Origin of the sequence: Flavobacterium sp. HBTb2-11-1, assembly GCF_009826975.1 — a bacterium.
Classification (GTDB): domain Bacteria; phylum Bacteroidota; class Bacteroidia; order Flavobacteriales; family Flavobacteriaceae; genus Flavobacterium.
Genome location: NZ_WUMO01000001.1, coordinates 519,043 through 576,713, shown reverse-complemented (window position 1 = coordinate 576,713; position 57,671 = coordinate 519,043). Strand labels below are relative to the sequence as shown.

Genomic DNA, 57,671 nt, shown 5'->3' with positions numbered 1-57,671 from the left:
CTCCATATTCGTCAACCACAATGGCTAAATGGCTTTTTAGGCTTTGAAAATCTTTTAAAAGATTATCCAGCTTTTTATTCTCAGGAACAAAGAAAGCTTCACGAATTAAAGAAGTCCAATCAAATTCTTCTTTATCAATATGAGGCAGTAAATCTTTTACGAAAAGAACGCCTTCAATTTGATCAATATTATCTCGATAAACTGGAATTCTTGAAAATCCTGTTTCAATTATTTTAGGATAAATTTCTGCGAATGTTTCTGATATTTCCAATGCAAAAATATCAATTCTTGGACTCATTACCTGCTTTGTATCGGTATTTCCAAAAGAAACAATTCCTTCAAGGATTTTCTGTTCTTCTGTTGAAGTCCCTTCCGAATCGGTAAGTTCCAATGCCTGAGAAAGTTGATTGACAGAAAAATTACTTTTTTGCTTTCCTAATTTGTTTTGAAAATATATCGTAACAGCACGCATGGGCAAACTGATCGGAGAAAGCACTTTATCTAAAAATGCCAGCGGATAAGCGACACGTTTGGCAAATCGAATGCTATTTCTGCTTGCATAAACCTTAGGAAGCACTTCGCCAAATAATAAAATCAGGAAAGTAACCAGAATTACTTCAAGCGTAAATTTAAAAGCTGGCGAACCTACATTGGCAAAAATATTTTGTCCTATATACGCAAATAGGATCACTACCCCGATATTGAAGAAGTTATTTGCAACCAATAAAGTTGCTAGAAGTTTTTTAGGCTTATCTAATAAATTTGAAATAATTTTTCCTTTTGCAGGATTATCGTTTAAAGAATTGTCGATATCTTGCTGTGACAAAGAAAAAAGAGCAACTTCAGCACCAGAAACGATTGCTGAAAGAAATAACAAAACAAATATTCCGACGAAACCAATAATTAAATTGGCGTCAAGATTGGTAGAAAAAAGTAAACTGGGCTCTGGGTCCAAATTGCATAAAATTAGTTAAACATCACTTTAGAAAGGCAAATCATTAATTGGAAGCCCTTCGTTAGCAGCATCAAAGTTAGTATTTTTTGCCGACTCTACATCCTGGTTTTGTTTTGTATAAGCAGTTTCTTTTTTGGTTGTCAGAAAAGTAAACTCTGTAACCTGAATTTCGGTCGTATATTTTGTCGTTCCATCTTCTGTCTGCCACTGACGAGATTTTATTCTTCCTTCAACATAAATTTTATCTCCTTTAGAAAGATATTTTTCGCAAATCTCTGCGGCTTTATTACGCACAACCAAATTATGCCATTCTGTAGAGGTAATCTTCTCATTGGTCGTTTTATTGATATACACTTCATTTGTAGCCAGCTGAAAACGTCCGATGCAGTTTCCTCCATCAAAATAATGCATCTTTACATCATCGCCTAAATGGCCAATAAGCATCACTTTATTTAATGTTCCGTTCATAGTTTTTGGTGGTATTTCTACCAAAGATACATTTTTTTAGCAATTTATTTCTTGCTTTTCTATAAAATTATATATCGCAATAGGAAAAGGAAAGGTTTTTAATTTTTGGGAATCTATTCCGTTTTCGATTTTTTCTTGCACTTTGATTTTCCAGAATTGTATATGCAGATGCTGATGCGAAAGCTTATGTACAATGGTCGATTTACTGTAATCTTCTATACTTATAATAGTATATTCTGGAAAAATTTCATCTTTTGCTTTTTTGGAAACTTCGTTAAAACCAACAATTGATTCCGTTTCCAACAACGGAAACTCATATAAATTATGCCAGATTCCTTTTTGGGTTCTTTTCTGAATTAATGTATTTCCTAAAACATCTTCCAAAATCAGATAATTAAAATATCGATTGGTCACTTTAAGCTTTTTAGATTTGACGGGAAGCATATTTACCTTTCCTTTTTGCAATGCAGCACAACTTTCATTGAAAATGCAAACAGAACATTCAGGGCTTTTAGGCACGCATTGCAGCGCTCCAAACTCCATTATTGCCTGATTAAAAAGCGCTGGATTATCCTTTGGCATTAATTCTTGTGCCAAAGCCGCGAACTCTTTTTTAGTTGCCGGAACCGCAATATCAGATTCGATATCAAAATAACGAGCCAATACTCTAAATACGTTTCCATCAACGACAGGAACAGGTTCATTATAAGAAAAAGAAGCTATTGCTGCTGCGGTATATTCGCCTACTCCTTTAAGCTTAAGCAGTTCTTTATAAGAATCAGGGAAAATTCCATTTAAATCATTACTTATATATTGAGCCGTTTTATGAAGATTTCGAGCACGCGAATAATATCCTAAGCCTTGCCAGAGTTTCAAAACCTTCTCTTCTGGAGCATCTGCCAAATGTTTTACAGTAGGAAATTCCTTTATAAATGAAAAAAAGTAAGGCATTCCTTGCACAACTCTCGTCTGCTGAAGCATAATTTCTGAGAGCCAAATTTGGTACGGATCCACGGTTTTTCGCCATGGCAAATCGCGTTTATTCTGTAAATACCATTTTATCAATATGTTATGAAAATTCATTGCAAAATACTTAGATTGCAAAAGTAAATGTTTATGTAATTAAAATTTAACGAATTAGCTTGATTAATTATTTTTTTAATTCCTATATTTGCAAACTCAAAAAAATAGTACACCATTTATAAAATAAAATAGGAAAGAAAATGACGAAAGCAGATATCGTAGCGAAGATTTCAGAGAAACTAGGTCTTGAAAAAGGAGACGTTCAAGCAACAGTAGAAACTTTTATGGAAGAAGTTAAGACTTCTTTAGAAACTGGAGACAATGTATACTTAAGAGGTTTCGGTAGTTTTATCGTTAAAACTAGAGCTGAAAAAACTGGAAGAAACATTTCTAAAAACACTACTATTAAAATTCCAGCACACAACATTCCTGCGTTTAAACCTGCAAAAGTTTTTGTAGAAGGAGTTAAAACTAACAACGAAGCAAAATAATATTAATTAACATAAATCTGACACAATATGCCAAGTGGTAAAAAAAGAAAGAGACATAAGGTAGCTACTCACAAACGTAAGAAAAGAGCGAGAGCTAACCGCCACAAAAAGAAAAAGTAGTTTTAAACTACTTTTTTCTTTTTAAACGTTCATTGAAATTGAAAAAAGATGAAAGAGAAAAGAAAATAGAATATAGACCCGAAAAAGTCTATTCTCTTTACTCTATTCTCTATCAATCTTCTTTTCACCGGGTTAATACCTGTTAAAAATATTGTTTAATCCATCTGTAGATAAGATTTTAGATTTTAGATTTCAGATTTTAGATTTTTCATTAAATCTATACTCTATTCTCTATATTCTATTTTCTGAAAAAACAGATAAAAATTTACAGTGTGAATAAAGAATTAATCATTAGATCTAGTTCTGATGCAGTAGATTTTGCCTTATTAAAAGATGGAAAACTAATTGAATTACACAAAGAAGAAGAAAAAAGCAACTTTCAGGTTGGTGATATTTTTATTGCCAAAATTAGAAAACCAGTTGCGGGACTTAATGCTGCTTTTGTGAATGTAGGTTTCGAAAAAGATGCCTTTTTACATTATCACGATTTGGGTCCAAATCTAGCTTCTCAGCTGAAATTCATAAAACTTGTAAGCGCAGGTAAATTAAAAGATTTCTCCCTAAAAACCTTTCAGTTTGAGAAAGAGATTGACAAAGATGGCATCATTACTGATATTTTAAGTGCCAATCAATCTGTCTTAGTTCAAGTAGTTAAAGAACCTATATCAACCAAAGGCCCAAGAATAAGTGCTGAGCTTTCTCTTGCCGGAAGATTTATCGTTCTAGTTCCTTTTTCTGATCGTGTTTCTATTTCTCAAAAAATAGAAGACAAAAAAGAAAAGGATCGTCTAAAAAAACTTGTTCTATCGATCAAACCTAAAGGATTTGGTGTTATTGTTCGTACAGTAGCCGAAGGCAAAAACGTAGCCGAATTAGAAAAAGATTTGCAGAACCTGCTTGGCAGATGGTCTGCAATGTGTAAAAAATTACCAACTGCTCATCATCCATCAAAAGTATTAGGAGAGCTTAACAGAGCTTCTTCGATATTAAGAGATGTATTTAACGATACCTTCAGTGGTATTCAAATAGATGATGAAGAGTTGTACCACCAAACGAAGGAATATTTGCAAGAAATTGCACCTTCAAAACAGTCGATTGTTAAGTTTTATCAATCAAATGATACTCCGATTTTTGAGAAATACAATATAGAGAGACAAATCAAAACTTCATTTGGCCGAACTGTTTCCATGAGTAAAGGTGCTTATCTTATTATTGAACACACCGAAGCTCTTCACGTTATTGACGTAAACAGCGGAAACCGTTCTAATAAAGCGACCAACCAAGAAGACACAGCCATGGAAGTAAATATGATTGCCGCTGCAGAAATTGCCAGACAGCTTCGTCTACGCGATATGGGCGGAATAATCGTAGTTGATTTTATCGATATGTCTAATCCAGAAAACAGGAAAGTTTTGTTCGACTTCTTGCGAGAAGAAATGAGCGACGATAAAGCAAAACATAAAATATTACCGCCGAGCAAATTTGGTTTGGTCCAAATTACAAGACAGCGAGTAAGACCAGAAGTGAATATCAAAACCAGAGAGGAAGATCCTAACAAACATAATGGTGAAATTGAAGCTCCAATTTTAATCATTGATAAGATCACCGCTGATTTAGAAAGACTTTTAAAAACCCACAACAAGGTTGTGCTTAATACACATCCGTTTGTGGCTGCATACCTCAGCAAAGGTTTTCCATCATTACGTTCAAAATGGTTTTTTGAACATAAGAAATGGGTGAAAATCATACCTCGTGACGCTTACACGTACTTAGAATACCATTTCTATGACAAAAAAGGAAATGTTATTACAGAATAAAAACATCAAACCGTCCCGACGCATCGGGACGGTTTTTTTATGCTTTTTCGGATCTCATTTTTATGTCCTATAATGGCATATAAAAAACTTCTATCAGCCATCTAATTATCTACCATACATTATGTTTGTCATATTTTAATTGATTTATATGACAGCTGTTGCACGTCTGTTTTCTTTTGCCAAAACAAAAAATATCCATTACCTGGTTATTCTTTTTTTGTTTTCATTCAAACTATCGGCACAAAATGACACTATTTATTTTAATTCGGAATGGAAAACTACTGTAAAAGATTCTGCTATTTATTACCGATTGAAACCTGTTAAAATAAAAACAAGAAAAGCCATTGGACGAAAAATACCATATGTAGATTCTCTTTATGTTATTAAAGATTATTATGTAAAAAATAATGCATTGCAATTTGAAGGTTACACAAAAGATATGGAGGGAAACGATAATGTCGGAAAAGCAAAATGGTTTAAGGAAGACGGCACTGTTCTTTACTCAAGAGATTTCAATAAACCTGCCCCAGGAACATTTAGAGTGCCCGGTCCACCAATCACTTACATAAATTATAGCATCACTGACAAAAGTCTTCTAACTGCAGGTTATGAATTTTGCGTAGACTGCAAAACCAACAATAAACTATTTTTAGGCATTGGATACAGTGTCACAAATAGTTACAATGGGCAATATTATGGTTTACCCGATCTGCATTTATCACAAAACATCTCCATATTATTTGCAAAAATTGGAACCACCCACAAAAATGGCTATATAATGGGCGGACTATCACTAATGAATTTCATAGATTTAGGGTTTGGATATTCCTTACCGTATAATTCAGATAAAGCTCCGGCTTTTGAAGGATTTACGATGAGTCTAAATTTAAGATTTACAAGAAATAGAAAAGCTTACAGCCAATTTATAGGCTACTAAATAATTTAAAAAATGAAAACCTGCATCACTATAATCTTCTTAATGTTACTTGCTCCATTGTCAGCTCAAAATGACACAATCTTTTTTGATAAAAACTGGAAAACAAGCAACAAGGAAATAGCTTTTTATTACCGAATTAAACCTTTAAAAGTAAAAACAAAAGATGCTATAGGTTATAAAATCAAAAACATCGATTCTCTTTTTGTTATTAAGGATTATTATCTAATCAATAATCAATTGCAATTTCAAGGCTATTCAAGTGATTATAAAGCGGAACAATTATTTGGCAGAGCGGAATGGTTTAACAAGGATGGAAAAATGATTGACTCCAACAATTCCAATTACAAGAAAAGCAATACTAATTCAAAATTTAAAATTCCAGAATGGCCAATTCTATATTTGAATTATTCAATTGCTGATAAAAGTCTTCTCACAGGAGGTTTAGAATTTTGCCTAACTCAAAGCAAAAATAAACTCTTTTTGGGCGCAGGGTACGGAATTACAAACAGCTATAATGGCAAATATTATGGACTTCCCGATATTCATTTATCATACAATACAGACTATCTTCTATTTGTAAAAGCAGGCAGTTCCTCTAAAAATGCTTATGCAGTAGGTGGCTTAACTGTATTTAATATGATAGATTTAGGTTTAGGATATTCGTTTGCATACAACAAAGAAAAGATTCCAACTTATGAAGGATTTACTGCTTCAATCTCGTTTCGAATTTCTAAAAACAAAAACGTGTACACGAAACTCAACATCATACAATAAACTTTAATCCCTCACAATTTCGATTTTTCTTCTGATTTCATTTCCGCTGGCATCCACAACTGTAATATAATGTATTCCTGTTGTTGGAGTAATTGGCAACTCATGAAATGTTTTGGTTGTCGCTTTATAAACATCATCTACATACCAAAACAATTCTTTATCTCTTTCGGAATAAGCCACTTTTAAAATCACGGGCTGGACATTACTATTGAAATCTTTTGTCAAATAGATTTTACTATTCGCCTTTGGATAAATAAAATCCATTGTAGTAGTTTGCGTTCCTGCGCAACCTTCTTTGAATGGAGGTAAAGGCAAATATTCGATATGCTGGCTTTTGTAATACCATGCCATAACAGGAGGCAATACAAACCAGTTTTTAGTTACAATATTATCGATACTCTCGCAACTGCTGTTTACCTGAAATTGTTCTGTTTTGTCTAAATGAATTGTTCTATGATAAGGACAGACTTTAGTCGATTTTCCTTTTTTAGTAACCCATTGCTTAATTTTAGGGCAATTATCCTTTGCCAGATAGCCACTTAAACGGCAAACCTCAACTTCGGCCAAATCATTATAAGGCGTATCAAACCATCTTTGTCTTGGCAGCAAATTAAAAACATCGAATAAAATTGGAGCCGCACTTGTAACTCCTGTCAAAGTTGGCCTCCCCTCACCTGTCGCATTCCCAACCCAAATTCCGACCACATATCTGGAATTGGTTCCAATTGCCCAAGCATCTCGGTTTCCGAAACTTGTTCCCGTTTTCCATGCAATTTTAAGCGAACTGTCGTAAAACTTCCAAGCTTCGTCTCCTTCGGGTCTATTAACCTCTTCCATTGCGTTGTACGTCAACCAAATTGATCCCGCACCCAAAATATTCTTCTGATCAGTTTCTGAGCCAAAATCGGGCTTAAAATCATTTTTATGATTTAGCTCTGTGAATTCATTGGTTCTATATTTCGCCTGATGCTTTGTGTAATAATTTAATGTTGAAGATAAATTGGCGTATGTTCGGCATAAATCCCATAAGTTACTTTCGGCACCTCCTAAAATTAGTGACAAACCGTAATGATCGGGTGTTTTATTGATATTCTTTAACTTAAACTTTTGAAGCTCTTCGTAAAATTTATTGACAGTAAATTCCTGAAGCATTAAAACTGCGGGGATATTTAACGAACGGGACAAAGCACGATGTGCAGGCACAGCTCCATCAAACGTTAAATTAAAATTCTGAGGCGTATATCCCGAAATCTGCGTTGGAATATCCGCCACTAAAGTATTCGGCAACAATTCGCCATCATCAAGCATAGCACTGTACAAAAGTGGTTTCAAAATACTTCCTGTACTTCTTGGCGCATCAATAATATCAACATCTTTTTGATGATCTTTATCCGTTGGAGAATTTCCAACATAACTCATGACATTTCTATTCTGAACATCAATTACCAAGATTGCTAAATTATGTACTTCATTTTGTTTGTATTGATTGTAATAATATCGTGCAATTTGATTGACTCTGTTTTGCAATGCATAATCAATTGTGGTTTTAACTCTTGTCCCTTCTTCATTTTTAGCCACTCTCTGCAACAAATGAGGCGCAATTTGAGGCAGATCATACGGTTTTTGAGGTAATGGCTCTTCTATCGAAAGTTCATACGTCTGCTTATCGATTATGCCTTCCTGATGCAATTTTAATAAAAGTCGGTTTCTTTTATTCAATAATTTCATCTGATTTTTCCCTGGATAAATTAAACTTGGCGCATTCGGCAAAACTGCTAAAACAGCATTTTCTGCCCAAGATAATTGATTGGATTGAACGCCAAAATAACGCCATGAAGCCATTTCCAGTCCCACAACATTTCCTCCAAATGGTGCATGTGCCGCATACATTTCGAGAATTTCATTTTTAGAATACCCTAATTCTAATCTTGTCGCGAGAATGATTTCTATTATTTTTTCGAAATAGGTTCTGTTTTTTCCTTTTCGCGAAAGCCTGATTACTTGCTGTGTCAAGGTACTTCCTCCTCTGACTACTTTTCCTGCTTTTCTATTTTGTTTGAAAGCATTGATCATCGCACCAGGATTGAAACCGGGATGTTTGTAAAAGTATTCATCTTCAAAATACACAATGCACTTTTTGAACTTATCCAGAACGCTGTCTTGCGCGGGAAAACGCCATTGTCCGTCCCTAGCAATTTTAGCTCCTAACAATTCTCCTTCCTTGCTTTCTATTACGGTTGAATAGGGTTCCTTGAATAAAGTTCGAGGTATCGAAAAATAGTAAATCAGCAGAAGCAGAAATGCAATTGCTGATTTTAGTTTGTTTTGTTTAATCCAGTTTATAATGCGTTGTAAAAACGCTTTTAATTTATTTTTCAAAATTATCTTATTGTTTCATATCCTAACAGGTTTTTAAAACCTGTTAGGTATTCCTTATCCACTCTCCTAAAAGAAAGATAAAAATTTCTTTTCTATATCTATAAATACCTAACAGGTTTTTAAAACCTGTTAGGATAACCAAATACCATTTTCTATTGATCAAGCAAATCGACATCAATAAGTACTCCCTCATAAATCAATCTTTTTTCATCATGGTAAAATATAAAATTTTCTAAATCATTAAATAAACCAATAACAAATCTTCTATCGATACTACTTGGTTTATCAGATAAATATGAACGATAAGACGATTGTCTATAAGATTGGAAATCTTTAGAAAATTTATGTTTGACAGGATTCAAATGAACATATAAGATTAACTGTTTTAAATATTCTTCATTTTCGATTCTATTTCTCTGTAAATGCTCTTGAAATAAACTTCCAGTCCGATTATAAGCTTTGTTTATACTCTTAGAATAAGAGTTAAATAAATTTGAAAATGGAAGATGAATTTTTTCTTTAAACTTTTCTGGGATATCAATTTTATCTTTTATCCTTAGAACAATATGAAAATGATTTTTGAGTAAACAATAAGCATAAACATCTGCAATTGGCAAAATATATTTTTTAAGCTTTTCTAAGAAGTAATTGTAATTTCTTTCTTCAATAAAAATATTTTCACCATTATTTCCTCGATTATAAACATGATAATATTGCCCAGTCTCAAAAGCATCTCTCTCCAAAACATTTACTTTTTTTTTTATCCTAACAGGTTTTAAAAACTTGTTAGGTATATTTTTTTCTCTCTATATAACTAAATATAAATACCTAACAGGTTATAAAAACCTGTTAGGACACTTGGTTATAAATTTTACTTCACAACCTCAACCCAGAATCCTTTTGTTCTGGCTAGGAAAGTGTTATCATACATCGCTTCACATTGCAAGCCTGGCAAATAATAGTTCCCTAAATAAGATGCATTTAACAGAATTCTGAAGACTTTAGTTTCTCTGGCTTTCATTCCGAAATAGAAATTCGTTCTGTCATCGCGAATATCAATGTAATCTGCAATGTTATTTACAGCATCTCCGTAATCTGTAAAACGCGTATTTACAATTTCGAATCCTGAAGGTAGAATCTGTGACAACGCCACATTTTGGACACTTTCCCCTCTTTGGTTTTTAATCGTAACCTCCGCAACAAATTCGGTTCCTTGATTGATTTTCGAAACATTGATTACACTTCCTTTTCTGTTTTTAAAAACTATAGAAGCCGTAACGTCACTTTGAACCGCATTTTCTTGTCCGATTGGCAATATTCCTGTATTCAACACACGAACATAAACTGTATTCGCTTTATTATTTTTCAGCGTAATACTATTGGCTCCAGATGTAACAGACAAACTGCGATCTGCAACTGATTTACCAGTATTTATGGTTTCCCCTTTTCCGTTTTTACTGAATTGGATATTGATTCCTTTTGGACCGTTGCTTACCGCAAATTTCGACATTGCATACAAGCAGTAAGCTGTAGTTTGTGTACTCATCCATTGATTAGCAGACATTTCTTTAGCTAATTTCGTTGCCGTTACAAAAGCTTTCTGTTTTTGGCCTAAAAGAAGCATTGTTTCTAAAGCCATCGCTCTGTTTCTTTCGCTTGAGCCATAATAGTAATAACTGTAACCATCTGAGCTACCGTCAATACTTGTTTTTAGGAACAAACTTTGTCCAGCAGATTTCTGACCTGCTAAAACATAAGCCGCCGCTAAACGAAGCATACTTTCATTCGAAATGCCTTTAGTTTCACGCAATCTGTTCATTGATGATAAATCAGCATTTCCGGCTAGAGCTAAAGTGTATAAACGATATGCTTGAGCTAAATCATTTCCGTATTTTGGTTCAAAACGCCATTGTTTTGCTTCTTTCTGCTGATAACCTAACCATTTCGATTTGAAATTAATTGGCAATACATATCCTTTTTTCTCTGCTTCAATCAAGAAATGTCCAGCGTATGAAGTTCCCCAATCATCTGCAATTGCATTTCCTTGCCAGTAAGGCATTCCGCCATTTGACAATTGGAAATTACCCAATCTTGCAATTCCGGCAGCAATATTTTTCTGAATCAAATCTTTGCGTTTTGCATCTATATCAGCTACATCACCTAAATACAATTGTGGAAAAACTGATGAAGTGGTCTGCTCTACACAACCATGGGGATACTGAATCAAGAATTGCAATCTTCCATTCAAATTCATTGATGGCATAGACGAAACCTCCAGTCTTGCTTTGTTGCTTCCTGCAATTCCAAATGTTTTCCATGAAATAGTTTTAGTGCTATTTGGCGATAAAACAACATCGGTAAACGTACTCGTAACCGGATTAGGATTCGTCATATCAATTTCAACTTCATAAACCGATTTCTCGCTGCCAGAAGTTGCGATAACCTGAACTTTTGCAATTCCAGTCGCAGAACCAACAACCAAATTAAAATACGCCATTTTTTCATCTGGCTTTGCAAAACTTAGTTTTTGAACTGCACTTCCTGCTACTTTCAATCCGTTGCTTGTTTTTACCTGAATCGAAACATTTTTGATTTTATTTTCAGTTGCAAAAACTGTTACAGGCAATGTCACTTTTTCCGAAGGTGAAATCTTTCTTGGCAATGATGCCAATACCATCAACGGACTCTTAACCTGAGTTGCTTTTTCAACACTTCCATAAGCGCTTGTATTAGCATCTCCCGCCACAACCATTGTTCGAACTGAACCAATATATTTTGGAAGTTTTAATTGATGCGATTTCGTTTCTCCTTTTCCTAACTTAAATGGCCCGTAATACAATACAACAGGTTTAAAACGGTTTGCTTTTTTAGCTTTTCCTCCGCCTAAATCCTGATCTCCACCAATACTGAAAATCTGGTTTATTTTTCCGCCATAAGCGCCAATTACATCATCATAAACGTCCCAGGTTTTTACTCCTAACGCTTCACGAACATAAAAACTATCCCAAGCATTCGGTGTTTTAAAACGAGTTAAATCTAAAAGTCCTTCGTCAACAACGGCAATCGTGTACGTCATTTCTTTACCAGTTTTCTCTCCTACTTTAACCGTAAACGGCTGTTCTGGTCTTAATACATCTGGCATATTAAGAGTTGGTGCCAAAATGGTATTTTTGTCTACCACTTCAACTGGCACAATTCCGTACATACGAATAGGCGAATCGTTTTTGGTTGAAGCGTGAGGCTGTAATAGTGTAATGTTGAAATATACGTTTGGCGCCATTGCTCCCGTAATTGGAACCTCAACTTTGGTTTCTCCTTTTTTGGTTTCTGCCCAAATGGTCTGCACTACTCTCGATCCGTTTTCGATCGAAATTAGTGCTCGTCCGCCCTCACTTGAAGGGAAAGAAATTTGTGCTTTTTCTCCAACGGCATAATTCTTTTTATCGGTAGAAAACACCAACATATTTGCCGTTGAAGCATCTCTGTTTCTTGTTTTTCCAGACCAGATTGGCCAATCGATATTTACGGTCAAAGAAGTTGCGTGTCCGCTTTCTCCATCTTCAACACGAATTAAATAACGTCCCCATTCTTCGTCTGTCAAAGCAAATTGGAAACTTCCTTTTCCGCTTGAATCTGTATTGATTACAAATGTTTTGTATGAAGTCGTTGCATTCGAAGAATTATAATTTGATAAATTATCGCTTGAAGAATCCCACCACCATCTCCAATCTACTTTGTAAACTCTTACTTCAAGATTTCGAACTGATTTTGGTCTTCCGTTTTCATCAACCGTTACCACATCAAAACGATTGTTTGTTCTTGTTTCAAGCATGCTGTACTTGTTCAGTTCTGGGGTTTTAAGTCCAACGTATGTTTTGTACGGAGAATAAGTCGTCGACATCACATCTGTACTAAAATCTCCGCCTTCTTCATATACTTTTGTAATGAATGAAGCGCGAAGCATTCCCGGTGCCTGACCTTGCAATCTTGGCTGAATATTTACTGATGCTTTTCCATTTTCGTTTAATTTCCCAGAAAAAACATTAATTTCTTCTGTACTGAATTGTCGTGCTAAATCATCAAAAGTATATTTTTCATAACCTTTAAAAGTAGTTGCCTGCTGAGAGAATTTAGCCTGCATTTCTACATTCAAATTCTTGGCAATTGCGCCGTGAAGCCACGTTACCTCAAGATTATCGGTATTTGGATAGGATGCCGAAAGTGTTTTTCTGCTAAAGGTGTTTTTAATTTTTAAACGATTTGGTTTGATCGTTTCAATCTTAATGCTCTTATAGAATTTTGCTCCTCCAACGCTTACCATTGCTTCCCAATTTCCTGTTGGCGCATCTTGGTTTGTCGGAACGGTAAAAGCGTAATGATTCAGCTCATTAGTTTTTTGAACCGTCTGATAAACTGTTTTCCCGTTTGGATCGTTTAATCGGAACTTAATTGGATGCGATTTCGGCAGTTTATTCGCAGCATCATTCAAAATAAAGGACAGATACAAATTATCTCCCGGGCGCCAAACGCCTCTTTCTCCGTAAATAAATCCTTTTAAACCTTTCTGTAAAGTCTCTCCCGCAACATCAAAATTACTTACGGATAATGAAAGTCCATCATCCAGCTTCACATAAGTCGATTGATCGCCTAAAGTTACAATGGCGAAATACGCGAATTTGTCCAATTGGAAAGATGCAATACCTTCACTGCTTGTCGCTTCTGTAGCAATTTTTTGCTGTTGGAAATTATACAAATCTACTCTTGCATTAGAAACAGGTTCTGTCGTAACTATATTATTTACAGCAAATAAGTACGATTTATTCTCTCCTCTTTTAGCAATAACGCCTAAATCTGTAGCTAAAATATTGGTTGCTATTCTAGCATTGTAGAAATAAGAACCTGTGCAAGGATCTTGGCTTTCTCTCCAATCGTAATCGTCGTAATAATAGTAATCATCGTAAGAGTTTCCGCTGTAGTTTACGTCGTTTTCATCTACTTCCTCTTCTTCTGCCTGATCATCACTATCGTCTGATGTTTCGCATTTATAAAGCGAATATTTCTTTTTATAGACAAATTCAACTCTGTAGATTGCTCCTGGCTCTGGTTTAATGATTTTAGATAAATCTAACGCATACGTGTTCCATTTCGAAAGATTTACGAGCGTGCTTTCCCTTAAATTCAAGGTAGTTTTAGCAATTGGCTGCGCTACTTTCTTGAGATTTTGTCCGCCGTTTAATTCATTGTATTGAAGGAATTGCAGAATATTATTCTTGTAGATTTTATACACTTTTACATCTACAGCACTCAGATTTACCGCTTCAAAATTCAGTTTTAAATTGTTTGAACTTGGCAAAATTGTTCCGTTTTTTACAAAACGAATGTTGGGTTTTATCTGGTCAAAAGAGATTTTCTCTGTATAATTATTTTCCAGTTTTTTACCGTACTGGCTTTCTATTCCCTGAAAAACTTCCAACAATAATTCGCCCGTTACAACTTGCTCTGGTTCTTCGTCTGGAACATATTCAACAGCTTCTTCTGCAACTGTAGCGACCGAATCTACTGCTACTGCGGCTGAGTCAACGACAACTGCTGCCGAATCTATTGTTACTGCAGCTGGTTCTGCCACAGCGACAGCTACCGGCTCTTCTTTTTTAGGTGCATTTTGATTCGTAAAATATACTTTTAGTAAATTCCCTTGTGTAGAAAACTTAAGATTACTGGTATTTTGAATGGAAACCAATCCAGCAAAATCTTGTCCCTTTTCTAAAGGTTCAGAAAAATTAATTAAAACCTGCTGATTGTTTCCGTCTGGAATTTCAACTTTGATAATTTTAAATTCGTTAATGCTCGTAATAGGAAAATCGATTTGTCCTTTTTGGTCAATATCAAAATCACTTCCGTCATAAATTATCTCCAAGTTTGAAGCTTCTGACTGGCGCTGAATACTGTCAATTATAAAGCGGAATTCTTTAGATGGACCCGATACTTTCTCAAATTTAATTTTAAGATCATTTCCGTTATGTTTGGCTTCGACCAGTTTTTGAGCGGTTTCCAAATCAATATTGTCTGCTGTTTTTAAAACACAGTTTAAATATTGATATTCTTTGCTGTACGACTGAATATCTCCAGTATTTATGGTAAAATCCTGTTTTACTGTTTTAACCGTAAAATTAAATTTAGAAAGTTCTTTTTCTTTTTCTTTTGGAATGGCCGTCAGTTTATCCAAGTTTAAAGTAACCTGATATTCTGTTCCCATTTTAAGTTTCTTCTCCGGAATAAAAGCCAAAGTGTTTGTCGAAAGTGCAATCACTTTTCCGCTTACACTAGGCGAAATATCAAACAAATCACTGTCTAATTCCTGATTAGGTTTCCAATCGTTTTTATCGAAAGCCAAAACCACACGTATGTCAGAATCTGCCGAAACGATTCCGCCTGTAAAACTGGTAATGTAATCTTTAAATAACGAAAAATCGGAATTGAAATCGGCCGCTGATTTGCGCCCGCAGGATTGAAAAATAAAAAAAACAAAAAATACGAGAAATAATCCTTTTGCCTTCACTTTTATTGAGAGTTAAATGGTTAACAAATCGAAAATTTATTAGATTTTACTGCTAAAAGCTATAACAGAAAACTACAAATTAAATCAAGATAAAAGTAAATTATTTTTTGATTTATTTAAGAAGAAAATTCCGAAACAAAAATATTTAACTTTTGTTGAAGCATACAGACCATTGTAGAGATGCTTAAAAGGTTATTTACGTCTTTCCAGAAAAAAACGTTTCATTAAATCAGCAGCTTCATTTGCCATAACACCTGAAACTACTGTAGTTTTAGGATGCAGTTTGGTTCCCATATTTAGAAATCCGCGTTGTTCATCACGTGCCCCAAAGACAATTTTAGAAATCTGGCTCCAGTATAAAGCTCCAGCGCACATTTGGCAAGGCTCGAGAGTTACATAAAGCGTACAGTCTTTTAAATATTTTCCGCCAAGAAAATTGGCTGCTGCAGTGATAGATTGCATTTCGGCATGAGCCGTAACATCATTTAACAATTCGGTCAAATTATGACTCCTAGCAATAACTTTATCGGCTACAACTATAACAGCTCCAACAGGAATTTCGCCTTTTTCAAAAGCTGCTTCTGCTTCCTGTAAAGCTTTTTTCATGAAATATTCGTCTGTAAAAGGATTTTCCATAAGTGCAAAAATAGGATTTTAGAACTTATTTTTATTACTTTTAAATCGCGATAATAGAATATGGAAAGAAAACATAATATAACTCTTCAGACAAACTGCAAATTGATTTTGCCAATGTTGTCTGCGGTTATAATTGTACTTTTTTTCGGTTGCCAAAACAAAGAAGATAAAAAACAAGAAAACAAGAATATTGAAATTGTTTCAGATACTTCAGCGACAAAATCAGATTCTTTAGATGAGACTATAAATAAAAAAAAATTAGAACAAACACAGACGTCTTCTCTAAAAGTTGAACAAATTAAATCAGAAAAACCTATAACAACAGTATCTGGAGAATCTACCCAAAACAAATCTTCTGAACCTGATAAAGCAAAAAAAGAGGATTCAAACTCATCTCTAAAACCTCTTTCAAATACAAATGCTGAGTTCCCTGGCGGAATAGAACAATTTCATAACTTTTTTATGAAAGAATATAAAAAACCAGAAGATGTAAATTATTGGAAACTCAATTTTACCCTTGCCTTTGCAGTAGAAAAAAACGGTTCGGTATCTTTTCTTGAATGTTCGCCAGCAGTTGAAGAACCACTACAAAAAGAAATCATCAGAGTTTTAAGTTTATGCCCGAAATGGCAGCCGGGAGAATCAAATGGAAAAAAAGTCAGAATGCAATATTCTGTTCCTATTGTATTGAAATAAGTACGGAGCAAAGAAATTAAATTTAAAACCGTAAATTTGCTTTTTACCTTACAATGAAAAGCGATTTACTTTCAAACATATACAATCCAGCCGATTTACGTCTTTTAAAAGAAGAGCAGCTTAGCCAAGTTGCCCAAGAACTTCGTCAGTTTATTATTGATATTGTTTCTGTAAAAGAGGGCCATTTGGGCGCAAGTTTGGGCGTTGTAGAACTTACAATTGCTTTGCATTATGTTTTTAATACTCCAGATGATTTATTGGTTTGGGATGTTGGACATCAAGCTTACGGACATAAAATCCTGACTGAAAGAAGGGAAATTTTTCATACTAATAGACAGATTGGTGGAGTGTCGGGTTTTCCAAAAAGAAGTGAAAGTGTTTACGATACTTTTGGTGTTGGACATTCTTCCACTTCCATTTCAGCAGCGCTCGGAATGGCAATTGCTTCAAAATTAAAAGGAGATTTGGACAAAGAACATATTGCAGTAATCGGTGATGCTTCTATCGCCAGCGGAATGGCTTTTGAAGGTTTAAATCACGCCGGAGTTACAGATGCCAATATTTTGGTGATTCTAAACGATAACGCCATCGGAATTGATCCGAGCGTTGGCGCTTTGAAAAAATATCTTACTTCAGTAAAAAACGGGAAAAATCCGCGCCAAAATAACATTATTAAATCTTTGAATTTTGATTATTCTGGTCCAATTGATGGTCACGATCTTCCGAAATTAATCAAAGAATTAAATCGCCTTAAAAAGATAAAAGGTCCCAAATTTCTTCATATTGTTACTACGAAAGGAAAAGGATTGCAGCAGGCAGAAGAAAATCAGGTTAAATATCATGCGCCTGGAAAATTTGATGCTTCGACTGGAGAAATCCATGTAAAATCTGAAGAAAATCTTCCGCCTAAATTTCAAGATGTTTTTGGCTTGACTATTTTAGATTTAGCCAGAAAAAATGAAAAAATAATCGGAATCACACCTGCAATGCCATCTGGAAGTTCATTAAAATTTATGATGGACGAATTCCCAGAACGTGCTTTTGATGTAGGCATTGCCGAGCAACACGCTGTAACGCTTGCCGCAGGAATGGCCACTCAGGGTATGATTGTGTATTGCAATATTTATTCGACTTTTTTACAGCGCGCCTACGATCAGGTCATTCATGATGTTGCCTTGCAAAACCTGCCAGTTATTTTCTGCCTAGACCGTGCAGGACTGGTCGGTGAAGATGGCGCAACGCATCATGGCGTTTTTGATATTGCTTATCTGCGCTCGATTCCGAATATGGTAATCTATGCTCCGCTGAACGAAATTGAACTTCAAAACATTTTATATACGGTTCAATTAGGAATAGATCATCCAATAGCAATTCGATATCCAAGAGGTCGCGGAGTACTGCCAAATTGGGAAGTAGAAAATTTCGGACATTATGAAAAAATAAATTGGAACGAAGCAAAATGCTTGAAAGATGGTACGAAAGTTGCTGTGCTATCGGCCGGAACAATTGGAAATAATGTTATAGAGGCTTTAAAAGAATCTACCAATTCTAACGAAATCGCCCACTATAACTTTAGCTTCATTAAACCATTAGACATCAATACCTTAAACACAATATTTAAAACTTTCCAAAACATAATTACCATCGAAGAAGGAGTTAAAAATGGTGGTTTTGGAAGTTCAGTTTTAGAGTTCGCAGCATCAAATAATTTCAAAAATTCTATTGAAGTTTTGGGTGTCCCAGACGAATTTATCGAGCATGGAACCGTAAATCAACTGCAAGAATTGTGTAAAATTGACGTTAAAAGTTTAATAAATCTTTTTTCTAACGGTTCAAAATAATTATTTTGCGAAACCAAAAAAAAATTACCTAAATGAAATTATTGCGTTCTACCCTTTTGCTATTATTGCTTTTGTGTACTTCTAATAACTTTGCCCAGATTATACAAACTACTTTAAGCCCAAATCAAGCACCTAAACCGCCGTCCAACTGGAGCAAAAAAAATCAATTAGGGTTTGACATTTCCGAAATTGCTTTTGTCAACTGGAGTGCCGGGGGAACAAGTTCTATTTCAGGCTTATTTAAAGGTGAATTTAATAGAACTTACACAAAGAAAAATCATAAATGGGTAAACGAACTTATCGTAAAATATGGTTTAAATAAACAAGACGGAATTGAGTTAAGAAAAACAGACGATGCTTTTCAGTTCAACTCAACTTACGGTTTTAGAAAAGATACGGCTTCAAACTGGTATTACTCTTCTAAATTAAACTTCAACACACAATTTACAGACGGTTACAATTATCCAAACCGAGATGTCGCGATCTCTAAACCTTTTGCACCAGCTTATATCTTTCTGGGAGCCGGAGCAGAGAATTCAAACAAAGAAAAAAACAGAGTGTTTTATTTCTCTCCTATTACATTAAAAACTACTTTAGTACTTGATCAATATCTTGCCAATCAAGGTTCTTTCGGGGTTAAAAAAGCGGTTTATGCGCCAGACCCTCTAGATCCTACTCAACAGATATTAATTGAAGAAGGTCAAAAAGTAAAAGCCGAATTTGGTATACTTTTTACAGGTTATATGAAAAACGAAATCTATAAAAACGTTTTTTACGAAAACAGATTAAGTTTATATACCGACTATTTGAACAAATTCGGAAATGTCGATATTGATTATGACACACGTTTAGACCTTGTTGTTAACGCATATGTCAAAGCAAACATAGGTGTTCATTTAATTTATGACGACGATATTAAAACCAAAAAAGATGTGGTTGACCCAACTACAGGTGCAACGACTCAGGTAAATGATGGACCAAGAATGCAGCTAAGACAAGTTTTGGGAGTTGGCTTGGTTTACGCTTTCAAATAAATAAAAATAAGAATTATAAAAAATGCCTCTTTCAAATTTCATAAAAGAGGCATTTTTTTATTGCGTACGAATGTGTCTAACGCTTTTTCTGTCCCTGAATAGTTTCATATAATTCAAGTGCATTTCCATCTGTAAGGAGTGAAACATAATGACAGATATGCAATAAACGTTCGTATAGATTACTTTTCTCCAAATGATGTTTCTCTGGCAGCATTTTCAAAATCAGCTTATCATAGTTTGAAGCTGTCCCTTCATACTTATTATTGAATGCTGTAATAAATTTATCCAATAATGTTTGAATAATTTGATAACCCACAATTTCTTTCTCAATCACTTCACGGCTTTGATAGATTTTATCAACGCTAAGTTTGATAATATCATTCATCTGGGCTTTGTATTTGCTTTTGTCGGTTAAAGCATACGGGAAGTTTCCAGCCAAAATTGCTTCTTCATTTTCTACAAAAACATTTACCGCATCATTAATTAACGTTCCAATTGCCAAAGCTCTTAAATAGCTAATGCGATCTTCTTTTGTGGTTAAAGATTTGTATTTAGAAACTCCGATATTGTCTTTTACCAGATTAATCAAATATTCTAGGGCAAAATCTTCAGAAACCAAACCTAAATTGATTCCGTCCTCAAAATCGATAATTGTGTAACAGATATCATCTGCTGCTTCGACCAAATATGCCAATGGATGTCTTTCAAAACCAATATCTTCACCAGATTTATTGGCAATCATTCCCATGTCTTTGGCTACTTCTTCAAAGAACAATTTATCCGACTGAAAGAATCCATATTTTTTATCGGCAATGTTATTGGTCGGTTTTTTTGGAAGACTTTCTTTTGGATATTTCATAAAAGCGCCTAAGGTTGCATAGGAAATACGAAGTCCGCCTTCAATTCCTGGGCGGCTTGCAGTTAATACAGAAAATCCGTTGGCATTTCCTTCAAAATCAATCAAATCCTGCCATTGTTTATCGGTAAGCTGGCTTCTATATTTCTGACCGTTTCCAATAGAAAAATATTCGCCAATTGCCTTTTCACCAGAATGTCCAAAAGGCGGATTCCCAATATCATGCGCCAATGACGCTGCAGCAACTATAGCTCCAAAATCATTCATATGGTAACCATGAACTTCTTTCAGATAAGGATACTTTTCAATAATTTTTTTCCCTACCAAACGTCCAAGCGAACGTCCTACAACAGAAACTTCCAAACTATGCGTTAAACGCGTATGCACGAAATCGGTTTTAGAAAGCGGAATAACTTGTGTTTTATCTTGTAAACTTCTAAAAGCAGAAGAAAATATAATTCGGTCATAATCTACCTCAAATCCTAAACGAGTATCATCTTGTTCTACACGTAATCTTTTGCTTGTATCTCCCTGACGTTTTAATGATAAAAGTTGTTCCCAGTTCATTTGATTTTAGATTGTTGAATTTTAGATTTTAGATTGATGATTTTAGATTAATCATCTAAACGTCAAAAATACGTTTTATTTTAGGATAAAAACAGACAGCTGATTAAGTTTTATTCGCCACGAATTTCACGAATTACCACGAATTATTTTAAGCACAATGATTTGCGAGAATTAGTGAAATTTGTGGCAAAAATCTCAACACCACTCTAAAAAAATCACTTTAATCTATTAGATCTGTGGCAAAGAAAAATTAAAACTCTAAAGCAGTACTATGCTTAATTTCCCCCATTACAAAAATACTGTTCGTATTTCCTATGTTTTCTATGGTCGACAGTTTATTCATTACAAAATCTTGATAACTAGCCATATCTTGCACCAAAATCTTGAGCATAAAATCGTAATCGCCAGCAATGTTATAACATTCTATAATTTCTGGAAGCGCCACAATATCTTTCACAAAGTTGCTTCCGACATTTTTAGCGTGCTCTTTTAAACGGACATTACAAAAAACAGTCATTCCGCGATTCATTTTCTTCTTATCTAAAAGCGCAACATATTTGGTAATATAACCGTCTCTTTCTAGTCTTTTAATTCTTTCATAAACGGGAGTAACTGTCAAGAATAATTTACTTGCCAGATCTTTTGTATTGATATTGCAGTCTTCTTGAAGGTATTTAAGGATCAACAAATCGGTTTTATCTAAATTTTCCATAGTTTTTTTTACGGCTAGAAGTTCATTTTAACCATTTTAAAAGTAATTAAATCTTTAAAAATCTATTTTAAAAACACATTTTACTGAAATAAACCTCAAATATAAGTTATAAAAACCAAGAACGTAAATTTGTTCAGTAAAAAATACTGAATCAAAAATGAAAACAAACAACTTAGGTTACCCAAGAATTGGCAGCAACAGAGAACTGAAAAAAGCCAGCGAATTGTATTGGGCGGGAAAAATTTCGGCAGAAGAACTTATAGATGCCGGAAAAGAAATCCGTCTTAAAAACTGGAAATTACAAGCCGAAGCAGGAGTTGATTTAATTCCTTCTAATGATTTTTCTTTTTATGATCAAGTTTTAGATTTAACTCTAACGCTTGGAGCAATTCCAGCGCGTTATCACGAATTGGCAAAAAGCAATTCATCTCTAGATTTGTATTTTGCAATGGCAAGAGGTTCTCAAAAAGACGGACAAGATGTTGTGGCGATGGAAATGACAAAATGGTTCGACACGAACTATCATTACATTGTTCCTGAATTCACAAAGAATCAAAAGTTTGAATTGTTTTCTGAAAAAATAATCAATGAATTTAAAGAAGCAAAAGACGCTGGAATTACTACAAAACCTGTTTTAATTGGGCCTGTTTCTTATTTATTATTAGGAAAAGAAAAAGAAGAAGGTTTTAATAGAATTGATCTTATTGATGCTTTATTGCCTGTTTATTTTGAAATTTTAGAAAAACTGCAAGCCGAAAATGCTGAATATATTCAGCTTGACGAACCTTTCTTAGCTTTAAACCTAACAGACAAAGAAAGAAGCGTTTTCACGAAAGTGTACAACGAAATCAACAAAAGATTCCCAAAGCTTAAAATTGTTTTAGCAAACTATTTTGACTGTTTTGGAGAAAATCTAGAAACAGCTTTAGCGCTTCCTGTTGACACTTTCCATTTGGATTTAGTTCGCTGTCCGCTTCAATTAGATGACATTTTAGAATCAGGAAAATTAGCATCAAATGTAAATCTTTCTCTTGGAGTTGTTGACGGAAGAAACATCTGGAAAAACGATTTTAAAAAATCTTTAGAATTAATCAAAAAAGCCACTGATGCTTTAGGAGCTGATCGAGTTTTGATTGCGCCTTCTTGCTCATTAATTCACAGTCCGTGCGATTTGGATTTAGAGACAAACGATCAAACGCTAACTCCTGAAATCAAACAATGGCTGGCTTTTGCTAAACAGAAAATCAGCGAAATTGTACTTTTAAAACAATTTGCTTCTAATGAAGTAAACGCGGAAAACTCTGCTGATTACAAAGAAAATGTTTTGGCAAACGAGAATCGTAAAACTTCGAAATTAATTCATAATAACGAAGTAAAAGCGCGTGTAGCCGGAATTACAGCTTCAGACGATAAACGTAAAAGTGCTTTTGCATCAAGAAGAAAAAGCCAAATTGAAGCTTTAAAACTGCCATTATTTCCAACAACCACAATTGGATCTTTTCCTCAAACAGCAGAAGTGAGAAGCTGGAGAGCAAAATTCAAAAAAGGAGAATTAACGACGGAAGAATACAACGATTTAATCGAAAAAGAAACCGAAGCTACGATTCGTTTTCAAGAAGAAACAGGAATCGATGTATTAGTTCATGGCGAGTTTGAGCGCAACGATATGGTGGAATATTTCGGCGAACAATTGGCAGGATTTACTTTTACAAAAAACGGTTGGGTTCAGAGCTACGGAAGCCGTTGCGTGAAACCGCCTGTTATTTACGGAGACGTTTCTCGTCCAAATCCAATGACAGTAAAATGGTCGCAGTACGCACAATCTTTAACTCCAAAATGGGTAAAAGGAATGCTTACTGGACCTGTAACAATTCTGCAATGGTCGTTTGTACGAAACGATCAGCCTCGTTCTGAAACTTGTACTCAAATCGCTTTGGCTATTCGTGACGAAGTAGTTGATTTAGAAAAAGCTGGAATCAAAATCATTCAAATTGATGAACCGGCAATTCGCGAAGGTCTTCCGTTAAGAAAAGAAGAATGGGCAAAATATTTAGATTGGGCAGTTCGTGCATTCAGAATTTCTGCAAGCGGAGTAAACGATGACACTCAGATTCATACGCACATGTGTTATAGCGAATTCAATGATATCATTCAAAACATTGCCGACATGGACGCCGATGTTATTACTATTGAATGTTCGCGCTCGCAAATGGAACTTCTAGATGCTTTTGCAGACTTTAAATATCCAAACGAAATTGGCCCTGGAGTTTATGATATTCATTCTCCTCGTGTTCCGTCAAGTAAAGAAATGGTTCGTTTGTTAGAAAAAGCTTCAAACGTAATTCCAGTAGATCAGCTTTGGGTTAACCCAGATTGCGGTTTAAAAACCCGTCATTGGGACGAAACCAAAAAAGCGCTGATTGAAATGGTTGCCGCAGCTCAAGAAATGCGAACAGCTGTAGAAAATCCTGTGACTTAATTCTTTTTAAATAGTTTTTGTTTTTATGCCAGCAAATGAGGCCGAATATTAGTTATGATTCGGTTCGGCTTCATTCTGTTGGCATTTCTTTTTAGGCAATTAACAGCTTTTCAAACATTAAGTTGTTTCCTTTTTTTGACACGCTTTGTGTTAATTCATAAAACTTTTCTTCTGCCTTAAAAAAAACAGATGTAAAATTCTGTATTTTAGCTATTTACAATTAATAATTTTAATTTTATGTATTCAATAGCTCAATACACAGATTTTTTTATTAGTTATTTAAAAACCCAAATTATAGATAAAGAACCTAAAAATCTATACGATCCTATATCGTATATGATGGCTTTGGGAGGAAAACGATTACGACCAACGCTTACTCTTCTAACTACAGAAATTTTTGGAGCAGATTATAAATTGGCACTGCCTGCTGCTTTGGCAATTGAAGTTTTTCATAATTCCTCATTAATTCATGACGATATTATAGACGAAGATCCTATTAGAAGAGGAAAAGCTACCGTGCACAAAAGATGGAATACTAACATTGCTATTCTTGCTGGAGATGCAATGATTATTCTAACTTATGACTATCTGCAAAATTATGAACCAAATCTTTGCAAGGATTTAATTAAAGCAGTCAATAAAATGGGATTGGAAGTATGCGAAGGACAAATTTGGGATGTTGATTTTGAGACCCGTCAAAATGTTACCGTTTCAGAATATCTAAAAATGATTGAGTACAAAACGGGAGCCCTTATAGCGACATCAATGAAAATTGGTGCCCTAATTGCTCAAACATCACAAGAAAACTGCGATTTAATTTATGAATTTGGACTTAATATAGGCTTAGCATTTCAGCTGCAAGATGATTATTTGGATCTTTTTGGCGACACTCTTACTTTTGGAAGACGACTAGGAGGCGATATCATTTCGAATAAAAAAACCTATTTATATTTTAAAGCTCTTGAAATTACAAGTGAAAGCGAAAAAGAATTATTAAAAGATTTGTACGCTGTTCGCCTGGAAGACAACACCAATAAAATTAAAACCATAACTGATTTGTTTCTGAAATCTGGAGTGGCAAAAGCAACACAAGAATCAATCAAAAAGTACACTAATAAAGCTTCTAAAATTTTAGACAAAATCAATATAGAAGAGGATAATAAAAAACTATTAAGAGATTTTGCCGAGAGTTTAATAGGAAGACGAGTTTAATTTTTAATCCCAAATCACTTTTCGCAACAGAAAAATTTCTCATAAAAAAACGCCCCATTTGGAGCGCTTTCTGAAATTGAATATAAAAACTAAAGATTAGAAGTTTTTAGAAATTCCAATGCTTGCTGTTTTACCAAAGTTGAAATTAAACTTGCTTACATCTGGACCGTTGTTATCATAATTTAATGTTTCGTATCCTAAACCACCAATGCTGAAGTTAAGACCAAAACCATTTTTCATATTAATGAAAAGAGCTGGAGTTACACCAATATACATTCCATCAGCTTTATATTTTGTGTAGTCTGATCCAATGTAATCTTTTTCAGTTTGATTTTGGAAACCAGCTCCTAAATCTGCGAATACTGAGAAAGTTTGGCTTAATGGCATTGTGTAACGCACAAATGCACCAAACTTAGAACTGTTTGTTTTGTATTCATTCAGACCTTGATCATCTTTTGAAGAAGCAACTGTAAACTCACCTCCAACTGTCCAGTTTTCGTGGAATTGGTAACCTACTTTTGGAGAAAAAGCAAATTCGTTTGATTTTCTTTCAGCGTTACCGAAATCTCTTGTTTCAGAAGAATAAGAGATGTTACCACCTACTAATACTGTTCCTTTTTGTGCGTTTGCAAAACTGCAGATAGCTAAAGCAGCTACCACTAACATTTTTTTCATTTGGGCTTTTATTTTAAAATTTATGTTTCCCTTAACAATAACGATGCCGTGAATACTGGGCAGTTCAATTTTTTTATGATTACTTTAAAAGATAAAATTTTAGCAATCGAGACTATTTCTGTTTACTTTTGTAGCAAATAAAAAGTCATGTCGATAGAAGTAAACAGCATATCAAAAAGTTACGGAGAGCAAAAAGCTTTAAATGAAATTTCTTTTAAAATTGAGAAAGGAGAGATCGTAGGATTTCTTGGTCCAAACGGAGCTGGAAAATCTACCTTAATGAAAATTTTGACCACTTATTTACTTGCCGATAGCGGTTCAGCCCTTGTAAATGGTCACGATGTCATGACAAACGCAAAAGAGGTGCAACGCTCAATTGGGTATTTACCAGAACATAATCCGTTGTATTTGGATTTGTATGTTCGTGAGTATTTGGCATTTAACGCCGATGTATATAACGTGCCAAAATCAAGAATAGAAGAAGTAATTCAACTGACAGGACTGACACCAGAAAGCCATAAAAAGATTGGACAGCTCTCAAAAGGATACCGCCAACGTGTTGGATTAGCAAATGCTTTGCTTCATGATCCAGAAGTTTTAATTTTGGACGAACCAACTACCGGGCTGGATCCTAATCAGTTAATGGAAATTCGTAATGTGATTAAAAATGCGGGGAAAAATAAAACAGTTTTTTTATCCACACACATTATGCAGGAAGTCGAAGCAATTTGCGATCGTGTCATAATTATTGACAAAGGACAAATTGTTGCAGACAATAAATTAGACCATTTGGTAACTGCCGACAAAGAGCAAGTTATTGAAGTAGAGTTTGATTACAAAGTTGAAGAACAACTTTTGGCTAAACTAGAAAATATTTCTTCGTATATAAATACTCATGACATGACATGGGAGCTGACTTTTATTACAGACAAAGATATGCGTCCTGCTATTTTTGATTTTGCCAACGAAAATGGTTTAAAAACATTACAATTGAATCAGAAAAATAAAAATCTGGAAGCTGTTTTTAGAGAAATTACTAAGTAAGTTTTCAGTCGCAGGTCACGGTTTTCAGTTAGAAAAGCGGTTTGTTTTTTATAAAACAAACCGCTTTTTTTATTGTTTTTTTCTACAAATCAGAAAAATATAGGTTTTTCAAAAAAAATAATTATTATTTTTATTTAGACTTGTTATAAATAATATTATATTTGGCAAATCAAATTTTAAATGCCACTATAAGTCATGCATAATTCTTCTATAGCAACAATTACATTTACATACCGCATATAAATTTCGTTCTTTAAATACCTTGTTTTTTGTTTTTTTTTGTGTTAGTCAAGAGCCTGTTCCTTCAAACAGGCTCTTCTACCTTTATAAGGATTATAATTCTGAAAGCACTTCTCGCATTTCCTCAATTACAAGTTTCACATCATCTTCTGTAGTTCTCCAATTTACAAAAGAAGCGCGAATACCCTTTTTGTTTTGATAAACTGTAGGCGTCATAAACACTTTTCCTCTATCATTCAAAGCAGATAAAAATTGGCTTACTTTTTCCTGATTGTGTTCTCCTTTTAAAGTAAAACAGACATTATTAAGACGAATTGGCGCTAAAAGTTCAAAATCATTTTCTATCAAAGCATTTCCAAAATGTAAAGCCAATGCTGTACTATCTTCAATAATATCTCTGAACCCTTCTTTTCCGTAAGCCTTAAGCGAAAACCACACGGGAAGAGCACGCAAACGGCGTGAATTTTCAGGAAGTACATTTAGATAATTAAAGTTCTCCAATGCATTTCCTAAATAAGGTGCATTTGAATTTTGGAAAGTTTCAATCTGAAGATTAATATGTTCTTTTTTGATTAAATAAAAGGCACTTTCATATGGAACATTCAGCCATTTATGACAATCAATAGTAATACTGTCTGCTCCTTCCCAACCTTTTACATAATGTTTGCATTTTTCCGAAACAGCAGCAAATCCGCCAAAAGCGCCATCAATATGCCACCAGAAATTGTATTTTCCTTTTAGAACTGCAATGGCTTCAAAATCATCAAAATCAGCCGTATTTACAGTTCCTGCACTTGAAATCAGGATAAAAGGTTTTCCGTTTAAAGCTGTTATTTTTTCTTCTAAATCGGCAATATCCAAAGCCTCACGGTTTCCTTCGATTGTTTTTACAACTGTATAATTCTGGCTTCCAATTCCTAAAAGTGACAAACATTTTATAGAAGAAGAATGTGGGGTTGCCGTTAGGATATTAATTCGTTCTGAAATTCCGTTTTTAGCAAAATCTTTTCCAGACTGTTTCCCAAACCATTGTCTGGCAACACCAAGCGAAGTAAAGTTTGACATGGTCGCGCCTGTAACGAATCCGCCTAAAAATGTATCTGGAAGTTCTAATAATTGCAATAATAAATTAATAGTTTCAAATTCTATTAAGGCTGAATTCCCGCCTTGGGATGTTACCGACTGCGTATTTTGATCGTAAACAGAAGCCAACCAGTCACCTACAATAGAAGCTGGTGTTGAACCTCCTGTTACAAATCCCCAATATCTTGGCCCAGACGAAGAAACCATCAATGGAGCCAGTCTCTCATTAAATTCCTTTAAAGCTTCGATAGATCCTAAACCTAATTCGTTTAGCTCGGTTTTAGGATCGATTGAATAGGTATTGGATGTTGGAATATTTTCAATATTATTCAGAAAATCAATTCCTTGCTGTTTTGTTTTTTCTAAGATATTCTCAAAATTATTGAGATCATGCTGTAATTTTGAATTCATAAGTTTGTTGTATTAGTTATGTCGCGCAGATTGCGCGGATGAGAAAGATTAATAAAAATTTGAGTGTTTTAAGGAACTGCTACCACTTTGTCTTTTCGGAGAATCTAGAAACCATCATCGAGCAGATTACATCTCCGTTAGCATTTAATAAAGTAGCAATTGGATCTACCAAAGTTCCTAGAATCATAGCGACCGGAAGTGCTTGCTCCATAGGAAAACCATAAACTGTTATCGCTAAAATTTCACCAATATAACCTCCGTTCGGGATTCCTCCTTCGACAATCGAAACGATAACTGTAATTCCGAGTGCCAAAAGAATCGTCATAGGGTCTGAAAAATCTTTACCAAACATGGCAAACAAAAAGGTTATTTTTAAGATGGATGACATGCTCGAGCCGTCTTTATGCAAAGGCGCTCCAAGCGGAATCACTAAGTTTCTAACATGTGCTGGAATTCCCATTTTTTCTGCTGCAGCTAAATTGGCTGGAATCGTTGCAATACTACTGCAAGTTCCTACTGCTGTTAAAGAAGGCATTATATTATTGCTCCAAAAAACTTTAAAAGCTCTTTTTCCGCCAGCAACAAGTGCATATAAACTGAAAAACACAAAGAAATAGAAGACACAAGCTGCATAATAAACTGCCATAGGTTTTGCATAAACTCCCAACAATTGTGGTCCGAAAACACCAACTTGATAAGCAAAATAAGCTCCTAAACCAATAGGCGCCAATTTCATGATGATGTTCAAAAGCTGTTTCATTACCTCGTTTCCTGAATCTAGAAAACTTTTGAAAGCATTTCCTTTTTCTCCTGATTGTAATGTGGCAAAACCGACTAAAAACGAAAAAATAATAAGGGCCAGCATACTTTTTCGAGACAATAATTCGAAGAAATCATTGGCCGTAATCAATTTGGCAATCTGATCTCCTGCTGATCCTGACGCAACTTCTTCAAACGGAACTTTAGCAATTGCTATATCTTCGTGAATTGGAAAAAGATAAACCGCGCAAATCATCACAATTGCTGAAATCAAAATAGTCGCCAGAAAGACTAGTACCATTATGACAAACAGTTTTCCAAGCTTTTCTGTCCGTTCCAGATTAGCGACAGAAGAACCAATCGTGAAAAAGATAAGCGGAATAATGGCTGTGAAAAGTAAATTCAGGAATATATCGCCAAGCGGTTTTATAATCAAAACATCTTCTCCAAATACTAACCCAAAAATACTCCCGATTATGATTCCGCCAAGAAGCCATAAAATACTGCTGTAACTCTGCAAAAAATTGATTTTCTTAACTTCCATAATGATAAAAGGATTAGAATTCAGCAAGCTTTATATTTTTAAAAACATAGAAACATAGTTCTCTTTGTACATAAAGGGATTTCATTTGTTTAAACAGACATGACTATGTGTGAAAAATTTGTTTTTCTTTTAATTCTTCTCAGTTAAAATTAAAAAAATCTATGTTTCTATGTGTTTAAAAATTTCATTTATTTCTCCAAAACAAGAGTAGTAAAAGCTCTATCGACCAATTCGCCGGTTTTGCTTTTTACTTTTTCGGTCTGTGTTTCAGTATAAACGATTTTAAAATCTGATTTTTTAACTAATTCGTGTGCTTTTTGAGTGCTGTATAATTCAAATTCGAATTGAGTAAAAGGCAGTGTTTTCATGAAATCTTCTTCGGCAAAAGTCAAACAGAAAGTACCGTTCGATTTTAAAACTCTATAAATTTCTGAAAGCAATTCTTCAGGCTTTTGCCAAAAATAAATCGTATTTACAGTGAAAATTTTATCGAATAATCCATCTTCAAATGGAATCGTATTTCCGTCATAAGTTGAAAAAAAAGCCTGTTTTTGAGAAACAAAATTTCGATTGATCTGGCGTGCTTCCTTAAACATCAGTTCCGACATTTCCAGTCCGTAATATTTTAGTTTTTCGGCTTGTTCAAACAGAAATTCTACGTGGCCTGCGTTTCCATGACCTAATTCCAAAATTCTATTTTCATTTGAAATATTTAGATTTTGGATGGAATGTTTGGTCATATTGATGTTCGTTTCGTTCATCATATTGGCCATTTCAATTCCTTTTTCTCCCGATGGATGTTTCAATTGAGAGGCTATGGCTTGTAATTCTTCTTGTTTCATGACTGCAAAAGTTAAATTCCAAAATTTAAAAATACAAAATTCCAAGCCTGTTGGTCATTGCGAGGAACGACAACTAGACCTCAACAACTTTGTCAAAGTTTTAAACTTTGACAAAGTTCTATGCGTGTGCAATTAAAAAACCTGACTTGCAATCTGGCGGATATTCTCCGATTTACCCATTGAATAATAATGCAAAAACGGAACTCCAGCAGCTTTTAATTCTAATGACTGCTGAATCGCCCACTCGATTCCGACTTGTTTGATTTCAGCGTTATTTTTGCATTTGTCTACTGCATCGATTAAATCTTCTGGCAAATCAATTCTAAAAATCTGAGGTAAAACTTGTAAATGTCTTTGAACAGCGATTGGTTTAATTCCAGGTATAATCGGAATTGTGATGCCCATTTCTCTTGCTTTTTCTACGAAAGCAAAATATTTTGAGTTATCAAAAAACATCTGCGTTACTACATAATCAGCTCCAGCATCTACCTTTTCTTTTAATCTTTTTAAATCTGATTGTAAAGAAGGAGATTCCAAGTGCTTTTCTGGATAACCTGCAACTCCAATACAGAAATCAGCTTTGTTGTCGGCATCGATTACTTCATGAAGATATTTTCCGCAGTTTAGATCTTTAATTTGTTTAACCAAATCAATTGCGTAATGATTTCCGCCAGCTTTTGGCACAAAAGATTGCTCATCTTTCATGGCGTCGCCTCGAAGTGCCATTACGTTGTTGATTCCTAAATAATGACAGTCAACCAGCATATATTCGGTTTCTTCTTTGGTAAAACCTCCGCAAAGCAAATGCGGAACAGTGTCAACATTGTATTTATGTTTTATAGAAGCGCAAATTCCAAGCGTTCCCGGACGCATACGAGTCAGTTTTTTGTCCAAAAGTCCGTTACCGCGATCAATGTAAATGTACTCTTCACGAGAAGTTGTTACATCAATAAACGGCGGATTAAACTCCATTAAGGGATCAATATTATCGTATAATTCCTGAATACTCTTCCCTTTTTGAGGCGGAATAATTTCAAATGAGAATAATGTTTTTCCTTTTGCCTTTTCTATATGTTCTGTTACTTTCATTCTTAAAGTTATGAGTTATGAGTTATGAATTTTGAGTTTGAATTGTGTAAAAAATCTGAATCAAAAAACGTAAATCAATCATTTTTGTTTGTTTCAAAGTTTCAGGTTTAAAGCTTCAAGTTGCTTTGGAGAACTTGAAACCTGAAACTTGAAACTAAAATAACTTTTGTTAATCTGCGATATTAGGGTTTAACCATTTCATTGCGTAATCCAGTGGTACATTTCGGCGTTTGGCGTAATCTGTAACCTGATCTTCTTTTATTTTTCCGAGTCCGAAATAGCGGCTTTTCGGATTTCCAAAATAATATCCTGAAACCGATGAAGCTGGCCACATTGCCATACTTTCTGTTAGTTTCACTCCAATCTGTTTTTCAACATCTAAAAGCTTCCAGATTGTTGGCTTTTCCAAGTGATCCGGACAAGCAGGATAACCCGGAGCAGGACGAATTCCTTTATAATTCTCCTTAATTAATTCTTCGTTGGTTAAAGATTCTTCGCTGTCATAACCCCAGAAATCTTTACGCACTCTTTCGTGAAGATATTCGGCGAAAGCTTCAGCAAAACGATCGGCAAGCGCTTTCACCATAATCGAATTATAATCGTCTAAATTCTTTTCGTATTCGGCAGCCCACTCATCTACACCAAAACCAGTTGTTACACAGAAAGCTCCCATGTAATCTTCGATTCCGCTTTCTTTTGGCAGAATAAAATCAGCTAAAGCAATATTTGGTGCGCCTTTCGTTTTTTGTGATTGCTGACGAAGCGTTAAGAATTTCTCTAGAACTTTTCCGTTTTCATCACGCAATTCGATATCGTCGTCATTTACCTGATTCGCAGGGAAAATTCCGTAAATACCTTTTGCTTTTAGTTTTCTCTCTGCTAAAATTACTTTCAGCATTGCCTGTGCATCGTTAAAAACAGAAGTCGCTTCTTTACCCACAACCTCATCAGTCAAAATCGCTGGATATTTTCCGTACAATTCCCAAGTCTGGAAAAATGGTGTCCAGTCAATATACGGAACCAAAACATCCAATTCAACTTCGATAGTTTGTGCGCCAATTACTTTTGGTTTAGTCGGAGTATATTCAGACCAATCCAATTGCATTTTGTTCTTACGAGCATCTTCGATCGTTAAGAAATTTTTATCTCTCGAACGATTTAAAAACGTTTCTCTAAACGAATCGTATTCTGCACGAATATCTGCTGCATATATTTTTCTATTATGATCTAACAGATTTCCAGCAACAGTAACGGCTCTCGAAGCATCGTTTACGTGAATTACGGTTTCTCTGTATTGTGGCGCAATTTTCACGGCTGTATGCGCGCGCGAAGTCGTTGCTCCACCAATCATAATCGGGATTTTAATATCTTGTTTGTCTAATTCTTTGGCCAAATAAACCATTTCGTCAAGCGAAGGCGTGATCAGTCCGCTTAATCCAATGATATCTACATTATGTTCGATTGCAGCCGAAATAATTTTCTCTGGAGGAACCATAACACCAAGATCTACAATCTCATAATTGTTACAAGCCAAAACTACCGAAACGATGTTTTTTCCAATATCATGAACGTCACCTTTTACAGTCGCCATCAAGATTTTTCCATTTCCTTGTTTGTCTCCGGCTTGCTTGCTGGCTTCAATAAAAGGCAATAAATAAGCCACCGCTTTTTTCATTACACGAGCCGATTTTACTACCTGTGGCAAGAACATTTTTCCGCTTCCGAATAAATCTCCAACCACATTCATTCCAGCCATTAAGTTGATCTCGATAACTTCGATTGGTTTTGTGGCTGCCAAACGTGCTTCTTCTACATCTTCTTCAATAAAAGCATCAATTCCTTTTACCAATGAATGTGTAATACGCTCCTGAACAGTTCCAAAACGCCATTCCTGAACCGTTTTTTCGTCGCTTTTTGCTTCGCCTTTTACACTTTCGGCAAAATCCAAAAGTCTTTCGGTTGCATCGTCTCGTCTATCTAAAATTACGTCTTCAACGTATTCTAATAAGTCTTTCGGAATATCATCATAAATCGTCAACATTTCAGGGTTCACGATTCCCATCGTCATTCCGTTTTTGATTGCGTGGTATAAAAATACCGAGTGCATCGCTTCACGAACGGTATCGTTTCCTCTAAAAGAGAACGAAACGTTACTTACTCCACCGCTGATATGTGCGTGCGGAAGATTCTCACGAACCCATTTTGTTCCTCTAAAGAAATCCAATGCGTTCAATCTATGCTCTTCCATTCCCGTTGCAACTGGGAAAATATTTAAATCGAAAATAATATCCTGCGGAGGAAAATCTACTTTGTTTACCAAAATATCATACGAACGCTGACAAATCTCCACTCTACGATCATAATTATCGGCTTGACCTACTTCGTCGAAAGCCATTACAATTGCAGCGGCACCGTAACGTTTGATCAATTTAGCGTGGTGAATAAAGGCTTCTTCTCCTTCTTTTAACGAAATCGAGTTTACAACGCTTTTTCCTTGTACTACTTTTAGACCCGCTTCAATGATTTCCCATTTCGAACTGTCGATCATAATCGGCACTCTCGAAATATCTGGTTCTGCAGCAATTAAATTCAAAAATTTAGTCATTGCCGTAACACCGTCAAGCATTCCTTCATCCATATTAATATCGATGATTTGTGCTCCTCCTTCTACCTGCTGTCTTGCAATATCAAGTGCCTCGTCATATTTCTCTTCCTTGATTAAGCGAAGGAATTTTCTTGAACCTGTTACATTCGTACGCTCACCAACATTCACGAAAACACTTTCGGGCGTAATAATCAACGGCTCTAATCCTGATAATACAAGGTCTCTTCTTTTTTCTGTCATTTCTTTTTAAGTTACTGAGATTCTAAGATGCTTAGATTCTGAGTTTTTTTATTCTATTTTCTTTCCTGCAAGGTTTTTAAAAACCTTGTAGGTATATGCATTTTCAATATTTTAATTTGGGCGTGTCCTTCGGCCAGGTTATCCGTTACAAGTCCTCGACCAATTCCGTTTCACTGCATTGGTCTGCGGGCTTTTCACTTCTATCCCTCACGCAAACTCGGTTTCATAAAACGATTTATGATTTCCAAATTCATTTCCACTTCCATTTTCCCAAATATTCAGCTTTTACATCATCATACATATAGTATTTTGTCTTAGTAAAACCCGCTCTAACTAATGCAAGTGAATCAGGTTTTAATTCCTCTTCCAAAATAATATAGTTTCCTTTTTCGGGATTATTTAAGTCATATTTTACTTTAAAAAACTTATTTACATGATTATCATCTTTACTATAAATCTCAGACAAGATTTTTTTATTTACATAAAAATAATATCTTAAATAGTCTCTTTTCCCTTTATGCTCAATTCTAGTTGCAAGTCCAATCGTTTCACCTTTAAACGTCTTTTCGTATTTATTATATTCATCAGCATCTTTATGCGAAAGAAAAAACAATAAAAATACTATTGCAAAAAGTATAACTGGCCCTGTCAAATTTGTATTAATGTTAGTTCCTTTCATTCTTTTTACACTACTACCGGCGCAACTCTAGGCTTATAATCCTTTGCAACCTCAGCCATTAATCGAATATGATCTGGAGTTGTTCCGCAACAACCTCCTATGATATTGATTAAATTATCCTCTAAATATTCTTTAATGAATGCTTGAGTTTGTTCTGGTGTTTCATCGTACTGTCCGAATGCGTTTGGCAATCCTGCGTTTGGATGTGCCGAAACATTAAAGGTTGTATTATGTGCTAATGTTTTCAAATACGGTTTCAGCAAATCGGCTCCAAGGGCGCAATTGAATCCCACACTTAATAACGGAATATGCGAAACTGAAATCAAAAACGCTTCAACAGTTTGTCCAGAAAGTGTTCTTCCTGAAGCATCTGTAATCGTTCCCGAAACCATTATTGGAATATCCAGATTGCGTTCTTCTTTTACTTCTTCAATTGCAAAAAGTGCTGCTTTTGCATTTAAAGTATCAAAGATTGTTTCTACTAAAAGTAAATCACAGCCACCATCCATTAAAGCTTCTGCTTGTTGTTTGTACGCGATTCGTAAATCGTCAAACGTTACGGCTCTGTAACCTGGATCGTTTACATCTGGTGACATACTTGCTGTACGGTTTGTTGGTCCGATTGAACCGGCTACGAAACGTGGTTTTTGTGGATTTTTTGCGGTAAACTCATCGGCAACCTCGCGTGCAAGTTTTGCCGATTCGTAGTTTAACTCGTAAACCAAATCTTCCATGTGATAATCGGCCATACCGATTGTCGTTCCTGAGAAGGTATTGGTTTCTACGATGTCAGCACCAGCTTCAAAATAAGCGGCATGTACATCGCGGATTGCTTGTGGTTGTGTAAGGGATAGTAAATCGTTGTTTCCTTTTAATGGATGCGGGAAATCTTTGAAACGCTCTCCTCTGAAGTCTTCTTCTGAGAAGTTATAACGCTGCAACATTGTTCCCATTGCTCCGTCAAGGATTAGGATATTTTTTTTTATTGCTTCTTGAATTGTTATTGCCATGTTGTTTTGCCGCAAAGACGCTAAGGCGCCAAGCTTTTTTTATTTTTAATTTTGAAAGCTCTATTTAAACCCGACAGGTTTTAAAACCTGTCGGGTTTAACCTTCGATATTTTTTTTACATTAATTCCAAAAGTGCACTATTGCTGGCTAATTAGCCCCGATTGAAGTGGAAATCCTTTTGATTTTTTTCTTTAAAAAATCAAAAGATTGCAACGAAAAGCGGGAACTATTGACTGCAAAAATGCGCCAATGATTCGCTCCTTACCAAAATTGCTTTCAGTAAATTATTTGTATGTTGTCTGGAAAAGTTTTGAGAAATACTGTATGTATTTGTGTTATCTATCTTTAATACTGGAAAATTAGTAAAAAGTAGAATTTAGCACCTTCTTTATGATAAAGGGTTGCTAAGGTTTCATTGGGTCTGTCCCTCCGCCTTTCGTGATAACTAACAATAATTTTAAGAACAGTGCAAAGGTATGAAATGGCAATTCGATTTGCAAATGTTTTTTTTCTGAGGTTCTGAGGGACTAAGTCGCTAAGGTTCTAAGCTTTTTCTTTTTGGAATCCACCACCAACAATCTGGCTACAGCGGAGCATAATATTTATAGAAAAACAATAACCCGACAAACAAAAGCTCCATCGGAGCGAGATATATCTCGCTCCGATGGAGCTCTTTTTACAAACGAATGATTTCTTTTCTACCAATATTTCCATCCCTCTGGGATTCTTCATGGTCAATAAAAAAGCCCAAACTTTTAAAAGTTTAGGCTTTCTATATAAAATCTTACTAGCTTAGAAACTTAGCATCTCAGCAACTTAGACAATCGCTTTAACAACTGCTTTAGGCGCCTCTTTACGAGTTCCGTCAAAACCGTCTACTCCTGATACTGTTGTATATTTCAATACGTATTTTTTACCTGGGTTGATGATTTGGTAAGCGGCCTGGCACATTAATGTTGCTTCGTGGAATCCACAAAGGATTAACTTTAATTTTCCTGGATATGTGTTTACGTCTCCAATGGCGAAGATTCCAGGAATATTAGTTTGGTAATCTAGTGCATTGTTTACTTTGATAGCATTTTTCTCGATTTCTAATCCCCAGTCTCCGATTGGACCTAATTTTGGCGTTAATCCGAAAAGTGGAATAAAATAATCCGTTTCGATTTTACGGTGTGCTCCGTTTTCTTCGATATCCAAAGATTCTACGTGCTCTGCACCGTTGATTCCAACTACTTCTGCCGGAGTAATTAATTTGATTTTTCCAGCTGATTTTAATTCCTGTACTTTTTCTACAGAATCTAAAGCGCCTCTAAATTCGTTTCTTCTGTGGATCAAAGTTACTTCTGAAGCTACGTTTGCTAAGAAGATACTCCAATCTAATGCTGAATCTCCTCCTCCTGCAATTACAACTCTTTTATCTCTGAATTTCTCAGGATTTTTGATGAAGTATTTTACTCCTTTATCTTCATAAAACTCGATATCTTCGATAAGTGGCTTACGAGGCTCGAAGCTTCCTAGACCTCCAGCGATTGCGATAACTGGCGCATGGAATTTAGTTCCTTTGTTTGATGTTACAATGAACGTTCCGTCTTCTTGCTTGTCGATTGTTTCTGCTCGTTCTCCTAAAGTAAAGCCTGGCTCAAATTGTTTGATTTGCTCCATTAATCCGTCGATTAAGTCTCCTGCTAAAACTTCTGGGAATCCAGGAATATCATAAATTGGCTTTTTTGGATATAACTCTGATAGTTGCCCTCCTGCTTGTGGAAGCGCATCTAAAATGTGGCATTTTAATTTTAACAATCCTGCCTCAAAAACGGCAAATAAACCTGTTGGTCCTGCTCCAATTATAAGTATATCTGTTTTAATCATTATGTTGTTGTTTATAATCATTCTTAATAACGCAAAGAAACGAATAAATCCTTGTACTTTCAATGATTTTTATCATTAATTTCTTTCCGAAACTTTTTACTCTCTATTTTTTAATGAAGAGGTTATCTCATTCATTCTTTTAACCTTTTCTTCAAAATTGCCTTTAAGCGTTTTTCGGTATTCATTCAGGTTCTCAACCATTTGATTGATATCTTCAGGAATCACTTCCTCGAAAAACTCACGCAATCTTTTTGCTGTTGTCGGCGATTTTCCGTTTGTTGAAATGGCAATTTTGACATTTCCTTTCGTTACAATTCCACCTAGATAATAATCACATAAATCTGGTGTATCGGCGATATTGCAAATCAAATAACGTTTTCTCGCTAAATCGTAAACCTTTTTATTTACTTTCAAATCGTCTGTACAGGCAATTACCACGTGACGTTTTTTGAGCATTCTCTTTCTGAACTTCGATCTTGTTAATGTTATCGAAGGATGTTTTTCGGCCAGAATTTTTATTTCTAAATGAAATTCTTTTGCCACTACCTCAACATTTGCATTCGGACTTGACTTGAGCAAGAAAGAAAGCTTTTCCAGACCTACATTTCCTCCGCCAACAATCAATACATTTAAATTGTGAAGCTTTAGAAATATTGGATATAATTCGTTTTGTTCCATGTTACCAATATGTTGTTCCTAACGGAACAATTAATAATGCAAACTTCGGGTTAAAACCTGACGCTACAAAATCGGTTGTCAATCAAATGTTCCTGAGGAACATGCAATTTTAACGAATGGTTTCTTTTGATAGAAATTCTTCGTAAAAGCCTTTTAATTTGTTGCTTTCTCGGACAACTTCGCCTAAAACAATAATCGCTGGCGAACCTAATTCTTTTTGTTTTACAACTTCTAAAATCGAATCGACTGTGCCTACGCCAACTTTTTCTTCTGCTGTTGTTCCGTTTTGGATGATTGCAACGGGTAAGTTTCCTTTATCTTCTTTTTGAAACAAATCGATAATTTGAGACAATTTGTGCATTCCCATCAAAATCACTACTGTGGCAGAGGATTGTGCTGCTAAAGCTACATCTGATGATAATTTTCTATCAGAAGTTGTTCCCGTAATTACCCAAAAGCTTTCTGAAACTCCTCTTTTTGTAATCGAAATTCCCTGACTTGCAGGCACCGCAACTACTGATGAAATTCCTGGAACTACGATTGTTTCTATTCCGAAGCTTTCTGCAAAATCAACTTCCTCGCCTCCTCTTCCGAAAATAAATGGATCTCCGCCTTTTAATCTCACCACGTTTCCGTATGTCAATGCATTATCTACAATCAGCTGATTGATTTGATCCTGCGTGTAAGCATGATTTCCAATTCTTTTTCCAACAAAAATTCTAATGGCATTTTTAGGTGCATAATCCAGAATTTCTTCGTTGGCCAAAGCGTCATATAAAACCACATTAGCTTCAGCCAATGCCTTTACAGCTTTCAGCGTAAGTAAATCGGGATCGCCCGGACCTGCACCGACTAAAGTTATTTTGGGTTTTATATTATGCATTTGCTAATTCCTGTGCTCTGAAAGTTTCGATTTTATCAAAGAAAACTACTGCCTGAGCAATGTAATCTTTAGCGAAAGCTTCAGATGGTTCGTTTTTATTAATTTGGTAAACCAAGTCTTTAAAAGTTGAGTTTAATTCGATTTTATTGGTATCAATAAAAACAGTATCAAACAAATCCACGATTCCTGCGTGATTATTTGTTTTTTGGTTTTCTGCCAATAGTAAAGCTTTTGCACCGTTTACAAATCCGGCGTAAGCATGGTAAATCGCATCTGACCATTTTTTCTCATCGAAAGATTCCTGAGCCAAAATCAATTTTTCTTTAGCTTCAAACAATAATGTAGCTACTAAATCGATCACAACTCCGGCACATTCTCCAACTCCAACTGCTTTTACGTAATTGTCCGCGTTACCCCAATCTACAAAATCAGCTTCCGTTAAATTGGTAACATCAGATAATGGTTTTAAAATTTCGTAGAAGTATTTTTCTCCTTTTGAATCGTAATAATTCAGGAATTTTTCTCCATTTCCATTAGCATCAAAATCATTTAAAATAGTGCGTAATGCTTCTGGCCCTCTACGGCTAGGAATTTTGATTACTTTATCAGCAAAACGTCCTTCTCCGTTTCCTAATCTTCCTCCTCCTAACAAAACTTGTAAAGCCGGAGCTACTAATTTTCCTGAGTTGATAGACATTCCTTGGAATCCAATTGCAGACATATTATGCTGCCCGCACGCATTCATACAGCCCGAAATTTTAATTTCAATTTCGCGGTTGTTTAAATACTGTGGATATTCTGTTTTTAAAACTCTTTCTAATTCTTCTGCAATACCGGTACTACTTGCAATCCCCAAGTTGCAAGTATCAGTACCCGGACATGCCGTAATATCTCCAACTGAATTATATCCTAAATGAACAAAGTCAAGTTTGGCTAATTCTTGATAAAAGAAAGGAAGATTCTCTTCTTTTACGTGACGTATTACAATATTTTGACGCAATGAAAAACGTAATTCGTTTGCTGCGTAATTTTTAATTAAATCGGCTAATAATCTTGCTTTATCGGTATAAAAATCCCCTAATAAAACTTTGATTCCAATAGCATAATAACCTTCTTGCTTTTGCTTAATTACATTCGATTTTTTCCAAGCTTCATACGCTTCTTTATCTTCAATTGTAACTTGCGGAACTTCTAAAACTGGTTCAGCAATTGGCCCTTCAAAAGCAGTGGTGTCGATTTCATATGTTTCAAAAGCAATCGCTTTTTTCTCATTTTCAACCAATTCCAAAAAGGCATCTTTCCCGATTTCTTTGATTAAGAATTTCATACGCGCTTTCATTCTTTTAGCACGTTCTCCATATCTGTCAAAAATACGAATGATTCCTTCTGCTGTTGGTATAATTTGGTTAACCGGAACAAACTCTGAAAGTAATTCTGCATGCGCTGGCTGAGATCCTAAACCTCCACCAAACATGATTTTGAAACCTTTTTGTCCGTCTTTGATTTTCGGAATAAATCCTAAATCGTGCAAATAACTCAAAGCCGTATCTTCGTCTGAAGAAGAGAACGCAATTTTGAATTTACGTCCCATTTCCTGACAGATTGGATTTCTTAATAAGTATTGGAACATTCCGTGTGCATAAGGCGTAACGTCAAATGGTTCGTTTACGTCAACTCCTGCCAATTCACTTCCTGTAATATTTCTAACTGTGTTACCACACGCTTCACGCAGAGTGATATCATCTTTTGCTAATTCTGACCAAAGTTCAGGCGTTCTATCCAAGCTCACATAGTGAATCTGAATATCCTGACGTGTTGTAATATGCAAACGTCCTGTAGAATATTTATCAGATACTTCAGTAATTCTTCTCAACTGCTCGCTGGTTACTTTACCATAAGGCAATTTGATACGAATCATCTGAACACCTTCCTGACGCTGACCGTAGATTCCACGAGCTAAACGAAGACTACGAAAACGCTCATCATCAATTTTTCCTCCGCGGAATAGGTGAATCTTTTTTTCTAATTCGATAATCTCCTTCTGAACTACCGGATTTTCTATTTCTGTTCTAAAACTTTCCATTTCTTTTTAGTTTTTGGTTGTCAGTTGCTGGTTGTTGGTTTGCTGGCAGATAACTATCAACCAAAACCATTTACGATCAATTCATCGAATAAACCCTACTCCTGCTGTTGTGTTTGTTGCTGTATCAATTAAGATGAAAGCTCCGTTTGATTTGTTTTCGTTGTACGGATCAAAATATAACGGTTTGCTTAATTTGATGCTCACTTCTCCGATTTCGTTAATTGCTAATTGTGTTGCCGGAGTTGTTCCTGAATAATCTGTTGCAATAGTATTTTTAATGCTTTCTACTTTTGCTAAAACTCTGTTTGTATTATGTTGTACCAAGTATTTTGTTCCTGGAACGAGTTTTTTGCTGTCCATCCAGCAAACTGTTGTCGTAATATCTTTTTCAATTTTTGGAAGCTCATCTGATTTTACAATCATATCACCTCTCGTTACATTGATATCATTTTCTAATTCGATTGTAATTGAAGAACCTGCTGTAGCTTCATCAAATTGCTTATCGAAAAAGTGAATTTTAGATACTTTTGATTCTGTTAACGATGGAAGAACTGTTACGGCATCTCCAACTTTAATAGAGTTTCCGTATAATTTTCCTGCGTAACCTCTGAAATCGTGGTATTCTTCTGTTTTTGGACGAATAACCGTCTGAACTGGAAAACGTGCTTTTCCTGCTTCGTAAACATCATGAGAATGCAATCCTTCTAAATGTTCCAAAACCGTTTGCCCATCATACCAAGGCATATTTTCCGATTTGTCAACCACGTTTCCACCATTGATTGCACTTAACGGAATGTAACTTACGTTTTGTTCTTTGAAAGTACTTTTTGCATTTAAAGCCTCAAAATCAGCTTTGATTTTATTGAAAACCTCTTCTGAGTAATCTACTAAGTCCATTTTGTTGATGGCAACGATTACTTCTTTAACTCTCAATAAATTATTGATGAAAAAGTGGCGATACGTCTGCTCAATAACGCCTTTTCTAGCATCGATCAAAATGATAGAAACTTGAGAAGTCGAAGCTCCTGTTACCATATTTCTAGTGTATTCTACGTGACCTGGAGTATCGGCAATAATGTAACTTTTCTTTGCAGTCGAAAAATAAATATGCGCAACATCAATCGTGATTCCTTGTTCTCTTTCTGCCACTAATCCGTCAGTTGCCAAAGAAAAATCAAGGTAATCGTATCCTTTTTGTTTACTGCTTTTTTCGATTGCTTCTATTTTATCAGTTGTCAACGATTTTGTATCGTACAATAATCTTCCGATCAAAGTACTTTTCCCGTCATCTACACTTCCTGCTGTTGCTATTTTTAAAACGTCCATTCTAATTTATGTTGTTTCAGGTTTAAAGTTTCAGGTTTCATGTTCTCTCGAAACTTATAATCTGTATGTTTTTGTTTTCTTGATTCTAACTTTTAATTTTTAATTCTCAATTTTTAATTGAATTAAAAGTATCCTTGCTGTTTTCTCTTTTCCATTGCAGCTTCAGAACGTTTGTCATCGATTCTGGCTCCTCTTTCAGAAATGGTCGATGATCTGATTTCGCCAACTACTTCTTCGATTGTTGCTGCGTAAGATTCAACTGCTGCGGTACAACTCATATCTCCAACGGTTCTGAAGCGAACAATTCTTTCTTCGATTTGTTCGTCTTCTTCTTGGTACACAAAAGGAGAATGCGACCAGATTAAACCGTCTCTCAAAAAAACTTTTCTTTTATGTGAGAAATAGATTGACGGAATCTCGATTTTTTCTTTTTCGATATAACTCCAAACATCTAATTCTGTCCAGTTTGAAATTGGGAAAACACGAACGTTTTGACCATTTTCTATTTTTCCATTTAAAATATCAAACAACTCAGGTCTTTGATTTTTTTCATCCCATTGTCCGAAATCATCACGAACTGAGAAAATACGTTCTTTAGCTCTTGCTTTTTCTTCATCACGACGAGCACCACCAATACAAGCATCAAATTTGAATTCTTCAATTGCATCCAAAAGTGTTGTAGTCTGTAAGCTGTTACGGCTTGAATATTTTCCAGTTTCTTCAACTACTTTTCCTTCATCAATAGCATCCTGAACATTACGAACGATCAACTCTAAACCTAATTCTTCTACCAATTTATCTCTGAAAGCAATTGTTTCAGGAAAATTGTGTCCCGTATCAACGTGTAACAGAGGAAACGGAATCTTAGCAGGAAAAAAAGCTTTTTGCGCCAAACGCACCAATGTAATAGAATCTTTTCCTCCTGAAAAAAGTAAAACCGGTTTGTCAAACTGTGAAATTACTTCTCTGAAAATATATATCGCTTCACTCTCTAAAGCGTTTGTTTTTAATACTGAACTCATTGTTTTTTTGTTTGATATTTTGTGAGTTTCAAGTTTTAGGTTTCAGGTTTAAAGTTGTCACCTCATCTAAAAATCTTCGCTCTTTATTCTATAATCTATTTTCTATTCTCTGCAGAAGTCTTGCCTCTTTCTTCTTGCCTCTAAAAGTCTTTACTCTTTTTTAGCGCTATGCAACCCACACTCCTTATGGCTCGATTCCCACCACCATCTTCCGGCTCTGATGTCTTCTCCTGGAAAAATGGCTCTGGTACAAGGCGCGCATCCGATACTTACGAAACCTTGTTTGTGTAAAGCATTTTGCGGAACATTATTTTCTGAAAGATACGTTTCAACTTCTTCTAAAGTCCATTTTAGCAACGGATTGAATTTGATGATTTCGAAGTTCCCGTCGTATTCAAACAAACTTAAATCTTGTCTGTTTTCTGATTGTTCTGCTCTTAATCCTGTAATCCAAACTGAATTTCCTGCTAAAGCTTTTCTCAATGGAACCACTTTTCGAATAAAACAGCATTCTTTTCGGTTTTCAACTGAATCGTAAAAGCTGTTTGGCCCTTTTGTCTGAAGCAGATTTTCAACTGACGCCGCTTCTGGAAAATAAACTTCAATTGATCTTTTGTATTTTTTTAATGTTTTATGAAAAACATCATACGTTTCCTGAAATAATCTTCCTGTATCTAAAGTAAACACCTTAATATCTGTGTCACTTTTTGCAATAAAATCGGTAATTACCTGATCTTCCTGACCGAAAGAAGTCGAAAAAATGACTTTTCCCGGAAATTCTTTTGCTAAAAAAACTAAAGTTTCGTCAAGCGAAAAATCTTTTGTTTTCTCTAATAATTCTTGTACAATACTCGCACTCATAATCTCTTCTTTTCTAAAATTATCTTTTACAATAATTTAGATAATGTTTTTAAACTCAATATTATAATTAGAATCCCAACCGCGACCATCATCGGTTTTCTTTTAATTTTATTTACTAAATAAGCTGCCAAAGGCGCTGAAACGACTCCTCCTAAAATTAGTCCGATGATAACCTGCCAGCCATGGATTCCTCCAAAAAGCATGAAAGTAATTCCGCTTGCAAATGAAATCGCAAATTCAGCTGCGTTTACTGAACCAATTGTATATCTCGGATTTCTTCCTCTTCCTAATAAAGTCGAAGTTACGATTGGTCCCCAGCCCCCGCCTCCAACAGAATCCATAAATCCGCCAAAAACAGCTAAAGCGCCCAATTTTTTAGTTTTCTTTTTTACTATACTCTTTTTTAATGCCTTCCTGATAATAACAATTGCCAAAATCATCATATAAACTGCAATAAAAGGCTTAATAACGTCGCCATCAATTACATCAGATAATAAGTAAGCTCCAGTAATCGAGCCTAAAACTCCGGGAATCAATAAATGCTTTACCAGTTTTTTATTGATGTTACCGAAACGATGATGAGAAAGCGCTGATGCTCCCGTTGTAAACATTTCTGAAACGTGAACCGCTGTACTGCTTACTACAGGTGGAACTCCATAAGCTAATAAAAACGATGTTGAAGTCGCTCCATAACCCATTCCTAAAGTACCATCAACCAATTGAGCAAAAACTCCAATGGCTAAAAACACTAAGAACTCCGCATTAAAACCATTCACAAATCCATCCCACGTAAATTCAGCGTGATGATTATATATTAAAACAGATAATAAACCTACTAGTAAAACAACAGGAATTCCAATCCAAAGCTTTTCTTTAAAAGAATCAGCACTATTTATTTTCAGTTCTTTCTCCATATTTAACAATATAACATGTTTAAATTTGTTTCAAACCTATTACCCTATCGGGTTAGTAGATTACTTTGCAAAAATACTATTTATTTCTAAATTACAAAGCAATATTATTATTTTTTTAGCCCCTCAAATCTTCATTTATTATGTTCTAAAAGAGAGTTTTAAGAATTTTGCAGTATAATTTCACAAATAACACCGTATTTCACGATATTCCAACAATTTATGAGTCAAAAACATTTGGTTGTTAAATACATTTTTTTAATGTCTATAAAATCGATAGGATTATTATAAAAATATTGTATTTTAGCGCCAAATTTTTTAGCATGGATTTTCAAATAGGTCTTGTAATTGCCGGATTAACTGTTGGTTTCATTGTAGGATTAACTGGAGTTGGCGGCGGTTCTTTAATGACCCCCATTTTATTATACTTTAATATCCCCCCAACAACAGCAGTAGGAACCGATTTACTTTATGCCGCATTTACCAAAGCTGGCGGAATATTTGTACACAATAAAAAAGGCAACATCAACTGGAAAATTACAGGCTGGCTGACTTTAGGGAGTGTTCCCGCTGCATTGCTGACTTTGTGGATTTTAAACAGCATTAAAACCGACATCGAAACTATAAACCACGTCATTAAATATAGTTTGGGCTGGGCATTACTATTTACCTCTGTCGCCATTATATTCAAAAAAAGGCTTTTGAAATTTTCTCAGAAACATGCTGGAGATAAATTCCACAGCGAAAGTACTACTCAAAACATGCTGACAATTGGAATCGGTGTTTTATTAGGGGCAACTGTAACCTTAACCTCTATTGGAGCTGGCGCATTAGGAACTGTAACCTTATTTTTCTTATATCCGCTGTTACCAACACCTCGTTTGGTTGGAACTGAAATTGCACATGCTGTTCCGTTAACTTTAGTTGCCGGAATCGGACATGCCTCTATGGGAAATCTAGATTTAGGTTTACTAGGACAATTATTAATGGGATCGCTTCCAGGAATCTATATGGGAAGCATGCTAAGCGGAAAAGTGCCAGACCAGTTTCTTAGAAATGCAATTGCAGTAATGCTTTTCTTGGCTGGATATAAATTGATCTTTTAAGGCAATTTTTTAAACCATATAAGTTCATTTTAGTCTTTGCGTAAAGCTTGTTAAATGAACTTATATGGTTTATTTTTTTTTAGAATGCTATATCTGCCAAAGAATTGCTTTCTAATATTTTAAGCGTATTGTCGCGAACTTCAGTCATCAATCGGCGTGCTGCACAAGTTGATTCATCATCGCAATCATCGCATCTTTCGTAGAAATTATGACTTGCACAAGGCAATAAGGCAATTGGCCCCTCTAAAATTCGATAGACCTTTGCCATACTAATATCTTTTGGATCTTTTATTAGGTAATAACCTCCTCCTTTTCCTTTTTTAGCCCCGAGAAAACCGGAATTTCTCAGAAGCAACAAAATACTTTCTAAAAATTTGATCGAAATATGCTCGCTTTTGGCAATTTCTGCAATTTGTACAGGCTCATTATTCTCACGTCTAGCTAAATAAGTTAAAGCTTTAATTCCGTATTTTGTTTTCTTTGAAAGCACTATTTTATATTTTAGATTGTAGAATCTAGATTTTAGATTTTCCTAAAATGAACAATTCCATATTATTCTGCAACAAAAATAGTTTTTTTAAATGAGAAAAATAATAGTTAGATAGTTAAATTCTACTAATTCTATCAAATTACTTCGTTAGTTCCAATTAAATTGAATTCTTGAAACATTCTCATTTCTTCTTCCAAAGCTTTTTTGTTAACTACATAAGTGTGGGAAAAAGAATCATGCCATCCTCTTGATCCTCCTAAGAAAGTAAATGCATCAAACGGAATAAAACGGCACAAGCTTCTCTTAAAAATAGTGGCAAAATCAGGTTTTTGTCCATTTTCATCTACCACCACAGTACCAGTGATAAATTTAGCTATCGACCTTGCAAATAACCCTTCAAAAATCAGGTAGTAAATAAGCGAAATAATAATAGCCATAATATTCCATCCAAAATCTCCCAGATTGTCCATCCAAACTGCCAAATTTGCAAACCCTAAGCCAATTAAAATACCTAGAAAAAAAATGATCATCATAAAGAAAATGAAAAAAAATAATAGATCCAGAATATAATTTAAAAAACGCGCTCCGCTAGAAGCTAATAATTTATCATCAAGAATGTAAGTAGTGTTGCTCATATGCTAATTGGTATTTTTACTAAATATAGTTTGTTGATCACAACAAAAATATACTTTTTACATCAACAACCATTAAAAAGAATGACGATTTTTAACAGTAATAAATTTACAGTTAAAAATCGTCAAAATATAATTCAGGAATCTAAAAATCTGAAGTCTGAAATCTTAAATTAAGAAAGTGCCTGCTTTAAATCTGCGATTACATCTTCAACCGTTTCTAAACCGACAGAAACACGAACCAATCCTTGCGTGATTCCCACCGCCAGCTGATCTTCTTCAGATAATTTGCTGTGTGTTGTAGAAGCCGGATGCGTAACAATGGTTCTTGTATCGCCAATATTTGCCGATAATGAGCAAAGTTTAATGCTGTTCAAGAATTTTCTTCCCGCTTCGATTCCGCCTTTGATTTCAAATGCGATGATGTTCCCACCCGCTTTCATCTGTTTTTTAGCAATTTCGTATTGCGGATGAGATTTCAAGAACGGATATTTGACGCTGTTTACATTTGGATGACTCTCCAAAAATTCAGCTACTTTCAAAGCATTTTCGCAATGTCTGTCTACACGAACTGCCAAAGTCTCTAAACTTTTAGACAAAACCCAAGCATTAAACGGCGCCAAAGCTGGCCCAGTATTTCGTGAAAACAAATAAATCTGTCTGATTAATTCAGCATCTCCAACTGTTACCCCACCTAAAACTCTCCCCTGTCCATCAATTAATTTTGTAGCTGAATGGATAACTAAATGTGCTCCAAATTTAATTGGCTGCTGCAAATATGGCGTTGCAAAACAGTTGTCGATAATTAGAATCAAGTTGTGTTTTTTAGCGATATTTCCCAGCAATTCTAAATCGATAACATCTACTCCAGGATTTGTTGGAGATTCGGCGTATAATATTTTGGTGTTTGGTTTAATGAAACTCTCGATTGTCTCTGGTTTATTAATTTCGAAATAAGAAGTTTCGATATTCCATTTTGGAAAATAAGTCATAAACAAAGCGTGAGTAGAACCAAAAACACTGCTCGCAGAAACAATATGATCTCCAGAATTCAATAATGCCGCAAAAGTAGAATATACTGCTGCCATTCCTGTTGCAAAAGCGTAACCAGATTCAGCACTTTCCATTTTGCAGATTTTATCTACAAATTCTGTAGTGTTCGGGTTGCTGAAACGACTGTAAATATTTCTTCCTTTTTCTTCTGTAAAAGAAGCTCTCATGTCTTCCGCATCTTCAAAAACGAAGCTTGATGAAAGGTACAAAGGCACCGAGTGTTCTAAATATTGAGATCTTTCTAATTGTGTTCTAATGGCTTGTGTTTCAAAACCAAATTCTTCTGTATTCATTGTGTTGTTTTTTGTTTTTTTGAATGGTTATTTCGCAGAGATTCACAAAGTGAAACACAAAGTTTCGCAAAATAATTTTTCTAGTTTTTTCAATTAACGGAGAATTATCTAATTCTGTAATTGACTAATTTTCTATTCTTACAAAGCTTCGTTGTTTAAAACTACTTTGTATTTTATGGTAGCTGTTGGTTCAACCGTTTTGGCAACCGAGCAATATTTCTCGAAAGAAAGCTGCGCTGCTTTTTTTGCTTTTTCTGGATTGATTTCTCCTTCTAAATAGAAAACCACATCGATTTCCTTGAAAGGTTTTGCTTCTTCTATTTGCACACGAGTTCCTTCAACCTCAGCGTTGAAAGAAGTGATTTCCTGACGCTGTTTCTTTAAGATCGAAATCATATCAATAGCGCTGCATCCTGCAACACCCATTAATACCAATTCCATTGGGCTAGCACCCAAATCGCTTCCGCCAAATTCGGCTCTGCTGTCAACGTCAACTACGTGTCCGCGTTCATTTTTTACTTTAAAATGAAATGCGTCATTTACTCTGTTTAAAGTTACTTTCATTGTGTTGTTATTTTTTTTGTTTTTGTTTCGTTTCAGATTTCAATCTAAAATCTGCAATCTAAAATCTAAAATCGTATTTACCCTTTATCAGACAATCTCAAAATATCTCCGAAAACTCCTCTCGCTGTTACTGCAGAACCTGCACCAGCTCCTTGAATAACAATTGGACGATCTCCGTAAGATTCTGTATAAATTTCGAAGAAAGAATCAGAACCTTTTAATCCGCCCAATGCAGTATCTTTTGGAACTGAAACTAATTTTACTTCTAAATTTCCTTTATCATTCTGCAAATCACCAGACAATTCGCCAATATATCTTAAAACGTGATTTGGCTCTTGGTCTGCTTTTATTTTAGCATAAATCGTATCGAATTCTTTCAGTTTTGTCAAGAAATCGGCAACGCTTCCTTCACGCAAGTGTTCTGGAATTAAATTCTGAATAGAAATTTCTTCAAATTCATTTTGCAAATCTAATTCTCTTGCCAAAATCAATAATTTTCTACCCACGTCATTTCCGCATAAATCTTCACGCGGGTCTGGTTCTGTATATCCGTTGTCAATTGCTTCCTGCAAAATTTCGCTGAAAGGCGCATCTTTCGCAGAGAAATTATTGAATAAATAGCTCAATGTTCCAGAGAAAACTCCTTTTATTTTTGTGATATTTTCTCCTGAAAGGTGCAATAATTTAATGGTGTCAATTAGCGGCAATCCAGCACCAACATTGGTTTCGTACAGATAATTCTTTTGATTTTCGGCCAAAGCTTTTCTCAATTCTTTGTAGAAACCATACGTTAAAGTATTCGCCACTTTATTAGAAGAAATCAAATCGAAACTGCTTTCTACAAGCGGAATATAATTTTCAACGAAAGTTGCACTAGCCGTATTATCAATCGCAATTAAGTTTTCTAAATGATGTTCATTAGCGTAAGCGATAATATCTTTGATAGTATAAGCTTCACCTTTAGTTGCAATATCATTTTTCCAATTGCTATTAACACCGTATTTGTTTAAAAGCAGTTTTTTAGAATTCGCTATAGCAAAAACATTCAACTTAATGTCTTTACGTTTTTCAATTGCCGCAGCCGATTCTAAAATCTGATTGATTAAAGTTCCTCCCACTAATCCGTGACCGAAAATAGCAATGTTGATCTTTTTAGAAACTCCAAAAATCTCTCCGTGAATTACGTTTAATGCTTTGTTTAATTCCTCTTTTTTAACAACCAAACTCACGTTTTTACCCGTTACAGTGTTGTTAAACAAAATCGGAACAATTTTATTTTTGATTAAAGCTGTGTAAGGTTTATGGAAAGTGCTCAAATCCTGTCCGATAATTGAAATTACCGATACATTGTCTGTTACCGTAATCTGATTTACATCTTTAGAATAAAAGTCATTTTCAAACTCTTTTTCTAATTCTACAACTGCTGTTGTTGCTTTATCAGTTGCAACCACAAGTCCGATTCCTCTTTCTGAAGAACCTTGAGAAATGATGCTTACACTGATATTATTATCTCCCATTACTTTAAAAATTCGAGCGTCAACTCCAGCTTTTCCAAGCAATCCTCGTCCTTCAAGATTTACGAGAGAAACATTTTCTAAAACAGAAAGCGTTTTAATTCCTTCTTTTGAAGAATCTGAAGTAATTAAAGTTCCGCGATTTTCGTGGTTGAAAGTATTTAAAATTCGTAACGGAATATTTTTTTCCAATAATGGAATAATCGTTTTAGCATGCAAAATTGTAGCTCCAAAATTTGCCAGCTCATTTGCTTCATTAAACGATAAATATTCGATTTTCTTAGCATCTGCAACCAAATCAGGATTTGCAGTGTAGATTCCGTCTACATGCGTGAAGTTCTGCAATTCTTCAGCATTTAAATAATTTGCGATTAACGAAGCGGTATAGTTACTGCCATTTCTACCTAAAGTAGTTGTGTCGTTGTTGTTATTAGATCCAATGAAACCTGTAACTATATTAACCGTTTCTCCGTTATGTTCTTTAAAATAATTGACTACGTTTTTCTTAGAAAGCTGTTCTAATGGCTGTGCATCACCAAATTTAGAATCAGTTTTCAATAATTCTCTTGTATCTACAAAATTGGCTGGAATTCCTTTTTCTAGTAAAATAGCCGTCAATAATTTAGCCGAAAGCAATTCGCCTTTAGACAAAATCTGATCTTTGATTTTTTTGCTGTAATCGCCAATTAAGCTAACACCTTCAAAAAGTTTATCTAAAACATTAAACTCTTCAGACAAATCAACTTGCGGGTAATCTGATATTTGATATTTTTTAAAATTCTCTAATAATTCTTTATAACTGCCATTTTTAGCAGCAATGCTTAAGATAAATTCAAGCTCATCTGTCGCATTTCCACGTGCAGAAACGACAACGGCAATTTTTTCGCCTTGATTTACTTTATCTGAAATGATTGAAACAACTTTGTTAAGTCCTTCTCCGTTTGCTAATGATTTACCTCCAAATTTTAATACTTTCATTTTTATTTCTTTATTGTTTCTGCCTTAAAAATGTCGGCAAGTAAATGATCTAATTGTTTGTACTCGATTAAAAAAGCGTCATGTCCGTGAACCGAATCAATTTCGCTGTAGAAAACATTGTCTTTAAACTTCTTCAATTCTTCATAGGTTTCTACGTTTTCTTTTGCCGTAAAAAACAAATCTGAATTGATTCCGATAATATGAATTGAAGCTTTTGTTTTGGACAACAAGTTTTCAAAGCTTTCACTATTTCTAGTAATATCAATTGTTTTAAGCAATTGATTCATTAATTTATAAGAAGACAATTGGAATCTTTTCTGCAATTTTTTGCCGTGATGTGCCAGCCAGCTTTCGATATTAAAAATCAAAAGATCTTGATTGATTGTTCTTTGGAATTTCTCTTTGAATGATTCTGGCGAACGATAACAAAGCATGGCATGAATTCTTGCATCTTCGATTGGTCGAGAAGAATTGTTTAGAATTTGTTCCTGAAGAAAACAATTGGCAATAAGCCAGTCGGTCGATTTCCAGTCGCTCGCAATCGGAATAAGGTTTTCTGTTATATTAGGTTCTAAAGCTAAGATTTCCCAAGCAATTCCGCCTCCTACAGAACCTCCGATAACTGCAAAAAGCTTTTCAATATGTAAAGCTTTTACACCTTCAATGAAGATTCTCGCCACATCTCTAGCCATAAAATCAAGATAATTTTCTATCAAGAAAGAATTGTTTCCGTTTCCAGGAACATCAAAAGACAAGATGGTATAAATGGCAGTATCGATGGTTTTACCTTCGCCAATTAAGTCATTCCACCAGCCATTTTCTCCAGTTACTTGCGCATTTCCTGTTAAAGCATGATTAACCAATACAATTGGTGCACTATGCAAAGGCTGGCCTGCCAATGTAAAATGCAAAGGTATAGAATGATAAGCTGCACCACTTTCTGTGATGAACTCTTGAATTATAATAGGGTTTGGTATATTTTCCAATTTCAAATCTATTGTATTATCTGATTTGTATATGGAAATATTAGAAAGAAAAACTAGGTTTAACTAGAAAAAAATCTTGTTGTTATCTTTCCACGTTTGGGCGTGGTAGAATGTAGCACCTTCTTCGTTTTACCGAAGGGTTGCTAAGGATTCATCGGGTCTAATCCCTCGTCCTTTCTTTATAACATTTCAATACGTGTTTGAACTTAACGGTGCAAATTAACTACTAATTTCTCTAACAAACAAATTTTATCTAAAAGTGTTTGTTAAATTTCTGAGACTTATTTTAGCAAAAACTATTATACGCAAAAATTTACCGAACAAAAATGCCCAGTAAAATTAAGCAGGTTTTACCCTAATTTATGATGCTTTTTCCGTTTAGATAAAAAGCGTTTCATTTTCTTTTGAATACATCAAAAACAATAAAGAGTTCGGTGCTTTTTTTCCAGTTGCTTTACCTTCCTCTGTGATTCCAGCCTCAGTTATTCCGAATCTTGGATGAGCCAATTCGTTTGTTGGCGGCGGATTATTTTTTCTTGTCCTTCTGTTTTTCAAATTTGAAATTTTTTCTGCTAAGTAGTTCAATGTGCTCATGATATTAAGTTTTAGTTAAGTTGCGTTTTATAATCTTTATTTCTCGTTTATCTTTTTGTTAAATCGCTTTCTAGAATAAAAAAACCCTTTTGGATTTTTCAGATACCAAAAGGGTTTAAGTTTTTACACTCACGTATACTTTTAGTATCAACAGACGTATGCGCAAATAAGCGCGACAGTAAACATCTTGTTTATCTGTAAGGATTTATTCATCTGTGACTTATATTGTATTTTATTTAAATTCTGCATTTGTATTAAATTAAAAAGCCTCCCAAAATTTCTCGGGAGGCTCTTACTATATTATTATTGTATTCTTACAATTTTTTAAGCAATAGACACCCCAGCCTCGGTCTTAACCGAAATGGCACAAAACATTTTGTTGACTTTTAAGTTCATTTGATTTCTAGTAGTTTTTGGGTATAACAAATATGCAATTATTTTTTTTATTACACAAATTAAATTCAAGAATTTAATTACAAAAATCGTTAAAAATCAATTTTTTAACGTCAAAAAACATCTTACAAAAGCGAAAACGAAATAATACAAGTAAAAAACTTACAAAACAAACTCATTTTTTCTTAATAATTCCATTTGACAAATCAGTTTATCAAAGAACCTTTTTCTTTTTTTGCTAAAAAATTATAGCCAGACTGCTTCTTTAGTCCTAATTCGTTCCACTATTTTTAGGATATCAGTTATAATTCCTCTCGAAATTGCTTGTTTACATGGCGGAGCACTTTGAATTACGATTGGAATATCGGCGTAAGATTTGGTATAAATTTCAAAAATAGTGTCGGAACCTTTCAACTGCCCGATTGGAGAGACTATTGGTTCCGAAATTAATTTGGCTTCTAAAGTGCCTTTTTCTACATCAAACTCTCCTACATAACGGAGTACATGATTTTCTGCTTGAGTGATTTTGGCAATTTTAAATGATTTATCTACAGCCTCTTTATCGAGCACTCCATTTTTTTCCAAATGCTCTTCGGTTATAAAAGGTTTTATATTAATATCTGAGAGATCAAAATCTTTTCCTATTTCTCTGGCCAATATTAGAAGTTTCCTTGCAGTATCATTTCCAGACAAATCTTCTTTAAAATTTGATTTCATCAAACCTAAAAGACTCGCATCTTTTAAAACAGATGAAAACGAAACATCTTCAGATGAAAATCTATTAAAGACGTAACTCAGATTATCGGAAAAAACGCCTCGAATCTTTGTGATTTTTTCTCCCGAATAGTACAAATCTCTTAAAGTCTGCAAAACAGGAATTCCAGTTTCAACCGATGTCTCATACAAAAATTCTTTGTCGTACTTTTTAAGATCTGCCCTTAGCTCTTTATATAAGTCTATTGGGAGCGTATTGGCCTTTTTATTTACTGCTACAATATTAAATCCGTTTTTGATTAGCGTATTATAATGTTTTACCAATTCATCGCTAGCTGTTGCATCGACAGCTATTAAGTTTTCAAATTCGTTTTCTTGTGCAAATTCGACAATATCTTCTACCTTAAAAGGAACTGCCAATTGTCTAAAATTGGTTTCCCAAGAATAACCCACGCCTTCTTTCTCAAAAAAAGCAACCGTCGAATTGGTTATAATTGGAAAATGAAAATCGACATTTTTGCTCTCGAGAAAAAAATCCTGACTTTCAATAATCTGATTAATCAAAGTACTTCCGATATTACCAATTCCGAAAAGGATAATGTTTATTTTAAGCTTTGACATAATTTCTAACTTTTTTTGAAACCATATAAGTGATATAAGTTCATTTAATATATTTTCACCGTTATCACGTTAGACGCACTGCGGTGCGTCTCTAGATATGGTTTAAATTTTATAAAGATGCTTTTCATAAAAAATCACCTTTAGCAAAACCACTCGCTAAAGGCAATTTTTCAAACAAAAAACAAAAAAACCTAATTTTTATTGATGCTGAATTGAGAAAGCGAAACGCTCTCAAAAACAGCTTGCAGATCTGCAATTAAATCTTCTATATCTTCAATTCCGACAGACAGACGAATCAGATCTTTAGAAACTCCTGTTTCTATTTGTTCTGCTTCTGTTAATTGCTGGTGTGTAGTGCTTGCCGGGTGAATAATCAGTGATTTTGTATCACCAATATTGGCCAATAGAGAGAATAATTTGGTGTCGTCTACTACTTTTTTGGCTGCATCAAAACCTCCTTTTAATCCGAAAGTGATAATTCCGCTTTGGCCTTCTGGAAGATACTCTTTAGCCAAATCATAATATTTATTCGATTTTAAACCTGGATAATTTACCCAGACTACCTCATCTTGTTTTTCTAACCATTCAGCCAGAGCCAAAGCATTTTCACTATGTTTTTTGATTCGGATTGGAAGTGTTTCTAGTCCCTGAATAATCTGGAAAGCATTAAATGGACTTAAAGCAGCACCAAAATCACGCAGACCTTCAATTCGAGCTTTTGCTATAAAAGCCGCATTTCCTAAAGCTTCATGATATACTAATCCGTGGTATCCTGCAGATGGCTCGGTAAATTCTGGGAATTTTCCGTTTGCCCAATCAAAGTTTCCAGCATCAATGATAACGCCTCCTAATGAAGTTCCGTTTCCTGCGATATATTTAGTTAAGGAATGAATAACAATATCGGCACCATATTTAATTGGGTTTAATAAATATGGTGTCGCAACTGTATTATCTACTATAAATGGCACTTTGAATGCTTTGGCTTCTGCCGAAATTGCTTTTAAATCTAATACATCTAATTTTGGATTTCCAAGAGATTCAACAAAGAAAGCCCTTGTATTTTCTTTAGCTGCTTTGGTAAAATTTTCAGGTTTTGACGGATCTACAAATGTGGTTGTGATTCCTAATCTTGGCAGTGTAACTTTTAAAAGATTATACGTTCCGCCGTATAAACTGTTTGAAGCCACGATATGATCTCCTGCTTTTAGCAAAGTCAATAAAGTTGTTGAAATTGCAGACGCTCCGGAAGCAGTTACCACAGCTCCAATTCCCCCTTCAAGCGCAGCGAGACGCTGTTCTAAAATATCATTTGTCGGGTTATTT

The 57,671-nt window shown here is 34.8% G+C and carries 45 protein-coding genes and 2 riboswitches (2 of these 47 only partly in view); of the genes, 11 read left to right on the top strand and 34 right to left on the bottom strand.

Annotated elements, in window-relative coordinates:
• The 3 genes in view from GR162_RS02575 to mutY are tightly spaced (at most 36 nt apart) and all read right to left on the bottom strand, a layout consistent with a single transcriptional unit that may run on beyond the window.
• Positions 1 to 955: the 5' portion of a gliding motility-associated protein GldE gene (locus GR162_RS02575; RefSeq protein WP_160780871.1), read on the bottom strand. Its footprint begins 350 nt before the window's first position; the window shows 955 of its 1,305 coding nt (coding positions 1-955); its start codon is at positions 953 to 955; the stop codon falls past the left edge of the window.
• A gap of 27 nt (positions 956 to 982) precedes the next feature.
• The gene (locus GR162_RS02570) at positions 983 to 1,423 is read right to left on the bottom strand and encodes a single-stranded DNA-binding protein (protein ID WP_008466647.1); all 441 of its coding nucleotides are present in this window, start codon (positions 1,421 to 1,423) and stop codon (positions 983 to 985) included.
• A gap of 36 nt (positions 1,424 to 1,459) precedes the next feature.
• Positions 1,460 to 2,506 (bottom strand): A/G-specific adenine glycosylase, encoded by a 1,047-nt coding sequence (gene mutY / locus GR162_RS02565; RefSeq protein WP_008466645.1) that lies wholly within the window; start codon positions 2,504 to 2,506, stop codon positions 1,460 to 1,462.
• Between the two features lie 140 nt (positions 2,507 to 2,646).
• On the opposite strand from mutY, the gene GR162_RS02560 reads away from it, so the two are divergent.
• The 4 genes from GR162_RS02560 (at position 2,647) to GR162_RS02545 (ending at position 6,585) form a co-directional block, all read left to right on the top strand.
• Positions 2,647 to 2,937 (top strand): HU family DNA-binding protein, encoded by a 291-nt coding sequence (locus tag GR162_RS02560; protein ID WP_007805026.1) that lies wholly within the window; start codon positions 2,647 to 2,649, stop codon positions 2,935 to 2,937.
• 392 nt (positions 2,938 to 3,329) lie between these two features.
• Positions 3,330 to 4,874 (top strand): ribonuclease E/G, encoded by a 1,545-nt coding sequence (locus GR162_RS02555; RefSeq protein ID WP_066032867.1) that lies wholly within the window; start codon positions 3,330 to 3,332, stop codon positions 4,872 to 4,874.
• A gap of 148 nt (positions 4,875 to 5,022) precedes the next feature.
• Positions 5,023 to 5,811: a hypothetical protein gene (locus tag GR162_RS02550; protein ID WP_160780870.1), complete on the top strand. Its 789-nt coding sequence runs from the start codon at positions 5,023 to 5,025 to the stop codon at positions 5,809 to 5,811.
• 12 nt (positions 5,812 to 5,823) lie between these two features.
• Positions 5,824 to 6,585, top strand: a complete 762-nt coding sequence (locus GR162_RS02545) for a hypothetical protein (RefSeq protein WP_008466639.1) — start codon at positions 5,824 to 5,826, stop codon at positions 6,583 to 6,585.
• 3 nt (positions 6,586 to 6,588) lie between these two features.
• Here the strand turns inward: GR162_RS02545 and pbpC are convergent, their stop codons facing one another.
• The 4 genes from pbpC to GR162_RS02525 form a co-directional block, all read right to left on the bottom strand.
• A complete protein-coding gene (gene pbpC, locus GR162_RS02540; RefSeq protein WP_160780869.1) occupies positions 6,589 to 8,964 on the bottom strand; it encodes a penicillin-binding protein 1C in 2,376 nt (791 codons plus the stop codon).
• 152 nt (positions 8,965 to 9,116) lie between these two features.
• Positions 9,117 to 9,707, bottom strand: coding sequence for a transposase (locus tag GR162_RS02535; protein WP_160780868.1), 591 nt, complete (start codon positions 9,705 to 9,707; stop codon positions 9,117 to 9,119).
• Positions 9,708 to 9,835: 128 nt separating this feature from the next.
• Positions 9,836 to 15,523: an MG2 domain-containing protein gene (locus GR162_RS02530; protein ID WP_160780867.1), complete on the bottom strand. Its 5,688-nt coding sequence runs from the start codon at positions 15,521 to 15,523 to the stop codon at positions 9,836 to 9,838.
• Between the two features lie 192 nt (positions 15,524 to 15,715).
• Complete coding sequence (locus GR162_RS02525; protein WP_119789230.1) at positions 15,716 to 16,159, bottom strand: nucleoside deaminase; 444 nt, start codon at positions 16,157 to 16,159, stop codon at positions 15,716 to 15,718.
• A gap of 60 nt (positions 16,160 to 16,219) precedes the next feature.
• Between GR162_RS02525 and GR162_RS02520 the strand changes: the two genes are divergently transcribed.
• The 3 genes from GR162_RS02520 to GR162_RS02510 are packed head-to-tail and all read left to right on the top strand — an operon-like array spanning position 16,220 to position 19,730.
• On the top strand, positions 16,220 to 16,855 hold the full coding sequence (locus tag GR162_RS02520; protein WP_160780866.1) for a hypothetical protein: 636 nt from the start codon (positions 16,220 to 16,222) through the stop codon (positions 16,853 to 16,855).
• A gap of 53 nt (positions 16,856 to 16,908) precedes the next feature.
• Positions 16,909 to 18,696, top strand: coding sequence for a 1-deoxy-D-xylulose-5-phosphate synthase (locus tag GR162_RS02515; RefSeq protein ID WP_160780865.1), 1,788 nt, complete (start codon positions 16,909 to 16,911; stop codon positions 18,694 to 18,696).
• A 32-nt stretch (positions 18,697 to 18,728) separates the two neighbouring features.
• Positions 18,729 to 19,730, top strand: coding sequence for a DUF3078 domain-containing protein (locus GR162_RS02510; RefSeq protein ID WP_160780864.1), 1,002 nt, complete (start codon positions 18,729 to 18,731; stop codon positions 19,728 to 19,730).
• Positions 19,731 to 19,806: 76 nt separating this feature from the next.
• Here the strand turns inward: GR162_RS02510 and GR162_RS02505 are convergent, their stop codons facing one another.
• Both GR162_RS02505 and GR162_RS02500 read right to left on the bottom strand, forming a co-directional pair.
• Positions 19,807 to 21,153: a deoxyguanosinetriphosphate triphosphohydrolase gene (locus GR162_RS02505; RefSeq protein WP_160780863.1), complete on the bottom strand. Its 1,347-nt coding sequence runs from the start codon at positions 21,151 to 21,153 to the stop codon at positions 19,807 to 19,809.
• Between the two features lie 250 nt (positions 21,154 to 21,403).
• Positions 21,404 to 21,865: an Lrp/AsnC family transcriptional regulator gene (locus GR162_RS02500; protein WP_012023598.1), complete on the bottom strand. Its 462-nt coding sequence runs from the start codon at positions 21,863 to 21,865 to the stop codon at positions 21,404 to 21,406.
• A 157-nt stretch (positions 21,866 to 22,022) separates the two neighbouring features.
• Here GR162_RS02500 and metE point away from each other — a divergent pair, with 157 nt between their 5' ends.
• Positions 22,023 to 24,344, top strand: a complete 2,322-nt coding sequence (gene metE, locus GR162_RS02495; RefSeq protein ID WP_160780862.1) for a 5-methyltetrahydropteroyltriglutamate--homocysteine S-methyltransferase — start codon at positions 22,023 to 22,025, stop codon at positions 24,342 to 24,344.
• 237 nt (positions 24,345 to 24,581) lie between these two features.
• Positions 24,582 to 25,556 (top strand): polyprenyl synthetase family protein, encoded by a 975-nt coding sequence (locus GR162_RS02490; protein ID WP_160780861.1) that lies wholly within the window; start codon positions 24,582 to 24,584, stop codon positions 25,554 to 25,556.
• A 96-nt stretch (positions 25,557 to 25,652) separates the two neighbouring features.
• Here GR162_RS02490 and GR162_RS02485 read toward each other — a convergent pair whose 3' ends face one another.
• Positions 25,653 to 26,231, bottom strand: coding sequence for an outer membrane beta-barrel protein (locus GR162_RS02485; RefSeq protein ID WP_160780860.1), 579 nt, complete (start codon positions 26,229 to 26,231; stop codon positions 25,653 to 25,655).
• A 147-nt stretch (positions 26,232 to 26,378) separates the two neighbouring features.
• Between GR162_RS02485 and gldA the strand changes: the two genes are divergently transcribed.
• Positions 26,379 to 27,275 (top strand): gliding motility-associated ABC transporter ATP-binding subunit GldA, encoded by an 897-nt coding sequence (gene gldA / locus GR162_RS02480; RefSeq protein ID WP_160780859.1) that lies wholly within the window; start codon positions 26,379 to 26,381, stop codon positions 27,273 to 27,275.
• A 333-nt stretch (positions 27,276 to 27,608) separates the two neighbouring features.
• On the opposite strand, the gene GR162_RS02475 is transcribed toward gldA, so the two are convergent.
• From GR162_RS02475 to GR162_RS02405, 15 genes are all read right to left on the bottom strand, one after another.
• The gene (locus tag GR162_RS02475; protein ID WP_160780858.1) at positions 27,609 to 29,009 is read right to left on the bottom strand and encodes a pyridoxal-dependent decarboxylase; all 1,401 of its coding nucleotides are present in this window, start codon (positions 29,007 to 29,009) and stop codon (positions 27,609 to 27,611) included.
• A 79-nt stretch (positions 29,010 to 29,088) separates the two neighbouring features.
• On the bottom strand, positions 29,089 to 30,312 hold the full coding sequence (locus GR162_RS02470; RefSeq protein ID WP_160780857.1) for a dicarboxylate/amino acid:cation symporter: 1,224 nt from the start codon (positions 30,310 to 30,312) through the stop codon (positions 29,089 to 29,091).
• A gap of 188 nt (positions 30,313 to 30,500) precedes the next feature.
• Positions 30,501 to 31,154: a class I SAM-dependent methyltransferase gene (locus tag GR162_RS02465; protein WP_160780856.1), complete on the bottom strand. Its 654-nt coding sequence runs from the start codon at positions 31,152 to 31,154 to the stop codon at positions 30,501 to 30,503.
• A 132-nt stretch (positions 31,155 to 31,286) separates the two neighbouring features.
• Positions 31,287 to 32,243, bottom strand: a complete 957-nt coding sequence (metF, locus tag GR162_RS02460; protein ID WP_160780855.1) for a methylenetetrahydrofolate reductase [NAD(P)H] — start codon at positions 32,241 to 32,243, stop codon at positions 31,287 to 31,289.
• 169 nt (positions 32,244 to 32,412) lie between these two features.
• A complete protein-coding gene (metH, locus tag GR162_RS02455) occupies positions 32,413 to 35,088 on the bottom strand; it encodes a methionine synthase (protein WP_160780854.1) in 2,676 nt (891 codons plus the stop codon).
• A gap of 250 nt (positions 35,089 to 35,338) precedes the next feature.
• On the bottom strand, positions 35,339 to 35,767 hold the full coding sequence (locus GR162_RS02450; protein ID WP_160780853.1) for a hypothetical protein: 429 nt from the start codon (positions 35,765 to 35,767) through the stop codon (positions 35,339 to 35,341).
• 5 nt (positions 35,768 to 35,772) lie between these two features.
• Positions 35,773 to 36,777 (bottom strand): homocysteine S-methyltransferase family protein, encoded by a 1,005-nt coding sequence (locus GR162_RS02445; RefSeq protein ID WP_160780852.1) that lies wholly within the window; start codon positions 36,775 to 36,777, stop codon positions 35,773 to 35,775.
• 332 nt (positions 36,778 to 37,109) lie between these two features.
• Positions 37,110 to 37,225: riboswitch (SAM riboswitch) on the bottom strand.
• Positions 37,226 to 37,593: 368 nt separating this feature from the next.
• Positions 37,594 to 38,646 carry an NAD(P)/FAD-dependent oxidoreductase gene (locus GR162_RS02440; RefSeq protein ID WP_066032887.1) on the bottom strand — a complete coding sequence of 351 codons (1,053 nt, stop codon included), beginning with the start codon at positions 38,644 to 38,646 and terminating at the stop codon, positions 37,594 to 37,596.
• A 96-nt stretch (positions 38,647 to 38,742) separates the two neighbouring features.
• Positions 38,743 to 39,324 (bottom strand): bifunctional precorrin-2 dehydrogenase/sirohydrochlorin ferrochelatase, encoded by a 582-nt coding sequence (locus tag GR162_RS02435; RefSeq protein ID WP_160780851.1) that lies wholly within the window; start codon positions 39,322 to 39,324, stop codon positions 38,743 to 38,745.
• A 109-nt stretch (positions 39,325 to 39,433) separates the two neighbouring features.
• On the bottom strand, positions 39,434 to 40,207 hold the full coding sequence (cobA, locus tag GR162_RS02430; protein WP_119789218.1) for a uroporphyrinogen-III C-methyltransferase: 774 nt from the start codon (positions 40,205 to 40,207) through the stop codon (positions 39,434 to 39,436).
• Positions 40,200 to 42,290 (bottom strand): HEPN domain-containing protein, encoded by a 2,091-nt coding sequence (locus GR162_RS02425; RefSeq protein ID WP_160780850.1) that lies wholly within the window; start codon positions 42,288 to 42,290, stop codon positions 40,200 to 40,202. The genes cobA and GR162_RS02425 overlap by 8 nt, the downstream gene beginning before the upstream one ends.
• Before the next feature lie 81 nt (positions 42,291 to 42,371).
• A complete protein-coding gene (locus tag GR162_RS02420) occupies positions 42,372 to 43,616 on the bottom strand; it encodes a sulfate adenylyltransferase subunit 1 (protein WP_160780849.1) in 1,245 nt (414 codons plus the stop codon).
• A gap of 122 nt (positions 43,617 to 43,738) precedes the next feature.
• Positions 43,739 to 44,638 (bottom strand): sulfate adenylyltransferase subunit CysD, encoded by a 900-nt coding sequence (gene cysD, locus GR162_RS02415; protein ID WP_008466601.1) that lies wholly within the window; start codon positions 44,636 to 44,638, stop codon positions 43,739 to 43,741.
• A gap of 150 nt (positions 44,639 to 44,788) precedes the next feature.
• Positions 44,789 to 45,499: a phosphoadenylyl-sulfate reductase gene (locus GR162_RS02410; protein ID WP_160780848.1), complete on the bottom strand. Its 711-nt coding sequence runs from the start codon at positions 45,497 to 45,499 to the stop codon at positions 44,789 to 44,791.
• 26 nt (positions 45,500 to 45,525) lie between these two features.
• Complete coding sequence (locus tag GR162_RS02405; protein WP_123906987.1) at positions 45,526 to 46,413, bottom strand: sulfite exporter TauE/SafE family protein; 888 nt, start codon at positions 46,411 to 46,413, stop codon at positions 45,526 to 45,528.
• Positions 46,414 to 46,733: 320 nt separating this feature from the next.
• Here GR162_RS02405 and GR162_RS02400 point away from each other — a divergent pair, with 320 nt between their 5' ends.
• Entirely contained in the window at positions 46,734 to 47,516 is a 783-nt protein-coding gene (locus GR162_RS02400; RefSeq protein ID WP_160780847.1) for a sulfite exporter TauE/SafE family protein, read from the top strand.
• Positions 47,517 to 47,595: 79 nt separating this feature from the next.
• Here the strand turns inward: GR162_RS02400 and GR162_RS02395 are convergent, their stop codons facing one another.
• The 9 genes from GR162_RS02395 to GR162_RS02355 all read right to left on the bottom strand — a co-directional run.
• A complete protein-coding gene (locus GR162_RS02395; protein WP_008466594.1) occupies positions 47,596 to 48,006 on the bottom strand; it encodes an Rrf2 family transcriptional regulator in 411 nt (136 codons plus the stop codon).
• A gap of 134 nt (positions 48,007 to 48,140) precedes the next feature.
• The gene (locus tag GR162_RS02390; RefSeq protein ID WP_160780846.1) at positions 48,141 to 48,641 is read right to left on the bottom strand and encodes an RDD family protein; all 501 of its coding nucleotides are present in this window, start codon (positions 48,639 to 48,641) and stop codon (positions 48,141 to 48,143) included.
• Positions 48,642 to 48,811: 170 nt separating this feature from the next.
• Positions 48,812 to 49,984, bottom strand: a complete 1,173-nt coding sequence (locus GR162_RS02385) for a PLP-dependent aspartate aminotransferase family protein (protein WP_160780845.1) — start codon at positions 49,982 to 49,984, stop codon at positions 48,812 to 48,814.
• A gap of 138 nt (positions 49,985 to 50,122) precedes the next feature.
• Positions 50,123 to 50,548, bottom strand: a complete 426-nt coding sequence (locus GR162_RS02380) for an OsmC family protein (protein ID WP_026728534.1) — start codon at positions 50,546 to 50,548, stop codon at positions 50,123 to 50,125.
• Positions 50,549 to 50,625: 77 nt separating this feature from the next.
• Positions 50,626 to 53,040 (bottom strand): bifunctional aspartate kinase/homoserine dehydrogenase I, encoded by a 2,415-nt coding sequence (thrA, locus tag GR162_RS02375; protein ID WP_160780844.1) that lies wholly within the window; start codon positions 53,038 to 53,040, stop codon positions 50,626 to 50,628.
• A gap of 2 nt (positions 53,041 to 53,042) precedes the next feature.
• Positions 53,043 to 54,026 carry an alpha/beta fold hydrolase gene (locus GR162_RS02370; RefSeq protein WP_237421272.1) on the bottom strand — a complete coding sequence of 328 codons (984 nt, stop codon included), beginning with the start codon at positions 54,024 to 54,026 and terminating at the stop codon, positions 53,043 to 53,045.
• Positions 54,027 to 54,105: 79 nt separating this feature from the next.
• Positions 54,106 to 54,214, bottom strand: a riboswitch (SAM riboswitch).
• Positions 54,215 to 54,404: 190 nt separating this feature from the next.
• A complete protein-coding gene (locus GR162_RS02365; RefSeq protein WP_160780842.1) occupies positions 54,405 to 54,620 on the bottom strand; it encodes a hypothetical protein in 216 nt (71 codons plus the stop codon).
• A gap of 639 nt (positions 54,621 to 55,259) precedes the next feature.
• Positions 55,260 to 56,348, bottom strand: a complete 1,089-nt coding sequence (locus GR162_RS02360; RefSeq protein WP_160780841.1) for an aspartate kinase — start codon at positions 56,346 to 56,348, stop codon at positions 55,260 to 55,262.
• A gap of 191 nt (positions 56,349 to 56,539) precedes the next feature.
• Positions 56,540 to 57,671, bottom strand: the 3' portion of a protein-coding gene (locus tag GR162_RS02355; RefSeq protein WP_160780840.1) for an O-acetylhomoserine aminocarboxypropyltransferase/cysteine synthase family protein. It continues 173 nt past the right edge of the window; 1,132 of the gene's 1,305 nt are visible here — the last part of the coding sequence; its start codon lies off the right edge, out of view; its stop codon occupies positions 56,540 to 56,542.

Coding starts and splice junctions, on each gene's coding strand:
- GR162_RS02410 (WP_160780848.1), bottom strand. CDS start 45,499: ATGAGTGCGAGTATTGTACAAGAATTATTAGAGAAAACAAAAGATTTT.
- cysD (WP_008466601.1), bottom strand. CDS start 44,638: ATGAGTTCAGTATTAAAAACAAACGCTTTAGAGAGTGAAGCGATATAT.
- GR162_RS02385 (WP_160780845.1), bottom strand. CDS start 49,984: ATGAATACAGAAGAATTTGGTTTTGAAACACAAGCCATTAGAACACAA.
- GR162_RS02435 (WP_160780851.1), bottom strand. CDS start 39,324: ATGGAACAAAACGAATTATATCCAATATTTCTAAAGCTTCACAATTTA.
- GR162_RS02400 (WP_160780847.1), top strand. CDS start 46,734: ATGGATTTTCAAATAGGTCTTGTAATTGCCGGATTAACTGTTGGTTTC.
- GR162_RS02445 (WP_160780852.1), bottom strand. CDS start 36,777: ATGGCAATAACAATTCAAGAAGCAATAAAAAAAAATATCCTAATCCTT.
- GR162_RS02545 (WP_008466639.1), top strand. CDS start 5,824: ATGAAAACCTGCATCACTATAATCTTCTTAATGTTACTTGCTCCATTG.
- metH (WP_160780854.1), bottom strand. CDS start 35,088: ATGACAGAAAAAAGAAGAGACCTTGTATTATCAGGATTAGAGCCGTTG.
- metE (WP_160780862.1), top strand. CDS start 22,023: ATGAAAACAAACAACTTAGGTTACCCAAGAATTGGCAGCAACAGAGAA.
- GR162_RS02380 (WP_026728534.1), bottom strand. CDS start 50,548: ATGAAAGTAACTTTAAACAGAGTAAATGACGCATTTCATTTTAAAGTA.
- GR162_RS02470 (WP_160780857.1), bottom strand. CDS start 30,312: ATGGAAGTTAAGAAAATCAATTTTTTGCAGAGTTACAGCAGTATTTTA.
- GR162_RS02525 (WP_119789230.1), bottom strand. CDS start 16,159: ATGGAAAATCCTTTTACAGACGAATATTTCATGAAAAAAGCTTTACAG.
- GR162_RS02485 (WP_160780860.1), bottom strand. CDS start 26,231: ATGAAAAAAATGTTAGTGGTAGCTGCTTTAGCTATCTGCAGTTTTGCA.
- GR162_RS02390 (WP_160780846.1), bottom strand. CDS start 48,641: ATGAGCAACACTACTTACATTCTTGATGATAAATTATTAGCTTCTAGC.
- GR162_RS02550 (WP_160780870.1), top strand. CDS start 5,023: ATGACAGCTGTTGCACGTCTGTTTTCTTTTGCCAAAACAAAAAATATC.
- GR162_RS02490 (WP_160780861.1), top strand. CDS start 24,582: ATGTATTCAATAGCTCAATACACAGATTTTTTTATTAGTTATTTAAAA.
- mutY (WP_008466645.1), bottom strand. CDS start 2,506: ATGAATTTTCATAACATATTGATAAAATGGTATTTACAGAATAAACGC.
- GR162_RS02420 (WP_160780849.1), bottom strand. CDS start 43,616: ATGGACGTTTTAAAAATAGCAACAGCAGGAAGTGTAGATGACGGGAAA.
- gldA (WP_160780859.1), top strand. CDS start 26,379: ATGTCGATAGAAGTAAACAGCATATCAAAAAGTTACGGAGAGCAAAAA.
- metF (WP_160780855.1), bottom strand. CDS start 32,243: ATGAAAGTAACAGAACATATAGAAAAGGCAAAAGGAAAAACATTATTC.
- GR162_RS02510 (WP_160780864.1), top strand. CDS start 18,729: ATGAAATTATTGCGTTCTACCCTTTTGCTATTATTGCTTTTGTGTACT.
- GR162_RS02500 (WP_012023598.1), bottom strand. CDS start 21,865: ATGGAAAATTTAGATAAAACCGATTTGTTGATCCTTAAATACCTTCAA.
- GR162_RS02570 (WP_008466647.1), bottom strand. CDS start 1,423: ATGAACGGAACATTAAATAAAGTGATGCTTATTGGCCATTTAGGCGAT.
- GR162_RS02475 (WP_160780858.1), bottom strand. CDS start 29,009: ATGAATTCAAAATTACAGCATGATCTCAATAATTTTGAGAATATCTTA.
- GR162_RS02450 (WP_160780853.1), bottom strand. CDS start 35,767: ATGAAAGGAACTAACATTAATACAAATTTGACAGGGCCAGTTATACTT.
- GR162_RS02440 (WP_066032887.1), bottom strand. CDS start 38,646: ATGATTAAAACAGATATACTTATAATTGGAGCAGGACCAACAGGTTTA.
- GR162_RS02560 (WP_007805026.1), top strand. CDS start 2,647: ATGACGAAAGCAGATATCGTAGCGAAGATTTCAGAGAAACTAGGTCTT.
- GR162_RS02505 (WP_160780863.1), bottom strand. CDS start 21,153: ATGAACTGGGAACAACTTTTATCATTAAAACGTCAGGGAGATACAAGC.
- thrA (WP_160780844.1), bottom strand. CDS start 53,040: ATGAAAGTATTAAAATTTGGAGGTAAATCATTAGCAAACGGAGAAGGA.
- GR162_RS02365 (WP_160780842.1), bottom strand. CDS start 54,620: ATGAGCACATTGAACTACTTAGCAGAAAAAATTTCAAATTTGAAAAAC.
- GR162_RS02515 (WP_160780865.1), top strand. CDS start 16,909: ATGAAAAGCGATTTACTTTCAAACATATACAATCCAGCCGATTTACGT.
- GR162_RS02405 (WP_123906987.1), bottom strand. CDS start 46,413: ATGGAGAAAGAACTGAAAATAAATAGTGCTGATTCTTTTAAAGAAAAG.
- GR162_RS02425 (WP_160780850.1), bottom strand. CDS start 42,290: ATGGAAAGTTTTAGAACAGAAATAGAAAATCCGGTAGTTCAGAAGGAG.
- GR162_RS02520 (WP_160780866.1), top strand. CDS start 16,220: ATGGAAAGAAAACATAATATAACTCTTCAGACAAACTGCAAATTGATT.
- GR162_RS02360 (WP_160780841.1), bottom strand. CDS start 56,348: ATGTCAAAGCTTAAAATAAACATTATCCTTTTCGGAATTGGTAATATC.
- cobA (WP_119789218.1), bottom strand. CDS start 40,207: ATGCATAATATAAAACCCAAAATAACTTTAGTCGGTGCAGGTCCGGGC.
- GR162_RS02465 (WP_160780856.1), bottom strand. CDS start 31,154: ATGAAACAAGAAGAATTACAAGCCATAGCCTCTCAATTGAAACATCCA.